Annotated in this window: 36 protein-coding genes and 1 pseudogene (1 of these 37 running past the window's edge); 23 read left to right on the top strand and 14 right to left on the bottom strand. The window is 46.6% G+C overall.

The window, feature by feature from the left end:
• Positions 1–328: 328 nt before the first annotated feature.
• Entirely contained in the window at positions 329–1,204 is an 876-nt protein-coding gene (locus R3289_RS13125) for a LysR family transcriptional regulator (RefSeq protein ID WP_318926091.1), read from the bottom strand.
• Between the two features lie 123 nt (positions 1,205–1,327).
• Here R3289_RS13125 and R3289_RS13120 point away from each other — a divergent pair, with 123 nt between their 5' ends.
• The 10 genes and pseudogenes from R3289_RS13120 to R3289_RS13080 all read left to right on the top strand — a co-directional run.
• Positions 1,328–2,845 carry an arylsulfatase gene (locus tag R3289_RS13120; RefSeq protein WP_318926089.1) on the top strand — a complete coding sequence of 506 codons (1,518 nt, stop codon included), beginning with the start codon at positions 1,328–1,330 and terminating at the stop codon, positions 2,843–2,845.
• A 53-nt stretch (positions 2,846–2,898) separates the two neighbouring features.
• Positions 2,899–4,191, top strand: a complete 1,293-nt coding sequence (locus R3289_RS13115) for an anaerobic sulfatase maturase (protein WP_318926088.1) — start codon at positions 2,899–2,901, stop codon at positions 4,189–4,191.
• Between the two features lie 9 nt (positions 4,192–4,200).
• Positions 4,201–5,184, top strand: a complete 984-nt coding sequence (locus tag R3289_RS13110) for a MoxR family ATPase (protein WP_318926087.1) — start codon at positions 4,201–4,203, stop codon at positions 5,182–5,184.
• A 14-nt stretch (positions 5,185–5,198) separates the two neighbouring features.
• A complete protein-coding gene (locus tag R3289_RS13105; protein WP_318926086.1) occupies positions 5,199–6,161 on the top strand; it encodes a DUF58 domain-containing protein in 963 nt (320 codons plus the stop codon).
• Positions 6,161–6,670 carry a DUF4381 domain-containing protein gene (locus R3289_RS13100; RefSeq protein ID WP_318926085.1) on the top strand — a complete coding sequence of 170 codons (510 nt, stop codon included), beginning with the start codon at positions 6,161–6,163 and terminating at the stop codon, positions 6,668–6,670. Before R3289_RS13105 ends, R3289_RS13100 begins: the two co-directional genes overlap by 1 nt.
• Positions 6,667–7,731, top strand: coding sequence for a VWA domain-containing protein (locus R3289_RS13095; RefSeq protein ID WP_318926082.1), 1,065 nt, complete (start codon positions 6,667–6,669; stop codon positions 7,729–7,731). The genes R3289_RS13100 and R3289_RS13095 overlap by 4 nt, the downstream gene beginning before the upstream one ends.
• Entirely contained in the window at positions 7,724–9,451 is a 1,728-nt protein-coding gene (locus R3289_RS13090) for a vWA domain-containing protein (RefSeq protein ID WP_318926080.1), read from the top strand. The genes R3289_RS13095 and R3289_RS13090 overlap by 8 nt, the downstream gene beginning before the upstream one ends.
• Before the next feature lie 5 nt (positions 9,452–9,456).
• The gene (locus R3289_RS13085) at positions 9,457–10,737 is read left to right on the top strand and encodes a BatD family protein (RefSeq protein WP_318926077.1); all 1,281 of its coding nucleotides are present in this window, start codon (positions 9,457–9,459) and stop codon (positions 10,735–10,737) included.
• Between the two features lie 802 nt (positions 10,738–11,539).
• Positions 11,540–11,665, top strand: a complete 126-nt coding sequence (locus R3289_RS20550; RefSeq protein WP_413466699.1) for a hypothetical protein — start codon at positions 11,540–11,542, stop codon at positions 11,663–11,665.
• Positions 11,661–12,521, top strand: a pseudogene (locus R3289_RS13080) (group II intron maturase-specific domain-containing protein); the annotation flags it as partial. The gene R3289_RS20550 and the pseudogene R3289_RS13080, both read left to right, overlap by 5 nt.
• Positions 12,522–12,875: 354 nt before the next feature.
• Here the strand turns inward: R3289_RS13080 and R3289_RS13075 are convergent.
• Positions 12,876–13,295, bottom strand: a complete 420-nt coding sequence (locus R3289_RS13075) for a hypothetical protein (RefSeq protein WP_318926075.1) — start codon at positions 13,293–13,295, stop codon at positions 12,876–12,878.
• A 735-nt stretch (positions 13,296–14,030) separates the two neighbouring features.
• Between R3289_RS13075 and R3289_RS13070 the strand changes: the two genes are divergently transcribed.
• Together R3289_RS13070 and R3289_RS13065 are read left to right on the top strand one after the other, a co-directional pair.
• Positions 14,031–14,390 (top strand): hypothetical protein, encoded by a 360-nt coding sequence (locus tag R3289_RS13070; protein WP_318926073.1) that lies wholly within the window; start codon positions 14,031–14,033, stop codon positions 14,388–14,390.
• Between the two features lie 397 nt (positions 14,391–14,787).
• Positions 14,788–14,943 carry a hypothetical protein gene (locus R3289_RS13065; RefSeq protein WP_318926098.1) on the top strand — a complete coding sequence of 52 codons (156 nt, stop codon included), beginning with the start codon at positions 14,788–14,790 and terminating at the stop codon, positions 14,941–14,943.
• A 139-nt stretch (positions 14,944–15,082) separates the two neighbouring features.
• Here R3289_RS13065 and R3289_RS13060 read toward each other — a convergent pair whose 3' ends face one another.
• Genes R3289_RS13060 through R3289_RS13040 form a run of 5 tightly spaced genes read right to left on the bottom strand, consistent with a single transcriptional unit; the run spans position 15,083 to position 22,340 of the window.
• Positions 15,083–16,285: a type III PLP-dependent enzyme gene (locus R3289_RS13060; protein WP_318926071.1), complete on the bottom strand. Its 1,203-nt coding sequence runs from the start codon at positions 16,283–16,285 to the stop codon at positions 15,083–15,085.
• Complete coding sequence (locus tag R3289_RS13055; protein WP_318926068.1) at positions 16,278–18,143, bottom strand: IucA/IucC family protein; 1,866 nt, start codon at positions 18,141–18,143, stop codon at positions 16,278–16,280. The genes R3289_RS13060 and R3289_RS13055 overlap by 8 nt, the downstream gene beginning before the upstream one ends.
• Positions 18,115–19,314 (bottom strand): MFS transporter, encoded by a 1,200-nt coding sequence (locus tag R3289_RS13050; protein WP_318926066.1) that lies wholly within the window; start codon positions 19,312–19,314, stop codon positions 18,115–18,117. Before R3289_RS13050 ends, R3289_RS13055 begins: the two co-directional genes overlap by 29 nt.
• Before the next feature lie 6 nt (positions 19,315–19,320).
• Complete coding sequence (locus R3289_RS13045; protein ID WP_318926065.1) at positions 19,321–21,132, bottom strand: IucA/IucC family protein; 1,812 nt, start codon at positions 21,130–21,132, stop codon at positions 19,321–19,323.
• Positions 21,129–22,340 (bottom strand): hypothetical protein, encoded by a 1,212-nt coding sequence (locus tag R3289_RS13040; protein WP_318926063.1) that lies wholly within the window; start codon positions 22,338–22,340, stop codon positions 21,129–21,131. The genes R3289_RS13045 and R3289_RS13040 overlap by 4 nt, the downstream gene beginning before the upstream one ends.
• Positions 22,341–22,566: 226 nt before the next feature.
• On the opposite strand from R3289_RS13040, the gene R3289_RS13035 reads away from it, so the two are divergent.
• The 11 genes from R3289_RS13035 (at position 22,567) to R3289_RS12985 (ending at position 34,407) form a co-directional block, all read left to right on the top strand.
• Entirely contained in the window at positions 22,567–24,603 is a 2,037-nt protein-coding gene (locus tag R3289_RS13035; RefSeq protein WP_318926061.1) for a TonB-dependent siderophore receptor, read from the top strand.
• 135 nt (positions 24,604–24,738) lie between these two features.
• A complete protein-coding gene (locus R3289_RS13030) occupies positions 24,739–26,877 on the top strand; it encodes a TonB-dependent siderophore receptor (RefSeq protein WP_318926059.1) in 2,139 nt (712 codons plus the stop codon).
• A gap of 87 nt (positions 26,878–26,964) precedes the next feature.
• Positions 26,965–27,888 (top strand): Fe(3+) dicitrate ABC transporter substrate-binding protein, encoded by a 924-nt coding sequence (locus tag R3289_RS13025; RefSeq protein WP_318926058.1) that lies wholly within the window; start codon positions 26,965–26,967, stop codon positions 27,886–27,888.
• Complete coding sequence (locus tag R3289_RS13020) at positions 27,885–28,934, top strand: FecCD family ABC transporter permease (protein WP_413466698.1); 1,050 nt, start codon at positions 27,885–27,887, stop codon at positions 28,932–28,934. The genes R3289_RS13025 and R3289_RS13020 overlap by 4 nt, the downstream gene beginning before the upstream one ends.
• A complete protein-coding gene (locus R3289_RS13015; RefSeq protein ID WP_318926056.1) occupies positions 28,934–29,905 on the top strand; it encodes a FecCD family ABC transporter permease in 972 nt (323 codons plus the stop codon). Before R3289_RS13020 ends, R3289_RS13015 begins: the two co-directional genes overlap by 1 nt.
• Positions 29,906–29,907: 2 nt before the next feature.
• Complete coding sequence (gene fecE, locus R3289_RS13010; protein WP_318926054.1) at positions 29,908–30,672, top strand: Fe(3+) dicitrate ABC transporter ATP-binding protein FecE; 765 nt, start codon at positions 29,908–29,910, stop codon at positions 30,670–30,672.
• Positions 30,673–31,114: 442 nt separating this feature from the next.
• A complete protein-coding gene (locus R3289_RS13005) occupies positions 31,115–32,467 on the top strand; it encodes a DUF2254 domain-containing protein (protein ID WP_318926053.1) in 1,353 nt (450 codons plus the stop codon).
• A gap of 131 nt (positions 32,468–32,598) precedes the next feature.
• Positions 32,599–32,814, top strand: a complete 216-nt coding sequence (locus tag R3289_RS13000; protein ID WP_318926051.1) for a DUF3185 family protein — start codon at positions 32,599–32,601, stop codon at positions 32,812–32,814.
• Between the two features lie 12 nt (positions 32,815–32,826).
• The gene (locus tag R3289_RS12995; RefSeq protein ID WP_318926050.1) at positions 32,827–33,078 is read left to right on the top strand and encodes a GlsB/YeaQ/YmgE family stress response membrane protein; all 252 of its coding nucleotides are present in this window, start codon (positions 32,827–32,829) and stop codon (positions 33,076–33,078) included.
• Positions 33,079–33,153: 75 nt separating this feature from the next.
• On the top strand, positions 33,154–34,119 hold the full coding sequence (locus tag R3289_RS12990; RefSeq protein WP_318926049.1) for a questin oxidase family protein: 966 nt from the start codon (positions 33,154–33,156) through the stop codon (positions 34,117–34,119).
• A 72-nt stretch (positions 34,120–34,191) separates the two neighbouring features.
• Entirely contained in the window at positions 34,192–34,407 is a 216-nt protein-coding gene (locus R3289_RS12985) for a TIGR02450 family Trp-rich protein (RefSeq protein ID WP_318926048.1), read from the top strand.
• A gap of 77 nt (positions 34,408–34,484) precedes the next feature.
• Here the strand turns inward: R3289_RS12985 and R3289_RS12980 are convergent, their stop codons facing one another.
• The 7 genes from R3289_RS12980 to R3289_RS12950 all read right to left on the bottom strand — a co-directional run.
• The gene (locus R3289_RS12980) at positions 34,485–35,144 is read right to left on the bottom strand and encodes an HAD family hydrolase (RefSeq protein WP_318926047.1); all 660 of its coding nucleotides are present in this window, start codon (positions 35,142–35,144) and stop codon (positions 34,485–34,487) included.
• A gap of 1 nt (position 35,145) precedes the next feature.
• Positions 35,146–36,165 carry an ABC transporter ATP-binding protein gene (locus tag R3289_RS12975; RefSeq protein ID WP_318926046.1) on the bottom strand — a complete coding sequence of 340 codons (1,020 nt, stop codon included), beginning with the start codon at positions 36,163–36,165 and terminating at the stop codon, positions 35,146–35,148.
• Positions 36,165–36,950, bottom strand: coding sequence for an ABC transporter permease (locus tag R3289_RS12970; protein ID WP_318926045.1), 786 nt, complete (start codon positions 36,948–36,950; stop codon positions 36,165–36,167). Before R3289_RS12970 ends, R3289_RS12975 begins: the two co-directional genes overlap by 1 nt.
• Positions 36,937–37,848 (bottom strand): ABC transporter permease, encoded by a 912-nt coding sequence (locus R3289_RS12965; RefSeq protein ID WP_318926044.1) that lies wholly within the window; start codon positions 37,846–37,848, stop codon positions 36,937–36,939. Before R3289_RS12965 ends, R3289_RS12970 begins: the two co-directional genes overlap by 14 nt.
• Complete coding sequence (locus tag R3289_RS12960) at positions 37,845–38,651, bottom strand: alkaline phosphatase family protein (RefSeq protein ID WP_318926043.1); 807 nt, start codon at positions 38,649–38,651, stop codon at positions 37,845–37,847. Before R3289_RS12960 ends, R3289_RS12965 begins: the two co-directional genes overlap by 4 nt.
• 47 nt (positions 38,652–38,698) lie before the next feature.
• The gene (locus R3289_RS12955; RefSeq protein ID WP_318926041.1) at positions 38,699–39,766 is read right to left on the bottom strand and encodes an ABC transporter substrate-binding protein; all 1,068 of its coding nucleotides are present in this window, start codon (positions 39,764–39,766) and stop codon (positions 38,699–38,701) included.
• Between the two features lie 516 nt (positions 39,767–40,282).
• A protein-coding gene (locus R3289_RS12950; protein WP_318926039.1) for a leucine-rich repeat domain-containing protein crosses the window boundary here: on the bottom strand, positions 40,283–42,996 show its 3' portion. It continues 427 nt past the right edge of the window; 2,714 of the gene's 3,141 nt are visible here — the last part of the coding sequence; its start codon lies beyond the right edge, outside the window; it ends in the stop codon at positions 40,283–40,285.

Below are 42,996 nucleotides of genomic sequence, written 5' to 3'. Positions count from 1 at the left end.
CTGGTGCTGACTCTGATGCATGAACTTTTGTTTATAAGGAAGCGGTTGGTGTTGTTTCATATGATTCTTGCTGTTGCCAACAAGGGGAGCAAACTAATGAGGCTTGTTTGAAAGTTTCCTTCAATGTTCGATTCATTAGACTGAGTGAATGTAAGGTTATGTCACTTTATGCTTCATTTTTATGCCAACTTATGATGCAAAGAATCCCCTAAATGACTGATTTATAGTCGTGCGTTATGTCGACTTATGGTTCAAGCAACACAACACAGACACCCCAGCGATTGCTGGGGTGTTTTTTTAGACTAACGGGCAGCAAACCAATCACGTCCTAGAACTTTGAACGATGCTCTATAGATTGTTCGAGCTTGAGTAAGGCTTTTATCTGTTCTCGCAATCTCATATGTGCAGGGTTGTTTATTTGACGTTTGTGATAGACCAACTTGTAGGGGATCTCATAAATCTCAATTGGACAAGATAGGACCTGTAGCCCGAGGATTTCGCTCCACTTCTGAGCAAAGGATTTCGAAATAACCGCCAAGCAGTCGCGCCGTGCGACGTGCATTGCCATACTCGCGATAGATGAAGTGACAATATCAACTTTGCGCTCGTGAGACGCCTCTTTAGTTAACTGTTCAAAGCCAGTTGCTTGTTGCCATTTACCCGAGAATAGGCAGTGCTTTTCTTGATAGAACTGCACTGTACTGATTGAGCCCGCAATTCTCGGGTGGTTTTTGCGACAGATCACTACAGCCGGTTCGCTATAGGCCTCTTCGACAACAAAAGCGGGCTCCTTAGCAATGATGGTATCAATGACCAAATCGACACTTTGTTGACGTAGTTCATCAAACAACAAATATTTATCAGGTGGAGATTCTTTAAGTATTACGCCTTCGATTGCACTTATTTTGTGCAACAGCGCTTCAGAGCAATAGATTTCAAAGGCTTTTTCTTTCACTACCGCATTGTCGATAATACTGAGTGCTTGCTGGAACTGCGGAATCAACTGATACGCGGTAGAGGTCAGCGCAATTCCTCGTCCTTTCTTTACAAATAGCTGTTTATTCACCACTTGTTCCAGACGTTTCACTGAGGCACTGACCGCGGGCTGAGTGAGCCCCAGATGCTCTGCTGCTTTGGTGTAAGACTGGAATTCTGCGATTACGAGAAAAGTCTGAATTAGGTTTAAGTCCATCACAGTACTCATAAATTAAATTGATACATTAGTAAACTGTCACTATCTTTATTCTGGTTTCTTCGTAGTTTATCTTAGCTGATGAGGGAGCTTAAGGTTAACTTCCTATAATTTCAGTGAAATAACGGAGATGGTATGAAAAATGCGACCAAAGGGAAAGGCAAAAAGCTGGTGCTTAACGTCTGTACGCTCGCGTTAGGTGCGGCTTCTGCTACCGCATACGCGGCGGACAAACCCAATATCTTGGTGATATTTGGTGACGATGTGGGTTATTGGAACCTTAGTACGTATAACCAAGGTATGATGGCTTACAACACTCCAAACATCGACACTATTGCCCAAGAGGGCGCGAAGTTTACAAACTTCTACGCACAGCAAAGCTCTACCGCTGGCCGCTCTGCATTTATCACTGGCCAAATGCCTAAGCGTACTGGTTTATCTAAAGTGGGTTTACCTGGTGCGGCTGAAGGTATCTCGAAACAAGATCCAACGATCGCCACCATGCTAAAACAGCTGGGTTACGCGACAGGTCAATTTGGTAAAAACCACCTAGGTGACCGAGACGAACATCTTCCAACTAACCACGGTTTCGACGAATTTTTCGGTAACCTTTACCACCTGAATGCGGAAGAAGAGCCAGAGAACGTGGATTACCCTACTGATCCTGAGTTTAAGAAGAAGTTTGGTCCACGCGGTGTTATCCACTCATACGCGGACGGAAAAACCGAAGATACTGGCCCTCTAACTCGTAAGCGTATGGAAAACGTTGACGGCGAATTCCTAGATGCAGCAGAAAGCTTCATTGAAAAACAAGTAAAAGCAGATAAACCGTTTTTTACTTGGTTCAACACCACTCGCATGCACAACTTCACTCACGTACCAGGAGAGTACAAGGGCAAAACAGGTGCTGGTTTTTACGCTGATGGTGTAAAACAGCACGATGACCAAATTGGTCACCTACTAAACAAGATCAAAGAGCTGGGTGTTGATGACAAAACTATCATCGTTTACACCACAGATAACGGTCCGATGATCAACTTGTGGCCAGATGCAGGTATGACGCCATTCCGCTCTGAGAAAAACACTGGTTGGGAAGGGGCTTTCCGTGTACCTATGTTGATCAAGTGGCCTGGTAAGATTGAAGCGGGTAAAACGTTTAACGGTATCATGTCTCTAGAAGACTTCTTCCCAACGTTAGTTGCAGCAGCAGGTAACGATAAAGTGACTGATGAGTTGCTTAAGGGTAAGAAAGTTGGTGATATGAACTACAAAGTTCATCTAGATGGTTACAACCAATTGCCTTATATTACTGGTAAATCAGACAAATCTGCACGTAACGAGTTTGTTTATTGGAGTGACGACGGTGATTTACTTGCACTACGTCAAGGCAAATATAAGTTCCATTTCTTGATTCAAGAAAATGAGACTGGCTTAGAGATTTGGCAAAAACCATTCACCAAGCTTCGTGTTCCGAAGATCTTTGACCTAAGTATCGATCCATTTGAACGCGGTGATACTGGTATGGGATACGATACTTGGATGTACGAGCGCTCATTCTTAATGATGCCAGCGATGGAAAAAGTGAAAGAGGTGATGGGGACGTTTAAAGAATACCCACCTCGTATGGAACCGGGCACATTTGTTCCTAAGTAACGAATAATTAAAGTGGCGCTCCTAGGGGCGCCACAATTCAAAGAGAGAGATGCATGAGCAAAACTTCCCCACGTCATTCTACGGCTATGCCAATCGTCCCAATGAAAACTGCGTTTAAATCCGCGCAAGGAAATGAACGTCGCTTTCATGTGATGGCCAAACCCGGCGGTGCAAAATGTAACATTGACTGCCAATATTGCTTTTACCTGCATAAAGAAAATCTGCTTCATCAACCAAAACAACCGAAAATGGATGATGAAACCTTAGAAGCCTTTATTAAGAGCTATATTGAGAGTCAAGACGGCGAACAAATCGTATTTTCTTGGCAGGGCGGGGAGCCAACACTGCTCGGGTTAGACTACTTCCAAAAAGTGGTTGAGCTACAGAAGAAATACCAACCAACAGGCACGCGCATCGAAAATGACTTGCAGACCAACGGTATTTTACTCAATGACGAATGGTGCGAGTTCTTGCATGCGAATAACTTCTTAGTGGGATTATCGGTTGATGGTCCGCAAGAGCTACACGACAAATACCGCAAAACCCGTAGCGGTAAGCCTACTTTCCATTTGGTAATGAAAGCGGTTGAAAAGCTGCAGCAACACCAAGTGCGATTCAACGCTCTGGTGACGGTAAACCGCCACAACGTGAAGCATCCATTGGAGATCTACCGATTCCTCACCCGCAAGCTTGGCGTCACTTATATCCAGCTAGCGCCTGTGGTCGAGCCAAATGATTTCCACACGACCGCGCCACAGTTCTGGAATGAGCAGATGATCCCAGAGCTGGGCAGTGAGTTAGCCAAACCGGGACATCCAATGTCAGTCGTCACCGATTGGTCGGTCGACCCTGATGACTGGGGTGAATTCCTTAGCACAATGTTTGTGGAATGGGTCAACAACGACTTAGGCCGAGTGCTGGTCAATCTATTCGAAACTGCTGTCGCTCAAGTGATGGGAAAACCTTCTCAGCTTTGTATTACCGCAGAATTCTGTGGTAAAGGCTTAGCGATTGAACATAACGGTGACGTGTACAGCTGTGACCACTATGTGTATCCCGAATATAAGTTGTCGAACATTCACGACCATACGCTGAATGAGATGGCGTTCTCCACTCGTCAGTTTACTTTTGGTATGGCAAAGCGTGACTCACTACCAGAATACTGCAAGCAGTGTCCCTACCTAAAATACTGCTGGGGCGAATGCCCGAAAAACCGTTTAATCAAGACCCCGGACGGTGAACAAGGGCTTAACTACCTTTGTTCAGGTATCCGTCGATACTTCGATGACACCTTGCCTATGCTGGTGGGTTTATCGCAGATCTTACAGCAACAAAATTCTAAGTAAGGGGTTGGGATGAATAACGCACAACAAGCGATCAAGCAATTGATCGAACAAACAGAACAAAGTGTAATTGGTCAAAGTCATGTGGTTCGTGCTTTGGTTATTGGTTTGCTGACTAACGGACACGTGCTGCTTGAGGGTTTGCCGGGAACAGCGAAAACGCGCTCGGTAAAATCACTGGCTAATTTGCTTAATACTAGCTTCGGACGTATCCAGTTTACTCCTGACTTATTACCGTCAGACGTCACTGGCACCGAGGTGTATCAAGAAGTGGCGGGTAAGCCACAACTGCATTTCCAACCGGGACCGATTTTTAACAGTATTGTTCTTGCCGATGAAGTAAACCGTGCGCCCGCTAAAGTGCAGGCTGCCTTGCTTGAAGCGATGGCAGAAGGGACGATTACCGTGGGTGACAAAACGCACCAGCTACCCGATCTATTTATGGTACTAGCGACGCAAAACCCGATTGAGCAGGAAGGAACCTATCCGTTACCTGAAGCGCAGATGGACCGCTTTATCATGAAGGTGACTGTCGATTATCCAGAAGACGAGGCAGAGCGAGATATTATCCGCTTGGTTCGTAGTGAAGAGCTTGGTGCAAAAGCCTCACAAACGGCGAACCCTGTAGAGCATATTTCTCCCGAGCTGATCCTTGAAGCGCGCCAAGAGTTGCCGCATATCGCGGTCTCTGAGCTGGTCGAAGACTACATCGTTGCTTTGGTGATGGCAACCCGCAAACCGCAACGTTACCCAGATTCTCAACTCGACAAGTGGATTGAAGTCGGTTCAAGTCCGCGTGCGTCTATTGCGCTTGATAAATGTGCTCGTGCTTATGCGTGGCTACAAGGTCGCGACCATGTCCTACCTGATGACGTTCGCGCCATGGTGCCTGCCGTCATGGGACATCGTTTTTCACTGAGCTACGACGCGTTGGCAGACGGCGTTGACCATCAACGCGTCATTGAAGAGCTGTTAGATTACGTCGAAATCGGCTAAGCGCGGAGGTAGAAATGGTCAAGCCGACTCATGCTCCTCAGTCCCGAGGACTCGATCCGCGTTTATATTGTGATTACGCCCGTTTAGTTCGCCTGCAAGCTCAGGCTAAATCATTCAGTCTTTTGCCACATCTCAAAGCCGGCAGTGTTCTATCTGGACGTCATAACTCTCTATTTCGTGGTCGTGGCTTGAACTTTGAAGAGTTACGTCATTACCAACTCGGCGATGATATTCGTAACCTCGATTGGAAAGTGACGATGCGTACCGGAAAACCGCACGTGAGAAGTTACACCGAAGAGAAAGACCGCAACGTCATTATTTGTGTCGACCAGCGCAGTGCGATGTTTTTCTCTTCGATTGAAGTGATGAAATCGGTGGTCGCGGCAGAAATCGCTGCAATGTGTGGATGGCGAGTATTGAAAGACGGTGACCGTGTCGGGTTCGTGATTGCCGCGCATCAACGCGTTTTTCATAGCAAAGCACAGCGCTCGCAAAATGAATTCTTAGCCCAGTTAAAACGCCTCGCTCAGTCGAACCAAGCCTTGAATGTTGACGCGCACAACAGTGAACACGTCAGCTTTTCGCGTTGGCTTGAGCAAGTGAAAAGAATGAAGCTCAAACAGTCGACGATTATCTTCATCAGTGATTGGCATGATTGCGAGGAAAGTCATCTCGACCATCTGAAACAACTGCAGCAACACAACGATGTGCTGGCGGTGATGGTCAGTGACCCATTTGAAAAAGCGTTACCAGAAGACCTCGCCAGCCTGAAGTGGGTGGTGGGTGACGGGCGCTATCAACTTAACTTAGACAGCAAAGCCAAAGTCGAAACCGCCAGCGAGCATCTGGCCGAACGAATGGCGCAGCAAAGACAGTCTCTGGCTCAGCTTATGTCGATCAAAAAGCTACCCCATATCGAGCTTGATACTTCCGGTGAGCACATTGCTCAGTTTCAACAGTTGGTGGGAGGTCGATAATGGCGACTATCCATACCCCGCCAAGCACCTATATTTTACGGGATTTACACGATGTGACGGTGCCAGAAAGTGTCAGTTGGTGGCCGCAAACTATCGGTTGGAAGCTGCTCGCTTTAGTTGCATTGCTCGTACTCGCGTATTTGACCTATAAGGCGCTTCGTCATTGGTGGAGCAATCGCTACCGAAGTGAAGCATTAACTGTGCTCAACGAACTCAATCCGCAAGATGATTATACTGGGAAAAGGCTGTTTTCTGTTTTGAAAATCGTACTGGTTTATCTCGACAGCGGTAACGCTTGTCTGTTCGATATGGCCTTCTTAGATAAGCTCAATGAACTCAGCCCAGAACACCCCGCTTTTAATGATCAAACCGCAAAGCAGTGGCAGCAAAGTTTGGTCAATCCGAGCATTGAACTCAACCCAGAGCAAAATGCTGAACTGATCAAACGAGCGAAAGTCTGGCTTGAACAACATAGCCTAAGCAATAAGACTCAGGAGGGCAGAGTATGAATCCGTTGCTCTCACTGAACAGTCTAGAGTTCGCCCACCCGTTATGGTTTTTGCTTTTACCAGTGCCGCTGCTTATCTCATATCTCGTACCAGCTTATCGCACCAAACAAATGGCGATCAAAGTACCTTTCTTTCAATTGCTGGTGGATGCGATAGGTGAAACGCCGTCTGAAGGCGCGAGCCAACTTGCGCCCAAATGGTGGCAGCGAGCCACTCTGATTATATCTTGGGTGTGCGTAGTCACGGCATTGGCGCAGCCGAACGTACTGGGTAAATCACAAGTGCGCGAGCAGCTCGGGCGTGACGTAATGGTCGTGGTGGATTTGTCCGGCTCAATGGCAGAAGTCGATTTCAACTCAAAATCGGGCAGCAAAATGTCTCGTCTTGATGCAGCGAAAGAGGTCCTTGCTGAGTTTGTGACCACAAGAAAAGGCGACCGATTAGGTTTGATCTTGTTTGGCGATGCTGCATTTGTACAAACCCCGTTTACCGCAGACCAACAAGTCTGGTTAGAGTTACTCGACCAAACGGAGGTTGCAATGGCAGGGCAAAGTACCCACCTTGGTGATGCAATTGGTTTGGCGATCAAAGTATTTGAGCAGAGTACGCAATCCAATCCTCAGCAAAACAAGCCAAAAGAGAAAGTCGTGATTGTGCTGACCGATGGAAATGATACTGGCAGCTTTGTCGAACCGATTGACGCGGCAAAAGTTGCCAAAGCGAAAGGCGTGCGCGTACATGTTATCGCGATGGGAGATCCGCAAACTGTGGGTGAATCCGCACTGGATATGGAGACGATCGAACGTATTGCCCGTGAATCAGGTGGTAAAGCGTTTCAAGCGCTCAACCGAGATGAGTTAGCGCTCGCTTATCAAGAGATTGGTGATCTTGAACCTCAACTCTACGAAAGTACCACTTATCGACCAAAACAAACTCTGCATCATTATTTGTTGGCGATCGTAGTCGTGATGCATCTGTTGGCGTTCAGTTTAGCAACGCTGCAACGAAGACGATTAGCGAACTCAACTTCAAACACTCAACAAGGAGAAAAGCATGTTTGATTCTCTGACTGTTGAGCAGTTCTTCAGCCAATTTCACTTCCTAAGACCTTGGTGGTTACTGGCGTTTGTGCCGATGGTATTGTTGCTTTGGCTACGCTTATTGGAAGATTCCAGACCAAGCTGGAAAGATGTGTTACCCGAACACCTACGCAGCGCGCTGACCATCGGCGAAAAAGGCTGGCGAAAACAGTTGCCGCTTAAGTTACTGCTGGTCAACGTGACGTTGGCGATTGTCATCTGCGCCGGACCAACTTGGCAGCGAGAAGCGTCACCATTTGGGGAAGATAAAGCGTCGATGCTGGTGGTACTAGACAACAGTGATTCGATGCTACAAAAAGATTTGCCGCCAAGTCGTTTAGAGCGCTCCAAGCAAAAGGTGCGAGATTTGCTCTCAGCGCGAGAAGGCGGTCGAACTGGCTTGGTGGTCTACGCTGGCAGCGCACATGTCGCAATGCCAGTGACGCAAGACGCAAAAGTGTTTGACCCTTTCCTCGCGGCTATTTCACCAGAAATCATGCCTGTTGACGGGAAAGACTCATCACAAGCCTTATCACTTATCGATCAACAGTTAAATAACGAGCTAGGCTCAAGCGTGTTATTGGTCAGCGATGGTGTGACGCCCAATACTATCGATAGCTTTGAAGACTTCTTTTCAGACAAACCATATCAGTTGTTGATTCTTGCTGCAGGAAATCCTGAGCGAGTTAGCGATAATCCGATGGATTTAGACTCATTGCGCGCGTTGGCTCGTGCAACAGGCGGGCAATTGGTTGAAGTGAGCATCGACGGTAGTGATATCAAAACGCTGAATCGCCTAGTGGAGCGCAACATGCAGCTCAACGGCGAATCGTCGATGCCTTGGAAGGACATGGGCTACGTGCTGCTTTATCCTATTGCGCTGATCATGATGTTGTGGTTCCGCAAAGGTTGGCTGGTGCAGTGGTGTTTGCTTGCGATGGTTTCTGGTTCTTTATTATTGCCCAAAACGGCAATGGCGCAGCCAGTGCAAAGTAAAGCCGAGCAAGTCGAAGTGGTCCAAAAAGTCACATTGTGGGATAAGCTCGCGCAAAGTTGGTGGGACTTGTGGTTAACGCCGGATCAGCAAGGCCAGCACCTAATAAACAACAAACAGTACCTTGAAGCGGCCAAGCATTTTAAAGACCCACTACGTAAAGGCACCGCTTATTACTACGCGGGCGAATATAAGCTGGCGCATAGCGCGTTTTTAGAACTAAGGCACGCCGCGACACAAGACGAATGCGATTTAGGTTTGTATAACGCCGCCAGCGCACTGGCTAGACAGCGAGAGTACGTTGCTGCCAGAGATTTACTGCAAATACTGGCCGCGCAAACCACATTAAGTGAAAAGTTACGACTAGACGTTGAACACAACCTAGCAGTCATCACCGCTTTGGTGGACGAGATTAACCAGATGAGTGAAAGCCAAGGGAAATCAGCAGAAGGGCAACAAGAGATATCCGTAGAGCTCGGCGAGGATCAACCAAGGACTGGCGACGGCTTCCAAGAACAAACCTCTGAAGAACTGATGATCAAAGAGTCGATAAGTGCTGAAGAGTTGCTGAATGACCAAGCGGTGGCGGATAAATGGCTAAAACGTGTTGAAGCTGATCCGAAGTATTTCTTACGCGCCAAATTCCAAATCCAGTTACAAAATCCGGTCGATGTATCTAACAGTGCCAATGAGTTAGGTGAGGAGTAACTATTTTGATTCAAAACCATAACTCGTCACCTCAAGCTAACATACTCATCACTATTTGGTTGTTGGTACTGGCCTTGTTTACGCCATTCAGTGGCTTTGCGGCAGAACTGGATATTAACCAATTGCAGCGTAACCATGATGTTGAAATCACAGCTTGGATCGGCACGCAAGGCGATAGCCGCATACCGCAAGTGAGTGTTAACCAGCAAGTGATTTTGAATATTGAAGTCGCGACGTCCCGTTGGTTTACAGGTGGCACACGCATCGGTGCAATTGATGTGGCTAACTTGATTGCCAAGCAGCGTAACCAGTTGGCCACTAACTTTTCAGACCGAAAGGGTGAGCAAACTTGGTCGCGCCAGCGCTGGGAAGTGACGCTTTACCCACAAGCTTCGGGGAGCTTTGTGATTCCACCAGTACCGGTTTGGGTAAAAGTTTCTGTGCCCGATGGTTCAAATGTTGCGGGCACTTTATATACGCCACCACTGCGATTTGAGGCCGCTCTGCCAACTGGGATGGTCAGCGATCAAACTCCATGGTTTGTCGCTTCAAATGTTGAAATAGAACAGCAATGGCAGACGTCTCACGAGCAATTGAAAGTCGGTGATGCGATTACACGAACGGTAACGGTGAGTGCGCAAGATAGCCTGTCGGTGCTCTTGCCAAATCTGCTGTCAGATCTGTCTACACAGCAATACCACACCTATCCGCAGCCACATCAATTGTCTGATACACAAACACGTGGCGATTATCAGTCGACTCGAACCGAACAGAGTGTTTATGTGATTCAACAAGGCGGAGACATCACTTTACCGGATATCGAATTTCATTGGTGGAACAGCAAAAGCAACCAGCTTGAGACCGTTGTGGTGCAAGGGCAAAGTTTTCACGCGAAACACACGCTCGCATCATTCCTCAAAGCCTATTCATCGTGGTTAATTGCCGCCTGTATCTTGCTTACGTTACTGGTCTCAGCGATAATTGCCATTAAGCGTTACTACCGAAAACGGCCTGTTCCTGCCTGGCTAACATTCCGTCGTCTTGTTAGAGCCAAGCGTTGGGGCGCGGTACGTACGTTGTTATATCGACAAGCGCGTACGCATACTTCACAATTAGAAATGGCCAAAGTGGATAACAGTGAACAGTGGCAACAAATAAGCGCACGTATTCAAGCCGGGGAACAAAATAGCCGATTAATCAAGCAGGGCTGGCGAAAGGTTCGAACAACAAAGCTACCTGTGTGGCGAATGAAGTTACCGAGAGCGTTAAAACGTCTAGATACTTGAGTTTCAATGAGCACTAGCCTAAAAACGGAAAGGTTTTTTCTAGAATTCGGTGAACCTTGTCGGGACTTAACGAGGGCAGTAAGTACAGTCCGACGCTTTGGCAGGAACTGGACTTGATCCGTTTTATCGGACAATCGCAGGCCAGAACTCTAATCCATGTTACCTTACTTTTCCTAATAGGTGAGCTTGCCCCAGAGCTCAATGACCTAACACGTTTATGTCCGTGCGACCTGAAGTCGTATGAAGCGCTGTTCACCGCGATAAGAGTGAACCATCTGTATCACCAGATGACCCTAGGGTTCTGAATAAAGCAGCGAACCCGACAATGTAACGAAGTTCAGCAGTTCGCTGAGCGGGAATGGAATCGTGAGAGGACGTTCCTCCTGATAACCACAAATCGGGTAAGTGCTAGGGTGTCGGTATGATGAACGTAAGTGAATCCATACAAGGTGCGTTATACGTGGATCAGCGGAAGTGGTTAATACGCTGTGGCCAAAAGGCACGAGAGTAGGAAAGAGATTGGACAGTACTCTTTCGTGATCAATACGCTCTCCGCACTTATATGGGGCATCTAACCCGACGTTGCGTGACATATGGAACAGGGTAAGCCTGTACTTCTCCCTATGGGAAAGCTATCTGCGAAGATAGCCGATAGTGGTGCAGGTAAAGGAGGCTAGAAAAAGCGAAAGCCGTGTTGTAATGATGCGGATACAGGTTGTTATCTGGCGCGAAAGCGAGCTGACTTCTAGCTGGTCTCCCGTTGCAAGATGATTTGAAGAACTTTATTCAAGGAGGAATGCAAATGGTAGCTTCAATTGAAGTTAGTGCCCCTCCTATCGATGCTCAATGGAAAGCCATTAACTGGACAGCCATGGAGCAGCTCGTATTAAAGCTTCAAATGCGCATTGCAAAAGCAACCCGCGGATAAACGAATGCTGAAACAGTGGCTAGGATGTGGCTTTATCGATAAAGGAATGTTTTACAATACAGCAGAGGGGACGCCACAAGGTGGCATCATCTCCCCGACGCTTATGTTACTGACGTTAGCTGGTTTGGAAAAACTAGTTAAGTCGATAGCGCGTAAAACGGGTGATAGAGTGAACTTCATTGGATACGCAGATGATTTCGTAATAACAGGGTCTTCACAGGAAGTCTTAGTTAACGAAATTAAACCGCAGCTCATTGGCTTTTTAAAAGAAAGGGGCTTAACGCTTTCTGAAGAGAAAACGCATGTCACCCACATTGATGACGGTTTTGATTTTCTAGGGTTCAACCTCAGAAAATACAAAGGCAAACTGCTTATAAAACCAAGCAAGATCAACGTTCTTTCATTTTTGAGTAACTTACGCGAACTCATCAAAAAGCACGCAACTATTCCAGTTAACGATCTGATTAAGATACTGAATCCGAAGCTGAGAGGATGGGCGAACTATTATCGTCATTGTGTTGCAAAGCGAACTTTCGATTATGTAAGTCATCAACTTTTCTGGTTGTTGTGGCGATGGGCAGTTAGACGTCATCCAGCGAAAAGCAAAGACTGGGTACGTCGAAAATATTATATGAACCGCACAGGTGGATGGCAATTTCACGGCTGGCAGAAAATCGCCAATATGGACTGCCATTTTAATCTGGTTCAGATAGCCCAAACCCCAATTAAAAGGCATGTAAAAATCATGAGTAAGGCAACGCCTTACGATCCCTTTTATGAACCTTACCTCAAAGAGCGTAAGCCAAAAAAACAGGGACGAAATTCGTGGTTTGATCCCGTCTTAGCTGCATTGTGATTGCTGGGTAACATAACACGCCTTAGCGGAGGCTTGAGCCGTATGCAGTGAAAGTTGCACGTACGGTTCTTAGGAGGACGGCACTTGGTAACAAGTGTCGTCTATCCGACAACTTCGTGCCAGCCTCACCATCTGGCACGATTTTGCTCCATTATCACTTAGAGTTATTGCTTATTCGTATCCTGTTCATCTTGATTTGCAATACCAGTACCACAACTTTCAGCTGTCTGCTCATAGCCACCTCTGCCAGGGGCCAGGAATATTAGACCAGGAAACACGAAGCCACTGTCAGCAATTATAGGACAAAGGGATCAGACTCCGATGCCTTTGTCACTTTGTCAGCCCCTTGGTCGATTAACTGTCAGCGGCAACCTTTTGCTTGATGCTGCCTTTAACCGGGCGGGCAAGCAATGTTCGTCTGATCAGAGCAATTGAAAAACGCTCATTGCTATTCCAAGGCAACAGTGAAACAAGGCGTGCCATGGCGCAGTATCCAAAGAGTACTTGAGCCCAAGTGCCTATTGCCGGGATCCAATATATCCAACCAAGCCCCTCGAACTGTGCCAACAACAGCAGCGACAAGTACCAGAATCGAACCTGTATCGGAAATGCGGTAACACTTCGTTTGCTGATGACAAAGTGGAGCAGATGAACGACGGTCAGGCCTATAGCAAACACAAACCCCATCGGGTCGGCGACGACTCCGTAACTAAGCAGTACAGCCGTTATCAGCCAGTATCTCCAGCCAGTATCATTTAGCTCTATCATGAACATCTGTCACTTCTCCATTTACTCTCTGTTAAATTAGGCTTTTATTATATAGGCAGATGCTACATTAGCTTTACCTTGTTAACAATGGTTGATGTCACTTTTATCTGAATGGCTGTTTTTAAAAGGATAAAGGGGGCAGGTGCCAGGCATCATTGAATCGTAATCATCATTTTTGCATTTTTTCATTGAATTTCACTAAGGCCGCAATGCTCAGTGTTCCCGTTAGTAAGCGTCTTTATGCGTATCACAAAGCGGGGGACTGTGCAGTTTGAGATACCATTCTTTATCCGAAACGCCCAAGTTAGAGCTTAAGATCTAACGCAGTTCTGTCCACTTCCAAGTTAGCTGCTATGGCTAGCTCGGTTCTGCCCCAAACTGAGTTAACGTATTTATTCAGTAACAGATGGTAATCCTGAAATTACCATACTTTTTCTCATGATGATTGCAGCTAATAACTGGCACTCGGATGACTCCCAGTCACGGGTAGAGAGTTCTATTAGTCGATGATTGTTTTCGTCATAAAAAGAGGGGATGGGGCCATGGCATCGTTAATATAACCGATAAAACTGTGGTGGCGTCAGTCCAGAGGCGTTTGAAGCAGCCTCAAAATGAGGCTGATATTGACGCACTTCTTCTCTAGATAAACTTTGTGCTTTAGCTCGCGTTCAGCGGCGGTACGCGCAGCGGACGTCCACTGCAGCCAGAACCTCAATCTCATACGCGGCGCAGGCGGTACCAATGCTCGTCTGGGCGCAGCACCCATTCCAGGGGTGGAGGCAGTTTGAAAAAGGATGGTTCCACGTCGGTGATTTGCCAGCCAGTAAAGGCGGCCTCGATTTCCACCCGGCTCACCCCCCGGATCAACGGACGAATGCGCCGCGGCCAACACAGCAAGATTACAGTGGCGTCCTCGGTTGCCAGTGCGTCCACACTGCGGGCCATTGCTTGCTGCTGCTCGGTATCGAAGTCATGGAAGGTGCCAGTATCCAAGATGAGCCGGAAATCGGATCCCACTTCACCCTCTGTAAGCCGGGTGACATCTCCCTGTACCAAATTCATTTGCACTCCGGTCACTTTTATCTGAATAGCCGTTTTTAAAAAGGATAAAGGACTCAGGTGCCAGGCAGCATTGAATCACTAGTAAGTGACAAGCAAACCAAGGATTTAATGCTCAGTTTTCCCGTTAGTAATCGTCTTTATGCGTATCACAAAGCCAGTTGCAAGTGGGGGGGACTGCGCAGTTTGAGATACCATTCTTTATCCGAAACACCCGAGTTAGAGCTTAAGTTCTAACGCAGTTCTGTCTATATGTGTTTCAGCGTTGAATTAGGTCCGGCCCAAAGCTTTCTGTGACGGCTTCAGCAAGTCCATATTCATGTGGTAATTTTACAATGTTGAATTTTTAGAGTGGTTTTAATTTGCTGGCTTCTCCTGCAATCCTATGCGAACTTATGCTGAAAATTGATTTGTAACTGTTTGAATATTGGTTTTAGTTATGCAGACTTATAGTGCAAGCATCAATGAGCAAGAAGTCGCGGATGAAATAGCGGAGCTACTGGCAGAAGGTAACGATGCCGCAGTCTTTGAACACGAAATCGCACTACAAAGTTACACTGGTTGCGGTATTGATGCAGAGTCAGATCAAGCGTAATCATTAAACTGAAACATGTTCATCATACGTAGATGATGTTCAATTTATTTAAGGCGTTAGTAGACTCGAGTTTACTAACGCCTTTTTCATTTACGCGGTCTTTAGCTAAGCTCCGGGGAGTTTCGACTTACACTTTAAGTTAGAAATAATGGAATACAGGAGGCTCGTGCATTAAGAAGTTTTGATGTGAGATATTCCAAGCGTAAGCACCTGCTAGGGTGAATATCACATAGTCACCGATGTCGATGTGCTCGATATGTTGATTCCGAGCGAGAACATCTTTTGGTGTGCATAACTGACCAACCAGCGTGGCCGTAGTATGGTTTATCGAATGTGAAATAACGGGTTGCTGCTTACTTTTCACGATCGCAAAAGGATGGTCATGGTTTTGCGCTGCAGGCGTCCGGAAATGATGCGTGCCACCGCGAGCGATCACAAAATGCTCTCCAAGATTTTGCTTAATATCCAACACCTCCATCACGTAATAACCACAAGGTGCAGAGATGTAGCGGCCACATTCAAAACGCAGTTTCCAGCCTTGCAGATGTTCTTTGGCAATGAGGAACTCCAATTTGTCGCAAAACTCCATCCACGGAAAATGTTGTTTAGGGTTTTGGTAATTGATGCCCATGCCGCCACCGAGATTGATCGTTAGTTCATCGAGTGAGAACGTCTTTTGCCATTCTTTTACTACTTGGAAATAACGTTGCATCAAGGCGAGATGGCGATCAACTTCAAGTTGGTGTGACATCAAGTGGAAGTGAAAGCCTTTCAGCTTTATTAAGGGACAATCGCGCAGATACATCAGCGCGTTACTTAACTCACTCTCATCTAAACCAAACGGGGTTGGTTTTCCGCCCATGGCTAACTTGCTAAGTGTGATGTCACCAATGTCGATGTTCATGCGCAGGAAAATAGAGGTTGTTCGATTCAACTTCTTTGTCAGGGCGCCAATGCGTTGCAACTCTGTAAGGCTTTCGACATGAATAGCATCGACATCAAGCTTAATGGCCTGTTCTAACTCACTAGGCATTTTTCCCGGGCCACCAAAGATCAGCGGTTTGTTGAGTTGTTGTTGGTCAAGGTGACTAAGCTCTCCGCCCGACGCCGCTTCAAAACCATCGATATAAGGCGCGAGAGTGCGCAGTATTGGCGCTGAAGGGTTGGCTTTTGCGGCATAAAACAATTCAACGTTTTTCGGTAATACATGACACATCTGCTTAATGTGCAGTTCTAATGCTTTTAGGTCATAGAGATAAGCGCACAGCGGTTGTGTTTGTTGTTCTGCCAGTCGCTGCACTTCTTGCTGAATATATGTCGGAAGTTGAGGGGAATTAGGCATGGTCAACTCCTTTTGTATGAGTCGCCCAAGGTGCCGCAACTTGGGTATAGCTAGACTCTTTATCGGCACTTTGCATCAAACGTGTTGTGAAGTTGTTTTTGCTTGGGAAATGGCCGTCGTTGAGTAGTGCAACCAATACTGGTTGTTTGCCATTGATTGACTGCCAACGAACTATGGCGTCTTTTAAAGCGCTCCATAATGCTTCTTCAAGCCTTGAGTTCCCTTCAGTGATAAAGAAAATGGCTTCACTGATGTTATTAATGAAGGTGCAGTAACCGATACGATTCCACCCTTGCTCACGGCTGTAGTATACGGATTGACGAGCGCGCTCAGATAATCGGTGCAGCGTCTCTGGCGACCAAAACTCAGGTAGTAGTTTGGTACCTTCTAAGTCACGAATCCATACGCAGCAAGGCATGTCATTTTCAAAACCAATTAGCGTATTTTGTAAATGAGGTTCAAACGCGACCCCGTGTTTGAAGTAGTAGTTAAATACGCCCGGAATCAAACAATGTAAGTAGCGCTCGAACCACAACGTTGCCACATTTTCATACTGACTTTGTGTGGCTTTAGCTTTATGTTTGAGCTGAGTAGCGATGCAACTGTTTCCGTCTCTGTCATAGGCAAAGAGTGCTCCCGCTAAAGTCGGTTGCAAGATATCGGTTTCACTCAAAGTGAAATTTTCTCGATACAAAATACCAAACGACTCACGCGCTTTTATGACATCTGTCTGTTGCAGCTCGGCGACGGACTCTAGATTTAATGTGGTGGCGTAAGGTTCTGTCATCACCTTGAATACAGGGTTACGCAGCTGCTCGCTTTCTTTGATTGGATGCAGAATAGAGGTCAATTGAACCGCACTATCGAGCTCATACCATGCGTTTTTTCGTACGCAGTTGGTCAAACGTACGTTGATAGAGAATTTAGCGAACCAATCCATATCTGGGTGATAAAGAGTTCGCACTGATGACGTTGGCAAGAGTTTTTCACCACCTAAACCCAGCGGGGTCATTTTGCCTTGTTCTATGGCTTTTTTGACCGCTGGGTTTTGCAAAAGGGTGTAACTTTCCCAAGGATGGCAAGGGTAAAGCATGGTAGTCGCAGATTCACTCTGTTCTGGTGCGAGTTGCTCAAGCATTGCTTGCGGTGCAGTTCGATTGCCTGAGCTTAATACATCGAGCAGTGTGGTATCCACTTCAAACCAATACAGAGGAACCTTAGCGCCAACTTCAGGTGAGCAAGCGAGCAAGTCATCGATACTGACACCAGAGCGACTCTTTGGTGTTGGGTGAAAAGTATGCCCCCACAATAATGACTGCTCTGAGGCGATAAACGCATTGTGATGCTGAGGTGCATTGTCTAGGTTGAGGAACTGCTCGGTGATCAACAAACTGTTTTCCATTTGCTCGACCAACTCGTGATTGAATGGAATCTCTAACACTTGTTTGAGGTAGTTGAGTAACAGTGTCAGAGTTTGCGTTGCGTCCAGTTTGCACCAGCCTACACCGGGCATTTTAGCCCAGGGTCTATCGCTGAGTTTTATTTTCCCCAGTTTGCTCATGTACTCAATGGGCAAAACCAGCAAGCCATTTTCCTGAGGTAGGTTTTGGTGAGGTAGGTGGATCGCCACACGCTGCTGAGCGGTATAGTTTCTTTTCAAGGTCTGTGGCAGAGAGACAGCGCTAAAGCACCAATCGACTTGCTCGTTCGGTATCGCGTATTCACGCAAATAGCAGTTCACCACGCCCATGCTGGTATTGAGTTGGGCTTTTTCACGGTTGAGCTGCACTTTTTTACGATTTAGCAGCTCTGTGTTTTCGGCTAAGTGCTCAGTCGGAGATAATTGAGTGTGTAACATGTTGATGTCCAAATTTTGAATGGATGATCAGCGCAATAACGGTACCGCCACTGATCAACATAGAAAGTAAGAAAGGAACCTCAAGCCAGCCCAAACTTGCGATGAAAGACGCGCTCAACCCTGCTGCAACTCCGCCCCATTTAGACATGGCATCAAAGCGCGAGAATATTATTCCGCTTTGTTGTCGATCGATCTGGTTTGCTAAAGCTTGGTGTAAACCTTGATAGCAGCAGACCATGCCAAGACCAAAGACAATACGAGCAGCAATCAGCATCGCTTGGAAAGGTATCAGATGCATTGCGGCACTGAGTGAAAGCAAGCTGAAACCTAACCACAAAGTACGTTGCGGATGGTGGCGGTTAATCCATTCTGAGAACAGATGAACTTTCCCGGCAAAGAGCAAGTAGACACCATGTGGCAGGGCGTATAAAAAGCCAATCCACGCTTGGTTTGTCACACCGTATTGCTGCACATAAGGTGAGAAATAGGGGAATGTGACTACCATGGCGAAAGCAAAACAGAATTGCGCGCCGAACACCCAATAAAGGACACTTAATGGTTGAGTTTGAGTGCATTGAGCTTCATTAGATGCTTGGCCTTTTTCAGCTTTTCTTTTCGCAAGGTGATCGGCAGGCAGTGTTAAGGTGATCGCCAACGCTAACAAAGGTAAAACGGACAACCAAAGATACGCGTTCAGTGGGTTGGTTTCCGATAAGCTCCAGCCCAGTCCAATCGGCGCTATGATTAACGCCAAGCGGGCAGAAAGCTGAGTCTTATTGAGCGATTTACCGAGTGTTTTCGCATCGTTGATTTGGCTGGATAAGTAGCTGTTTGAGGCGGCCATGGTGCCGCCAAAGGTTCCTTGAACGATAAGACCAAACACAAACATCGTGAGGTTATCTGCCAAGCCACACAACGCGAAGCCTGCTGCAAGTCCGAGTTGGGCACGCAATAAAGAGCGGCGCCTGCCATATTTATCGGCAAATTTCCCCCAAAAACGTGCCGCCACAGCGGTGCAAAAGGTGGGCAGAATAAATAATACCCCCGCCCAATCGGTATCAATTTGCTCGTCAAGTGTGGGCAATACCATAGGTAAAAACAGAGGCATTCCTAAGGCGGCAAACGCCGCGATAAAGTGGCACAGCAGCACGCAGTAGATGAGTTTGGTCATGATGGATTAACTCACGCTCTGCTTGATGGCTTCGAGGTAAGCATGTTGTGCCTCTTCACTGGTAAGCAACAAGAAGTTCGGTGTGGACAACCCATAGAATTTGTTGATATCGCTTGCGCCAGACGCTTCTTTTGATAACAAGCTCCCCGAGCTTAATAAATACTTGGCGTATAGGTTTGGCGAATCAAATAACATCTTGTGTGCGAGTTTGGTGTCATGACCTTGTTTGCCTAACTGGCGAAGCTGTTGTGAAAGACTGTTTGCGACCGTTGCATACAGAGAAGCCGACGTTGTAATCCCTTTTGCGGCCATTGCCTCCACAATCGCAGCGATGTCTAACTGCAAAGTAATCGTGGTAAACATCTGACCAAGGGCAAGTTCGTCGTCTACTTTGATACGTTGATCTAACAGTTGTTCGCATTTAACAGGCGAGTGCTGTTCAAACGCTTGGAAACGATCTGGCCAAATACGTGCTGCATCATTGTCTTTCATGGCTAAGGTCATCTTACCCAGCTCATCAAAGGCGATGATGGCGTTTTGTTGATTCGATTCCAAAGCGATACCGTAGCGAAGCCATAACGTGAGTTGCACTTTGCATAACAGGTCAACGTAATCTTTAAACCATGCAAGGGTGTCTTGCTGATAGTACTGCTCGGCGAGGTGTTCTAAGAACAGACGTCCATCAGGCATTGGGCTGGCAAGGGCGGCAACAGGCACCAGTGCTTTGTCTTGGAAGTGGCTCTGCGGATATTCACGTACGATGTAAGCGAAGGTTTTGTCGTCTCCAACATGACCGCCGTGCTTCTCATTGCAATGGAAAAACGTGCCGTGCAAGTCTTTATCATTTTGTTCTAAGTGCGTTAATAAGCGTTCAAACCAGTGTCCGTCATAGAGCGTTGATGGTTTGATTAAGCGGATATTTTTAGTACCTAACGAGCGCATGATCAGCGGCACTTTGATGTGGATATGCGGTGCTTGATTCACGACGACGGTACGCACGGATAGGGTCGGAGTTACATCAAGGTATGCGAGGGGCGTTTCAATCACGCCATCAGGCAGAGAAGCCAGACTTTGAAGCGTTAGTGGATGCGCGGGGAACAATTCATGGCTCAGAGCAAAATCTGCTGGCATTCCCACCTGCTCCATTGTCGGCCAGCATTCCGGTTGTGGGCTGGTCAAGGTAACGAGTGACTTTTCAATTGCAAGCCAACGAAGGGTAAAGCTTTGTGCAAACTCTGGCGCGTATTGCGCGAGGTCTTGATCGCTCAAACCGAACTTAGCACGGGCTGTTGGGTAGTAAGGATGGTCAAGGTAGGAGGCGATTTGATCGGCGCGTAAGAGTTTTTGCTCCCAACGATCTAGTTGAGAAATCGGCTGCATGAGTGATTCAGAATGTTGACTGAAGGCTTCGTCACACAGGCCTTTGTGCCTCTCTGCACATTCGAGTTCTGGTAAGTAACTATCGAGCAACGAGTGAGAGCTTTCGTGAGCAATCGCTTTCAGTAATTCAATCCAATCACGATAGTGCTGCTGAGGTTTAACAAGATCATTTGCCTCGATCAGCCAGCCATGACATCCAGAGCCATTTGGTTGTCCGTATACCCAACGTTGCATGTAATAACTCGGAGTGACGGGCAAGTAGAGCGTAAAATCCGAACCGGGAACAATAAGCCACATTTGTTCACGAGGATAAGAAGAGATATTGAGTTTGCTTGGGAGTTCAGTCTCAAATCGGCTTCGAGAAACCAACCCAAAGAGATCTTCACGTAAGCAAGTGTCGATTAAGCGTTGAGTGAGATATAAAGCGTTGTCGTTCATGCTGTCACCTCGTTGACTGCTGTGAGATTGAAGCGAGCTATTGCTTGTTGGATCGCAGGTTCTAAAGGCTGGCCAGAAGGGGAGACGATTGAAATTCTCGCTAAGTAATCCTTGTTGGAGAAACTTTGTTGGAAAGCATCACCCGCCTGTTTGAGCACTTGCTGTTGAGTGACGATATCGCCCTCTTGGTGAATGAAAGAGGTGGATGTCCCTTCAATTATTCCGTTTTGTTCTGCTACCACATAATGCACATGGGCACTGCCATCAATGTGAAATGCCTTATCAAGCTTGTTACCAAGGTGAAGGTTTAAGATAGTGGTGAACCAACGCCCTTCACTGAGGTTATCGAGCAAAAATTCGCGGCCATCACCAATACTGCGATAGTTGATTTCGACTAACACAGGCCCTGTCTCTGTGATGATAAATTCGCTGTGACAGACACCAAAACCCACGCCAAAAGCCTGTAGCTGGCGTACGCACTCGTCACGATACTGAACGCTGTTAATGCCATTCCAGCTTGCCGCTGTTTCGATAAAGTAAGGGGGAGCTGAGAGCTCAACATCGAACCCACCAAGCGCAGTCAAACTTTCCCCGTCACCAATGGTTTCAACCGTGATAAGCGGACCTTGCAAAAACGCCTCAACCAAAATTGGGGTGGCTGGGTGCTTTTGCCAAAACGCATCGCAATAACTATCGAGCTCAGTTTCAGAATTACAGCGCTGAACGTCCAAGCTCGCCACACCTTCCTTGGGTTTCGCAACCACAGGGAAAATAAAATCGAATGTAGGAGCGGCATCTCGATGTAACAACACGCTCTGGGTATTGGGAAGCGACTTTTCGTTGAGTACTTGGCGAGTTAAGTATTTGTTCTTTGCTTTAAGCGTGACGGTCCAATCTTTCGTGGGTACGCCAAAGAATTGTGCACAGATTGCGGTGGAGGTTTGCAGGTGATCGCTGTTACTGAAAACAGCATCGGGCTTTAGACCTTGCTCTGTGATGGTCTCGATGAGTTCAAGAGGGTTGAAGACATCGCATTCAAGAATTGCATCGGGGGTAAAGCGGCCATCGTCACTGGCTAACTTCAAGTGGTTGAGCTTATGGTCGGTGATCAAAATGACGTGGAGACCCATCGCTTTTGCTGTAGGCACGAAGCCATGAGTGACTGCATCATTCACGACATGACTCACGATGATAATCGTAGATTTCATGGGGTTTTCCTAATTTTTCTAACGTTGTTGTTGTTTGCTCACAAGTGGCTTCCAAGCGGTCTCTTTCGAGGTTTTTGTTATAGCTTTATTTTTATTTATTATTTTGTCGTTAGCGTTGTTACATAAGGCAAGCAAATATAGATCATAAAATTTATATTGCAAACACAAATGATATTTGTTTTCATTCGCATCTGTTGTGATTTATAAACTAAAACGGAATTAGCAAATGAACATGAGATTGACCTTGTCCCCTCTCGCTTTGGCTATTGGAGGTGCATTAACCGCAGGAGCTACCGTGTCAAATGTAATGGCAGCAGAAGAAGTAACGGTGGATGAAACTCTGCAAGTTATTGGTCATCAATACGAAGGTTATGCGGAGCATATGCCACAATCAGGCACCAAAACTGATGTGGAATGGTTGGATGTACCACAGGCAGTATCAGTGGTTACAAAGACGGAAATGCAAGACCGCGGTGCAGTGCGTTTAGTGGACGCACTTGACGGTGTTGCCGGGGTCAATAACACCTTGGGTGAAGGTAGCCGAGACCAATTTGTAATTCGTGGTTTTGATGCGCTTAACGACATGTATAGTGACGGCATGCGTGATGACGGGACGCTGCAATCGTATCGCAGTTTGGCCAATATTGAGCGTGTTGAAGTGGTAAAAGGCCCTGCGGGTGCACTTTATGGCCGAGGTTCAGCGGGCGGTATCATCAATCTGGTAACCAAGCGTGCTAACGGTGATAACTTCACTCACGTAAATGGCAGTGTTGGCAGCAACAACCAGTTTGTTGGTCAGGTTGACAGCTCGATGGCGTTTACAGACAAAGTCAGTGGTCGTATTAACGTGGAACATCGACAAGCGGATTCCTATGTCGACCACATCGATTCTAATGATTTCTTCATCGCACCAACGATTCGAGTATTGCCTGCAGAGGGGCATACCATCGATTTGGACGTCGAGTATGCACATCAAGAATTGGTGCCATACCGCGGTGTTCCATCGAAAAAGGGTAAACCTGTCGATGTCTCTGAAAGCACTTTCTACGGTGGCACGAACGATTATCAAGAGTCAGATAGCATTCGTGTTGGTGTCAACTATGAGTGGCGTTTGAACAACGAATGGGCATGGACAAACCGCGCGGCGTACAACCATATCGAACTCGAGCAAAAGGGCACGCGTCAAGGGACAGTGACGGGGAATGAAGTTTCTCAAACCGTAAACAATTTCGGTTACGACCCTCGTACTACTACAACGCTGCAATCTGAGCTAGTTTGGGAAACCGACTCTAACCAAATGATGATCGGTGCTGATTACAACCAGATCAACATCGATCTAACGTTGGCAGGCGATAAAACCTTACCGCCGAAAGACATCTATGATCCTGTCGCTGGTCCAACGCCTGATCCGGGTTTTAAACCTTTCCGTGATAACACAACCACAACGGCAGGCATTTACCTTCAAGATGTTTACACCTTCGGTGATCTTTCGGTGATAGGTAATGTGCGTTACGACTCCATGGAGCTTGAACAGCAAAAAGCAGGGGCAGCAAAAGAGAACCTAGATGATAACAAAGTGAGCTACCGAGGTGGTTTGGTCTACCGTCTCAACAATGATATGTCAGTGTACGCAAGCTTAGCTCGCTCATGGCAGCTTCCTTACTCCGGTATTTACATCAACCCTAAATTAGCAGAATTCTTCCATACCGATCTAAAAGAAGTGGGTGCAAAAGCTTACCTATTAGACAACGCGTTGATGCTTAATGCGGCGATCTTCCAAATTGATCAAGAGCAGCCAGAAACTAATACCGACGGAGACGTTATCAACAAGATTGAAGCTCGTCACCAAGGTATTGAGCTGGAAGCTCGCGGTCAGTTTACCGAGCAGTGGGATATTTCGGTGGGCTACAGCTACCTAGATGCGGAAGACAAAGAGACAGGTAAAAAGCCGAACGATGTGTCTGATCACCTGTTCTCACTTTGGAGTACTTATCAGTTAGATGACAACTGGCGTTTGGGTGGCGGTGTGAAATACGTAGGTGACCGTTATGCGGGCAACGACGAAGCTGTCGCATTAGGCGATTACACCACTGTCGATTTGATGGCGGCGTACACCACTGGTCGTCACAAAATTCAAGCGAACGCTTACAACGTGCTTAATGAGGAATACATTCTGGGTGCAACCAACGGCAAGTCTGGCACGAATCAGATTGGCTACGGTGCGCCAGCAGAATTCATGCTCAGCTACGGATACCAGTTCTAAGATCTTTTGATTTGTTCGTTATGCATTGGCGAACAGTTCGCCTCATTTTGAGGCCGTTTAGCCCATAGGGTCAAAGCACCAACATAATCGACAAACACAGCCTTTGACCCTAACCTGCCTACATAGGAGATTTTCATGCTTTACCAGAATTTGGATGGTAAACCCCAAACGCAAATACAAAAACAAGCGCAACTGCGCCTTAGTGTACTTGCGATGGCCATCGCTTCAGTGACTTCCATGAGCGCGTTCGCTGCATCTGATCCGCAAACGACTACCATGGAAACGATTGTCGTGACGGGCAGTTTGATCGGTAACTCAGAGCTAGAGGATGTGAAAGAGTATCCGGGAGCTCGTACCGTCCTTACCAATGACCAAATTAAAAAGACTGCAGCACTCTCGATTGATTCCGCATTTCAAAGCGTTCCAGGGATCAAAGTTCAAGACGAAACGGGCACCGGTGTTTTACCTAACATCTCGGTGCGCGGCTTGAAAGCGAGCCGCAGTGGTCATGCTCAATTTCTGATGGATGGGGTACCACTCACGCTTGCACCTTACGGTCACACAGGACAATCTATTTTCCCTGCAACCCTGTCGATGCTCGACCGAATAGACATCGTACGTGGTGGTGCGGCCGTACAGTACGGACCGAACAACGTGGGTGGTGTGATTAACTTGGTGACAAAGCCGATTCCAAACACTTGGCAAACTGAAATCAGCAACCGTCTGACCGTATTTGAAGATGGTGATACACCGCTTAACGATTTGTACTTACGCACAGGTGGTTGGTTAACCGATACGCTTGCACTGCAACTTGAAGGTAACTTCTTAAACGGCGAAAGCTTCCGTGAGCATTCTGATACGGAGGTTAAAAACTTCCAAGTTAAGCTGCAATGGCTGCTTAGCGATACGCAAGAACTGCAAACGTTCATTCAACGTTATGATGCTGACACACAAATGCCGGGAGCTTTATCTCCAGAAGACTACAAGAACGATCGAACTCAATCAAAACGACCATATGACGAGTACCAAGGCACATCAACACGTTGGAGCGTGAAGTACCTGCATGACTTGAACCTTGCGGACAGCGCAGAATTTGAAGTGCTGACATTTGGTCACCGTTCTGAGCGCTTCTTCCAGTGGGGCTTTAATCGCGCTGGCGGTCACTGGGCGGATCCGGCATTACCATCCACCGATATTCGTACTTCACCACGTGAATTTGCTGTTTACGGTGTTGAGCCTAAGTTATCGATGTACTTCGGTGACGGTAAGGCAGTCACTCAAAACTGGATTGTGGGTGCGCGCTACGTCAATGAAGATATCGATTACAAGCTGACTCAAACTCCAATTGCTGGTGGCGCGACAAATGTGCCTCGTGATTGGCATCTTGATACCGACGCTTTCGCTGGTTATATCAGTAACGAAGTCGGCCTGTTTAATGACGTGTTAAAGGTAACACCGGGCATTCGCTACGAGTCAATTGATATGGCGTTTGATGATCTGGGTAAAGTGCGGAGCACCGACAACAAGGTGACAGAGTGGTTGCCGGGCTTAACAGTGGCATACCATCTAACAGAACAATGGGTTGGTTACACCAACGCGCAGAAATCTTTGCGTGCACCACAAATTGCTTACATCCGTGGTCTAGGTGAAGAGGGCAGTGAGCTGGCATGGAACTACGAGTTGGGTGCCCGCTACAACCAAGATTCAACTAGCTTTAACGTCGCGCTTTATCGCATTGATTTTAAAGATCAGTTGCAGTGGCAAAGTGCAACACAAACCTTCGATAACATTGGCAAAACGCTTCACCAAGGTATTGAACTCTCAGGTCGTTATGTTCCTCAAGCACTGCAAGCTCTGAGCTTAGGTGCTGGTTATAACTACTTAGATGCAACGATAGAGGAAGAGGGCGAAAATAAAGGTAATCAACTCCCTTACACTTCTAAACACCAATTTAGTTGGGATGCGACTTACGCCTTTACGGGGGTAGATACTACGTTATCTGGTTACTATTTCAGTGAGTCTTACTCTGACAATGCCAACACAAGTGCTGAAGATGCAACGGGTGCGACAGGTAAAGTACCTGCCTATATGGTATGGAACTTCAATTTAGGCTCCGACTTGTACAAGGATGAAAACGGCAAGCTACGTATGAATGTCGCCGTGAACAACCTGTTTGATGAGGACTATTACTTCCGCGGTATTGATACCAGCCCTGTCGGTCGTTATCCAGCACCTGGACGCTCTTACACCTTGGATCTGAGTTACCAGTTCTAATACGTAATTTATTGAAAATAAGAACAAATAAAAGTCGCCAATGCCCTTGGCGACTTTGACGGTTCTAGCGTTAAAGGATAATTAAATATGGAAAACAATTCTCGAGTATTGTCATTGAACGGATTGGTGGTGGCCTTGGCTTTGTTGGTGCTGGGCTTGTTCTCATTCTCAAGTTCAGCAAAAACGCGGATGATACAAGACGAGCAGGGCCAGTTTGAGATCGTTACTACGCCGCAACGCATTGTGGTGTTGGAGTTCTCATTTGTGGATGCGTTAGCTGCAGTAGGGATCTCTCCGACGGGTGTTGCCGATGATAATGATGCCTCGCGAGTGATTCCGGCGGTGCGTGAGTTAGTTCAACCATGGGAATCGGTTGGTATGCGTTCTCAACCGAGCCTAGAGGCTATTGCAGTATTAAAGCCGGATTTGATCATTGCTGATGCCGAGCGCCATCGTACTGTCTATCAAGATTTGCAGCGAATCGCTCCCACTTTGCTGCTAAAAAGCCGTGGTGAGACTTATCAAGAGAATTTGGAATCAGCGCTCAAGATTGGTATCGCTCTCGATAAGCAATCGGCAATGGAGCAACGAATTCAACAACATCAACACGCCATGGCTGAATTCAAAAGTCATTTCTCTCTCAACCAAACCGTCCAATTTGCTGTCGTGTCGGCTAAAGGTATGTGGTTACACAGTCCTGCTTCCTACGCAGGAGGAGTGCTCACTACATTGGGCATTGCTAGCCCTATTGTGAAATCAACAGAGAAAGCGTATTTGCCAACCAGTTTTGAACTGTTATTGAAAACCAATCCGGATTGGTTACTCCTTGGCGCTTATTCCCATCCCAATATTGTTGATGGTTGGCAGAAAAACCCGTTGTTTAATGTACTAACGTCGGCGAAAAATCAGCAAATCGTTGAAGTTTCGCCAGCACTTTGGTCATTGAATCGAGGTATGTTGGCCGCCGAACAAATGGCACGAAACCTTGATCAAATTTTGGATCCGTCATGAGCGCTCTGTTGCTCTCTGATAGCAAACTGGATACTAAGAAACAATGCCTGCTGAGATTTCCGTGGCGAGTGGCGTTATTTACGGTATCAGTATCGATTTTAGCGATGTCTGGTTACATGGCATCTATGCTGGGGTGGTCTAATTTTTCTTTAACATGTAATGACTTGGTGCGGTATTGGTTTACGTTTGATGAGAGCAATATGACTCATCAAATATTGGCGACATTAAGAGCACCAAGAGCTTACGCAGGCTTATTAATTGGTGCGAGTTTGGCTGTCTCAGGGTTATTGATGCAAGGCTTAACGCGCAACCCACTCGCATCGCCTTCGATTCTTGGCATTAACGCTGGCGCGGCCTGTTTTATGGCCTTAGCCGCGATAGGCATGCCTGTGGTGAGTGAGCTAAATCCAATCCTCAATGCCGTCTGTGGTGCGTTGCTAAGCGGCGTCGCTGTGATGCTTCTTGGTGGCTTTTTCTCTTCTCGTTCTCATCCGTTGCGTTTGGTTCTGGCTGGTATTGCTATCACTGCGTTACTGGTTGGATTGACTCGAGCGGCGCTTATCCTTGCTGACGACATGGCTTATAGCGTGTTGCATTGGCTTACTGGCTCGTTGTCTAGTGTCGATGATGAACAATGGCAACAGCTTTGGCCGCCAGTCGTGATTGGTTTGGTATTGGCAATGAGCCTTGCTCGTAATCTCAATTTATTGGCGCTTGGCGAAGAAGTTGCAGTCGGGCTGGGAAGTAACATCAGGCTTACTCGCGTCATTAGCGGAATGACTATTGTGTTGCTTGCCGGCGCAAGCGTCGCTATCGCTGGGCCTATCGGCTTTGTTGGTTTGCTAGTGCCTCATTTAGTTAGGCCCATGGTTGGGCATAATTACCATTTACTCATTCCGATTTCCGCATTGGCTGGCGCGGCATTAGTGTCTTGGTCAGATGCATTGTCACGTGCGATTGCTTTCCCTACTGAAACGCCAGTGGGTGTGATTACTGCCTTACTTGGGACGCCTTGTTTTATTTTGATTGCGACAAGGAGATCATAATGCACCATCACACGAAGGTTCTTTTGTTATTCGGGTTACTTGTGATAGTGGCATCCACAGGCTTGTTTGTGGGCGCAGCTTCACTTTCTGTTTCTCAAGTTATTGAACATTTGTTCGCGTTTTCTAGTGACGACTTTGTTATCAATCAGTATCGGCTACCACGTATGTTGCTCGCCATTAGTGTGGGTGCTGGGTTAGGGCTCTCGGGGGTATTGGTGCAAGGCGTGATACGTAATCCGTTAGCCTCTCCCGATCTTATGGGCATTAGTGCAGGAGCCGGGCTTGCCGCGACAGCGAGTTTAGTTTGGTTTCCTGACGCGCCAGTCAGCGTACTTCCTTTGGTGGCGATGGTCGGTGGAATTTTCGCCGCTGGATTGATTGCGTTACTGGCATGGTGGTCAAAGCCAACACCCGCCAAACTGGCGTTGATTGGTATTGCGGTGAGCGCGTTTCTTGCGAGTTGCATCGACTTCTTACTTGTCACCAATCCCATTGAGATCAACACGGCCATGGTATGGCTAACGGGCAGTTTTTGGGGGCGAAATTGGCAGCAAGTCCCCTTTATTTGGAGTGCATTACTCTTGCTATTGCCAATGGCATTATGGCTGGCTTGGCGTTTAGATGTGATGGGGCTTGGCGAGGAAAGTGCAACCACATTAGGCACTAAGCCAAAACAGATTCAGATTCTCGCGTTGTTGGCCGCAGTATTGCTTGCCAGTATCAGCGTTTCTGTTGCCGGCACTATTAGTTTTGTGGGTCTATTAGCGCCTCACTTAGCCCGTTTGTTGTTTGGGCATAATCATAAGTTGTTAATCCCTGTCTCTGCGCTGGCGGGCGCGATTCTGGTTACGTGTGCTGATGGGCTTGCCAGAGGGCTACAACCACCCATCGAGCTGCCTGCAGGGGTTCTCACCTCTGTGATTGGCGCGCCTTATTTTATCTTTCTTCTCTATCGTTATCGAGGTTGGTAACCATGCTTAAAACGCAGAATCTTTCCGTCGCGTACGGCAAACAAACGATCATACCGAACCTTTCGGTTTCCATTCCCAAGGGGAAAATTACCGCCTTAATAGGACCCAATGGATGTGGTAAATCCACCTTGTTAAAGACGCTAGTGAGAATCAATAAACCAGCGACAGGAGAGGTGTTGCTTGAAGACAAACCACTATCGACTTATGGCGATAAAACCCTCGCGCGTTTGCTGTCGCTTCTGCCGCAAATTTTGGTCAGTCCGGAAGGTATCACGGTAAGAAAGCTGGTCGAATATGGTCGCTCGCCTTACGTGTCTCATTGGGGAAGATTAGGACAAGAAGATCAAATGATTGTCGAACAAGCAATGCGCGATACAGGCGTGCTTGAGTTTGCTGATAAGCCGGTAGAGTCTTTATCTGGCGGTCAACGCCAAAGAGCGTGGATTGCGATGGTTATAGCGCAAGATACGGAAGTCGTGATGTTGGATGAGCCTACCACATACCTTGATATGTCTCATCAGGTAGAGTTGATGAACCTGATGCAGCAGATGAATGCCAAAGGAAAAACGGTGGTTGTCGTGTTGCATGACCTTAACCAAGCCAGTCGTTACTGCGACCATTTAGTGGTTTTGGAAAAAGGGCGTTTAGTTGCCGAAGGCTCGCCTGATGAGGTAATGACAGAAACCATGCTTAGTCATGTATTCGATCTCAAAGCGAGTGTGTTCCGTGACCCCATATCAAATACGCCGATGTGCGTGGCGATTTAGCTTTTCTCACCGATTTCTCATTAGTGGGCAACACGGAATGATTGTTTAGGCCTTCATACGTTGGCCGCCTAATCTAACTTGCTCTCCAATAGCCAATGTAAGCGTTTTGTTTTGTGGGAGTGCTACAACTGCAAGATATTTTGGGATGGCTTCTTGGAAAGAGGTGGAAAAATCTGAAACCTTACCCGAAGAGCAAACCTTTGGGTAGTTTCTGGATATTGGATGATTGTAGTCCAGTTATCTTTACCTTAATTGACCAAAGTTCATCTATTAATGTACTTAATGATAGAAGTGGAGTACTCGTTATCCATGATATCAAAAATGACGTAAGTGATTGTCCATTTTCCCCTCCCCTGAACAATGCAGCGGTGTCTAAAGCTGCTGTTTCAGACCATAATAGATAGTACGTTTATCTTCGGACAAGACAAATTGGACTTGTTGCATGAATAAGTTAATACAGTTCTGGGGTAATCTACGATCGAGCTTCTGGTATATGCCTGCACAGATGGTCGGTGGCAGCATTGCCTTGGCGGTAGTGTTGATCGAGGCCGACTCGGCTGGTAGTGACCGCTGGCTGAACCAGTGGCCACGCCTGTTTGGGGTCGGGGCGGAAGGCGCGCGCCTGATGTTATCCACGCTGGCCGGTTCAATGATGACGGTGATGGGCATCACTTTCTCCATGACCTTGCTGGCACTGACGCTGGCGTCTAGCCAGTACACATCCCGCATTCTGCGGAACTTCATGCGTAGCCGCATCACACAATTCACGCTGGGGGTTTTCGCCGGCACTTTCGTTTATTGCCTGATCGTGTTGCGCACCATTCGCGGTGGTGCTGGTGTTGAGGGGTTCGTGCCGAGCCTGGCGGTATTCTTTGCTTTTGTCCTGTCGCTCGGTGGCGTGGGTGTCCTTATCTATTTTCTTCATCATATTGCCTTGTCGATCCAGGCATCTAGCATCATCGCCTCGGTCGCCAAGGACACCAACGCATCCATTGATCGGCTGCTACCAAAAGAACTGGATCAGGGGGCCGATGAAGATGAAGGCCAGAACCGGGGGCTCGAGTTACTGGATGAGAGGTCCTGGTATCCCGTGCCAGCGGCCGTGAGCGGGTACATTCAAAGCGTGAATAACGCAGCGTTGATGAGCCTGGCACGAGACAACAGAACCATCTTGCGAATGGAGCACGGTATCGGCGCGTTCGTTGTGCAAAATACGGCACTGGTCTCGCTCGCTCTGACCTATCCGCCAGATCAGCAGACCATTGATGTGGTTAATGCTGCTTACAGTATTGGCCGCCATCGCACGGTAGAACAGGACCCGGCTTTCGGTATTCGACAGATCGTGGATATGGCCATCAAGGCACTTTCACCTGGGGTTAATGACACCTCAACGGCGGTGATGTGCGTGGACTATCTGACATCGATTCTGGCTCGGCTGGCCGGTCGACAATTCCCGCCAGTGCACTGTTACCAGGGAGAAACACTGCGTGTGATTGCGATTGTTCCGAGCTTTGAGGGACTATTGGCCGAAGCTTTCGATCAGATTCGGAGTAGTGCCGAAGAGAATGTTGCTATTCTCGCGCGCCTGCTCGGCGCCCTTGATACCATCGGTAGTCTGACGATCAGGCCCAGCTATTTACGTGCACTCGACGAACAGCTGCAATGTATTGCCGAACTGGCCGATCGCACCATCGAAGCCAGCTATGATCGCGAGCGGCTCGAAAGGCGCATGTCGGAAGTGCGCGAAATGCTGGAAGCGCAGTCTGTGCTATGTGCAGAGGAACAGAATGAATAGCATTATGGATACGAGACATGCAAATTGAAAGGGGGATTTAAAGACGATCACCAAACAGCTGCTATTTTATAACAGGGCGTTGGCTGTAATACTAATAACATTCCACTTCTTTCAACTAGCAGGAGTTCAACATGACTATGAGAGCGAGAACCACAATGAAAATAATCGCTATTTCCCTGGTGGTTTTAGGAATTGGCCTTGCAATATGGGGATATCAATTATCGGGTTCTGTCGGTTCGCAAATCACACGGGGTGTCACAGGTTCGGACACTGATAAGGTAATGACTTTCTACATTGCTGGTGCTGTCAGTTTTGTTGTTGGTATATACCTTTTCCTTAAAAAATAAACAGGAGGCAACATGGATATCATTAGCTTGATAATATTTTTAGCAGTTGGCGCGCTGGTTGGTTGGCTTGCTGGCATCATAGTGAAGGGTAGAGGATTTGGCGCTGTAGGAAATATTATTGTGGGGGTTGTTGGCGCTGTATTTGGTGGTTTTGTTTTCAGTTTGCTCGGTATAACAGCCAGCGGGTTTTTAGGAACAATAGTTATGGCAACTATCGGCGCTGTTATTTTGCTATTTATCATTGTTTTGGTTAAGAAGGTCTAGCTCAATCGCAGCTAACAAGTAAATAACCTGACAAATATTTAGTCGTTATGTTACTACATGAAACAAGGAGGTTTCATGCTAAATGAACTACTAGAACGTGTTCAACACTATGATATTGATACTAAAGTGAAAGGAATTACGAATCATTTGCCAATGGCTCTAATCGCACTGGATCGGCTAGGAGCTAGCCCTGAACGTTTAGAGGAATATTTTGAATTTTACTCTGAAAAACTGAAGCCACTTGAGTCTCTTTCATACGATGAAGATTTCAATTGGCTTGAGCATTTAGGAGAAAAAGAGAAATTTAATGTGTATTTGGATTTTTACTCAAAGCAAATCTCTTTGTACGGTATTACATCAACGCTAAGGACTTATATTGATAAGCTCATTCAAGGGTGTGCAGCATCGGCATTTCATGCCTTAATACGTTTAAGCTACGGTATTATTCAAGAAAACCCTAAAGAAATTACTTTTGGTTTGGCTCATATGTCATCACATTTCATACTGTTACCACTTCCTTTAAAAGGGGATACCAAATCACAGGAGTTAGTAAATAACGCACTGAATGTTTTCTCTAACTATACAGCCGTTGGTAATTCTGTAACTCAGAGAATGACTGACATATCTAATCATCCTGATTTTAGTCGTATAAATAGCTATCCATCAGATTTATCATTAGGCTCTTTTAGTACTCTATTTTCTCAGCTATATCTACAGAGTAATGATTTCACAATGCTTCATGCTGTGACGAGTAGTCACGCAATGAGGGTGGTATTGCCGTACATTAGTGATGAAAGTACAGCATTAAAATCATATTGGTCTGCTGCTTTGGTCGCTGTGCTTTCTATTAAAAACTTAAATTTCAATGAGATTGTAGAGGGTAATAGTATAACTACTGATAAGTTGAACTTCAAAAATGCGATCAATAGCAATGATGATCATATGATTAAATTGGTATTTAGCTGTGTTGAGGAGTATCGATATTATAATAAGGTTAATCATTTAAAAATATTGAATGGAAAATTAAAAAACGTCACATAACAAATGCATCAGCACGATTTTATACATTCGGCATTGTCAGTTTGAATCAGCTTTAGTGTTTACGGAGTTTATATGAATAGAATAAATCCAGCTAAATTGCGTAATAGCAAATGGACAGCGGTGAAACCCATGAACAGAGAAAAGCACTTTTTGGTATCGGACGTTGAGTTCGATGAAGATGGCTCAATTGTTTCATGCAAATTGGAAGCTGTTATTTCGAAGAATCAGTATCCAATTGATTGGGCCGATCTTAAAAATGAGGATGAATGGATTCAAGGTTGGAAATAACCGGCTCAGAAGAAAGACACCTAACCACTCAAGCTGCCCCTTAACACAGTGTTCAGTGTTGAAGGGGCGGAACAATGTTAACCCCAATACAAAACGGTCCAGTTTGGGGTATTAGTATGCTGCTGTAGCCGTGGGCAAGGGTTAACCAAATAAGCAAAATCAGCGTACTCACACAACGGTAAATCATTGATGGAGTCTGTGTAGAAATGGATGGCTGAGTAGGTTTCAGGCTGTGCTTCTAGCCACTGCTCTAGCCTCGTCACCTTGCCTTTCCGATAGCTGGGTACGCCGAAAATCTCTGCGCTGTAAGTACCTTGCTTTTCAACCAAGTCAATGCCCAGTGCGGCTGGAATACCTAAGCGCCGACCTACCGCTTCGACCAAAAAAGTGACACTGGCCGAGATGATAACGATATCAATACCATCACGTGTAAGCTGCTCAATCAGTGTTTTTGATTGCTGGAACTGTTTTGGCAGAATGTGGCTTTCGACACACTCTTCAACCAGTGCGTTCACGTGCTTTATTGGCAGGCTAGCGATTGGTGCGATGGAGAACGCGAGGTAGTCCTCCATATCCATTTTGCCTTCCGCGTAGAGCCCCATCAGACGCTTGTCTTCTTCAATGAAATTCGGCTGTGTGGCAATGCCTTTCTCGACCAAAAACGCGTTCCAAATCATCGCACAATCAGCATTGAACAAGGTCTCGTCCATATCAAAGACATACAAAGGTTTGGACATGTTAAGCTCTCACAGGTTGTATTTCGTTGAGGTTAAATAACAATTCTAGCTGGCTGCCATTGTCCAGCAAGCGCTCGGATGAACGGTTTAATAAATCGACTGTCAGCTCGCATTCGTCGACGCTTACTTGGTAGCGAATCACATTACCAAGAAGCTGATGGTTTTTGATAGTCCCGGTTTGTGGCGCTGAGATGTGGCTGCCATATTGGCGGCCTTGCTCTTTAACGTAAATCGACTCAGGACGAAGTGCGACCTTCCATTCAGTCTCGATATTGAAAAGTTGCTTGGCTTTGTTGGCTTCAACGAGGTTGTAGTGACCCATAAAACCCGCAACAAACTCATTGGCTGGGTGGGTGTAAATGGATTCTGGCGTATCTGCTTGAACGATTTGACCTTTGTTCATCAGGAAGATACGGTCAGACATGATCATCGCTTCTTCCTGGTCGTGAGTCACGAAGATGGTCGTCAGGTTCATCTCTTTCTGGATATCACGAATCTGTTGGCGAAGGTGCTTACGGATTTTAGCGTCCAAAGCCGAGAGTGGTTCATCGAGCAACAGAATACGTGGCTTAACAACCAGCGCACGTGCCAGAGCAACACGCTGACGTTGGCCGCCAGACAGTTGATGCGGGTAGTGCTTTTCTTTGCCTTTAAGGTCAACGAGTTCAATCACTTTGGCCACTTCACGTTGGATTTCATTCGCGCCAAGTTTTTTCATCTTCAGGCCAAACGCAATGTTGCCTTCTACCGTCATATTTGGGAACAGGGCATAAGACTGAAAAACCATTCCAATGCCACGCTCTTGTGGCACCTGATCAGTAATATCTTCACCGTTGACCCAAATCTCGCCGCCATCAACAGGGTTGAGGCCAGCTAAGCTGCGAAGAAGGGTCGATTTGCCACAACCACTTGGGCCTAAAAGGGTGATGAATTCGCCTTGCTCGATGGTAAATTGAATGTCTTCAAATACCGTATTGTCACCAAAGCGTTTGGTTAGGTTGTTCGCAGTGACGTAACTCATTATTTGACTCCTCGGCTGAAACGACTTGCCAGCCAAGTCAGAAAGAAAATAAACAGGAAGTAGGTCATCACCAGTGCTGACGTGAAATGCCCGCTGGTCTGACGCATGTTGTATAAGTAAATTTGCAGGGTTTCGTAGCGGGTGCCGACTAAGATATTGGCAAACACAAACTCACCCAGCAGGAACGAGAAGGAAAGAAATAGCGATGCCATCAACCCTTTCTTCAGGTTTGGCAAAATGACCAATAAGAAGGCTTTGGTTGTGCTTGCCCCGAGCAGGTGAGCGGCATCCATCAAGTCATGTAGGTTGATAGCTTCAAAGCTGTTTGAAATCGCGCGGTACATGAATGGCAACGCGATGGTGAAGTAAGTGCCAATCAGAATCCAGGGGGTACCGATTAAGGCAATTTCACTGTCAGCGTATAGCTGCAATAGACCCACAGATGAGACCACCGGCGGGACGGCAAACGGCAGCAAGATTATGATATTCATCAGCTCGTCGAGTTTTGGAAAATAGTAAAACACCACAAAAATTGCAGGCAGAATCAGTATAACGCTGAGCGCCAGCGCTGCAATACAGATAAACAGCGATCGACCGAAAGCTTGCAAGAAACGTGGGTCGGTCAGCAGTTTGATGTACCAATCAAGGGTAAACCCGTCCGGCAGAATTGTTGCCCCCCAACGCGATGAAATCGAATAGATGAAGGTGGCCAAAATTGGGATCAGCATAATGCTAACAATGGAGTACACCACGGTTTTGTGGAAGCGAACATTAACGTTTTGCATTAGCTTTCTTTCCTGCGTAGCTCTTAGTAATCAGCCATTGGTTGATCAGGGTAATACACGCCAGTATGGCCATCAGAATGACCGAGATAGCCGCCGCCAGGTTGGGTTCTAGGAACAAATCGCCTGAGACCAAACTCGCAATGCGAATGGTGATGACGTTGTAGTTGCCCGCGGTAAGGGCGTACACACTGGCATAAGCGCCAATGGCATTGGCAATCAAGATGATGAAGGTGCCGAACAGCGCGGGCGAAAGCACGGGCAGCACCACTTTTGCCCAGTACTGGCAGGAGCTGGCGCCAAGCAGCGCTGAGGCAGCTTGCCAATCGTCACTGAGGGCATCAAAGGCGGGATAAAGCAACAACACCGCCAACGGGATTTGGAAGTAGATATAAATTGCCAGCAAGCCCCATTTACCGTAAAGGTCGAAATCACCCAGTAAGCCGTATTGCTTGAGAAGCAGGGTTATTGCGCCATTGGTGCCAAGGATGATGATGAAAGCGAACGCCAAAGGTACCCCAGCAAAGTTGCTGCTCATATTGGTGAAGGCAATCACGCCATCGCGGATTTTGGAATCGACACGACGCAGTGAAGAAACCAACAAGGTCGCAATCGCAAGGCCTGCGATGCTTGACCAGACCGAGAGCCATAGGCTGTTGCCAAAGGCTTGCATCATGAAGGCGGAATCGAGCACGTCAATATAGTTGGTGAATGCGAACTCTTCTTCGTAGATGAAGCTGTTGATCAGCATCCAAATCATAGGGGCGAGCTGAAATAAATAGAAGAACAGCGCGAAAGGGGCTAGCCACAAGGCAGGCTTCATGCGTTTTAGCCAATGGCTAGCTTTTGGCTTTGCAGAGCTCGCCTGGCGATAACTTGGCGATATGACAGAACTGCTCATAGTGCTAACAATTCCTGAGTGTAAGGTTTGTTGTGGTCGAGGTGAAGAAGGTGGCAAACCGTGCCACAAATGTCGGTCTGCTTAACGTGGCATTCTTGATGGGTGAACTTGTTACCCATCACAAACAGCGGCACTTCACGCTCTTCTGGCAGAATGCCGCCATGAGATAAATCGTTGTTCATGCCGTGGTCGCTCGTCACAATCACTTGGTAACCGTCGGCCAGCCACTGTTCCACGTAATGAGAAAGAATGATGTCTGCATCACGGGCACTGTTGCGGTACTGGCGAGAGTCCAAGCCGTATTTGTGCCCTATGTCATCAATATTCATTGGATGGATCAGTAAGAAATCCGGTTGATGAGTACGGCGTAAATGCTCGGCATCCAAGAATACCGCTTCATCTGGGTAGTGATCCCAGTGATAGAAACAACCATGTTGAATATTCAGGATTTCATCATTGGTGAAGCGATCTCTTACGGCATCAAAGGGGGCGCGGTTGTAAAGCTCGCTCACCCAGTGGTAAGCGGCTGCAGCGGTCACTTTGCCTTGGGATTTCGCTAAGCTGAAAATCGATTCGTGATTCGACAGGCGCACGATGTGGTTGTTGACAATGCCACTATCGACTGGGCGAACACCGGTTAGGATGCACTCGTAAAGTGGGCGTGACAGAGAAGGCAGTTCAGACTGCACAGGGTAAAGCGTTGCGCGTTGCTGTTCTAGCAGACCGTTAAGGTAGCCCATGCAATCACGGGCTACCTGATAGTTCAGTCCATCTAGAACAACAAGGATGACCTTATTGCTCATGATATGTTCTCGTTTACTTCTTGGGAGAGAGACTTAATTACGGCTGCTTACTGTTGGTGAATAAGGACACTTTCTTGCCATTGACGCGGCAACTTACGAGCCGATTTTTCCCAAGCAGAGAAGTCGGTTACCGGGTGGACGTTGCGGTATTGATCGTTTGCAATCAGTTTGTCTTGCACAGATTGTGGCAGAGTGATGCTGGTACGGATTGGACGCGCGTAACCCTCTGCTAGGTTGATCTGGCCTTGGTCGCTGAAGATGTACTCACGTGCTAGCTTCGCTGCATTTGGGTTCTTCGCGTATTTGTTGATGATGGTGGTGTAACCCGAAATCACAGAACCATCTTGGGGGATGCTTACCGTAAAGCGTTCACGATCGATTTTGTCGCGGTAGTTCAGGGCGTTGAAGTCCCACATGATCGCTACTTCTACTTCGCCTTTTTCAAGGTTGGCGATGTTTGGGTCCGTGAATGAGAGACGGCCTTGTTTCGCCAGCTCAGCAAAGAATTTGATTGCTGGTTTAAGGTTCGATTCGTCACCACCGTTAGCAAACGCTGCCGCTAGAACCGCATTGTTTGCTTGTGCTGCTACGCCTACATCACCAACGGTAACCTTGTAATCGCCTTTTAGTAGGTCATCCCAGGTCTTAGGTGCGTTTTTCACAAGATTACTGTTTGAGATGAAGGAGATAGTACCGGTGTAAGCCAATGCCCAGTGCCCATCTTTGTCTTTCGCCCAATCAGGAATGTCGTTCCAAGTCGTTGGTTTGTATGACTGTGTTACGCCTTTTTTAACTGCGATACGGGCAAAAGCAAAGCCCACATCACCGATGTCTGCGGTTGCGTTTTTCTTCTCTGCTTCGAATTTGGCAATTTCTTGCGCCGAACTCATGTCGGTGTCTTGGTGCTTTAAACCATAATTCGATTTAAGATCCACCCAAGTCTCTTTCCAGTTAGCCCAGCTGTCTGGCATTCCCACACTGTATACCGCGCCTTCTTTTTGTGCCGCTTTAATCAGTGACTCTAGATCTGCTTCTTTCGCCATGGCTGGCGCTGTTAATGTCGCGGCAATAAGCGTTGTCGATACTAAAGCGGAACAACTTAGCAAAGTTTTCATTGTCTCTATCCTTCAGGACTAGGGAAGTAAATTCGATTTTTATCCTAAGAGCAGAATGTGACGGTTTAGCACAAGTTATTTGACAGTTTTAATGCATTTCAATGGCAGTTATATTTCAAGCGCTTAGAATTTAAGCCATTGTTTCTGTCATATTTTTGTTATCTGAGGCCATAGCAGCCGCTTACAGTGGAAAAATTCACTTGCAGATCGTGTCAGCCATTTAATCCAGATATTGCTAATGTCCAGATGCCCGAGTATTTCCAATTCTATGACTAACGTTAAACATGTGCATTTTCCATTGCTCTGTTCTATCAATTTATGGAAACAAACTAATAACCACCCGTGGAATAATGGTGCGCATACAAACTAACAGCTAGGAATGTTAAACAAACCGGGATGTTGACACCAAAAAAAATCCCTACCAGTGTACCGATAGGGATTATCTTCTAACTACAAGATTGTTAAGGTGTTCTTACACTATCAGCATTACCGCTAAGAAATCGGCTTTATCAGCAACTAATTGGCTGCACAAGTAACACCAGAGTTAATGGTTACCGATGTAGATACTCCGGCATTTTCCAAGCTGGTAATTTGGGCGCATGGAACATTAGGTGCACTTTCCAGATATACCGTAGATAACCGGTTTCCGAGCAGTTTTTTTACGTCAATGAATGGACTGAGGTCATTTCCTTTATAGCCGGCAAAATAAACAGTCTGTATGTTTTTCATCGTAGAAAAGACAGACAAATCAGTCACCGTCGAAGCATGTAATACCACCTGGCTGAGCAGGTTTAGGTTTGCCAGCGGTGTTAGGTCAGTTATATTAAGAGATCTTAAATCAAGAGAGCTTAGGCGTTGCAGCCCAGTGACAAAAGAGATCTCAGAGACGGGATTACTTCCAACCCCAAGGTAAGACAAGTTGCTTAATCCTGCGACAGGTGAAAAGTCCGTGATTAGATTATTAGATAGATTGAGGCGAGAGATTCTACTTAACCCAGTAAGCGGTGTTAAATCAGTAATCTGGTTATTCGTCAGATTAACGAAAGTCAACTCAGGTAATAACGCTAGCTTACTAATGTCTGTCAACGCTAAATTATATAAACTTATTGATGTAAGATTAGGTAAGTCCTCTAAGAAACTAATGTCCCTAACAGGGGTGTCACTTATAGCAAGATTAGTTAAGTAAGGAAGACTTTTGAAGATAGTCGTGTCACTGAATCCCGTACCAGTGATATCGATGCCTTTAAGTTTAGGGAATAGGGGGAGTGAACTAAAATCCGTTAGGTTAATATTGTTTGTGATATTAACCTGTTCCAAGTTTGGCAGAGCTTGTAACGGACTAATATCTGTTAGCGCTGCAGTTCGTATATAGAGGTATTTTAACTTGCTTAGTGACAATAGAGGTGATAGTGCTGTCAGCGTATTGCTACCGTAGATGGTGAAAGAATCCAAATTCACGAACTGCTCGATACCGGTAAGCTGTGCGATGTTAGGATGACTGTAATCGCACGCCAACCTTGTTAAAGAACCGGTATCACTTGCTCCATTCAAGCCGTCCGATACACATTTGAGAAATTGACTATCTGTAATAGCATTTAAATCAATAGAGGGATAAGCATTAACTGTCACTGATACTGTCTCTGTATCAGTTAACCCGCCTTCATCGGTCACCGTAACCTTAAAGACCATCTCTTCTGAACGGGTTAGACTTGGTAACGTTATTTCCACCGTTTCCCTGCTGGAAGACGATCCAGTAAAATTAACTGTTGTTCCTTGAGTCTGTTGCCATTGATACGCTATATTGCCTTTGTCATCGTTAACAATTGCACTGATGTTTAGCGCCTCACGTTCATAGCTGACCCTATCAGTTAGAGGATTAACCTGTGGCGCGGTATTGCGGTAGAACACCGTATCCAATTCAGTATTGTGAATTGATAAATGGGCTACGTTTTGCGGAGAAGTAATAAAATTATTAACTCCCGAGTTCAAGGCATTTAATGAGCTCACATCATCAAGCTGTCCGTTGTCATTAAGATCTAAAGCCAAATTATCCAGCCATTGTGTCAATGTTTTCGCTTCTGCATCTATACTCATCATGGCGCCAGCAATCGCCAATGCATAGTCAGTAGCGACTCCCACAATACCTTGATTGTCTCCATCCATCAGATTTGTTGGGGTAGTGGTTACCAAACTGCCGTTGATACTAAAGCTTTGTGCTATTTCTGTATTAGCTTGTCCAATATTATCTATCGTCAATTCAGGGGCTAACGCGAGTGCCCTGCGAACCGCCAATTCGGTCAACGGAGTAATATTGATTGTAGTATCGCTCAGTTGCAAATTTGATGCGGCTTGCAATGGCTGCAAAAGGGTGTCTGTCTGGCCTGTTGCTTCGTTTACATATTGCCCACCGGTGACTTGGACAACAACGGGTCCCTGATATAAACCGTAGTTTTTAATTAGATAATCACCATTATCTGACGTAGTTGTCTGACCGATTTCAGTTTTATCAAGTTGGTAAGCCGTCACAGTCGCGCCAGTTAATGGCCCTTTAAAGGCAACCCCTGAGATAACTGGAGCAGGAGCAACTTTTACTCGATAAGTTTGATGACTGCTTAAACCACCTAGATCTGTGACCGTTAAGCTAAACGTTAACTCAGTGGTTTGTGTGGTATCGGCAGGGGTAATCGTAAGTGCTGCCGTATCAGCATCAGCCATAGCCGCCGCCGAACCAGACAACTGTCGCCATTGATAGGTCAAACCATCTTTATCATCAGTGATAGCGGGAGCAATCTGGCCTTGCTGCCTCTCTGTAAGGCTTAGCTCAACCAATGAGGCTACAACCGGGGGGGTATTGCGGTAGAAATCTTCATCTTTCGAGGTGGTTTCTTTATCTACAACCACCTTATTATTATCTGAGTCAATAAAGTCATTAATCCCCTGATTAAGGCGATTTAATTGTTCAATATCATCCAACTCTCCGTTGTCAGCTAAATCATCGCTAAACTTATCAACAACTTCCCCTATCTGAATGCTATCGGTTTGCGCCAATTTGGTCATACCAGCGATGACCAGCGCGTAATCCACTCTCTCTCCTATTTGTTCTTGGTTAATAGGATCAAGTAGATCAACAGGGGCTTCGCTAACAATATCGAGTTCCAATGCCATTGATTCAGCCACTTTACGATTGGCTGCTGCGACTGATTCAGCTGTCAAGCCTGCGGAAGATGCCT

It is taken from the genome of Photobacterium sp. (assembly GCF_033720175.1).
GTDB lineage: Bacteria > Pseudomonadota > Gammaproteobacteria > Enterobacterales > Vibrionaceae > Photobacterium.
Note: the sequence above shows the minus strand (reverse complement) of the source record. Positions and strands in the feature narration are given on the sequence as shown.

Coding starts and splice junctions, on each gene's coding strand:
- R3289_RS13000 (WP_318926051.1), top strand. CDS start 32,599: ATGACTATGAGAGCGAGAACCACAATGAAAATAATCGCTATTTCCCTG.
- fecE (WP_318926054.1), top strand. CDS start 29,908: ATGCTTAAAACGCAGAATCTTTCCGTCGCGTACGGCAAACAAACGATC.
- R3289_RS13070 (WP_318926073.1), top strand. CDS start 14,031: ATGCTCGTCTGGGCGCAGCACCCATTCCAGGGGTGGAGGCAGTTTGAA.
- R3289_RS13100 (WP_318926085.1), top strand. CDS start 6,161: ATGGCGACTATCCATACCCCGCCAAGCACCTATATTTTACGGGATTTA.
- R3289_RS13120 (WP_318926089.1), top strand. CDS start 1,328: ATGAAAAATGCGACCAAAGGGAAAGGCAAAAAGCTGGTGCTTAACGTC.
- R3289_RS13025 (WP_318926058.1), top strand. CDS start 26,965: ATGGAAAACAATTCTCGAGTATTGTCATTGAACGGATTGGTGGTGGCC.
- R3289_RS13040 (WP_318926063.1), bottom strand. CDS start 22,340: ATGAAATCTACGATTATCATCGTGAGTCATGTCGTGAATGATGCAGTC.
- R3289_RS13090 (WP_318926080.1), top strand. CDS start 7,724: ATGTTTGATTCTCTGACTGTTGAGCAGTTCTTCAGCCAATTTCACTTC.
- R3289_RS12955 (WP_318926041.1), bottom strand. CDS start 39,766: ATGAAAACTTTGCTAAGTTGTTCCGCTTTAGTATCGACAACGCTTATT.
- R3289_RS13125 (WP_318926091.1), bottom strand. CDS start 1,204: ATGAGTACTGTGATGGACTTAAACCTAATTCAGACTTTTCTCGTAATC.
- R3289_RS13035 (WP_318926061.1), top strand. CDS start 22,567: ATGAACATGAGATTGACCTTGTCCCCTCTCGCTTTGGCTATTGGAGGT.
- R3289_RS13110 (WP_318926087.1), top strand. CDS start 4,201: ATGAATAACGCACAACAAGCGATCAAGCAATTGATCGAACAAACAGAA.
- R3289_RS13095 (WP_318926082.1), top strand. CDS start 6,667: ATGAATCCGTTGCTCTCACTGAACAGTCTAGAGTTCGCCCACCCGTTA.
- R3289_RS13005 (WP_318926053.1), top strand. CDS start 31,115: ATGAATAAGTTAATACAGTTCTGGGGTAATCTACGATCGAGCTTCTGG.
- R3289_RS13015 (WP_318926056.1), top strand. CDS start 28,934: ATGCACCATCACACGAAGGTTCTTTTGTTATTCGGGTTACTTGTGATA.
- R3289_RS13030 (WP_318926059.1), top strand. CDS start 24,739: ATGCTTTACCAGAATTTGGATGGTAAACCCCAAACGCAAATACAAAAA.
- R3289_RS13050 (WP_318926066.1), bottom strand. CDS start 19,314: ATGACCAAACTCATCTACTGCGTGCTGCTGTGCCACTTTATCGCGGCG.
- R3289_RS12990 (WP_318926049.1), top strand. CDS start 33,154: ATGCTAAATGAACTACTAGAACGTGTTCAACACTATGATATTGATACT.
- R3289_RS12980 (WP_318926047.1), bottom strand. CDS start 35,144: ATGTCCAAACCTTTGTATGTCTTTGATATGGACGAGACCTTGTTCAAT.
- R3289_RS12975 (WP_318926046.1), bottom strand. CDS start 36,165: ATGAGTTACGTCACTGCGAACAACCTAACCAAACGCTTTGGTGACAAT.
- R3289_RS13020 (WP_413466698.1), top strand. CDS start 27,885: ATGAGCGCTCTGTTGCTCTCTGATAGCAAACTGGATACTAAGAAACAA.
- R3289_RS13055 (WP_318926068.1), bottom strand. CDS start 18,143: ATGTTACACACTCAATTATCTCCGACTGAGCACTTAGCCGAAAACACA.
- R3289_RS13045 (WP_318926065.1), bottom strand. CDS start 21,132: ATGAACGACAACGCTTTATATCTCACTCAACGCTTAATCGACACTTGC.
- R3289_RS13060 (WP_318926071.1), bottom strand. CDS start 16,285: ATGCCTAATTCCCCTCAACTTCCGACATATATTCAGCAAGAAGTGCAG.
- R3289_RS12970 (WP_318926045.1), bottom strand. CDS start 36,950: ATGCAAAACGTTAATGTTCGCTTCCACAAAACCGTGGTGTACTCCATT.
- R3289_RS12995 (WP_318926050.1), top strand. CDS start 32,827: ATGGATATCATTAGCTTGATAATATTTTTAGCAGTTGGCGCGCTGGTT.
- R3289_RS20550 (WP_413466699.1), top strand. CDS start 11,540: ATGGTAGCTTCAATTGAAGTTAGTGCCCCTCCTATCGATGCTCAATGG.
- R3289_RS13075 (WP_318926075.1), bottom strand. CDS start 13,295: ATGTTCATGATAGAGCTAAATGATACTGGCTGGAGATACTGGCTGATA.
- R3289_RS12985 (WP_318926048.1), top strand. CDS start 34,192: ATGAATAGAATAAATCCAGCTAAATTGCGTAATAGCAAATGGACAGCG.
- R3289_RS12960 (WP_318926043.1), bottom strand. CDS start 38,651: ATGAGCAATAAGGTCATCCTTGTTGTTCTAGATGGACTGAACTATCAG.
- R3289_RS12965 (WP_318926044.1), bottom strand. CDS start 37,848: ATGAGCAGTTCTGTCATATCGCCAAGTTATCGCCAGGCGAGCTCTGCA.
- R3289_RS13105 (WP_318926086.1), top strand. CDS start 5,199: ATGGTCAAGCCGACTCATGCTCCTCAGTCCCGAGGACTCGATCCGCGT.
- R3289_RS13065 (WP_318926098.1), top strand. CDS start 14,788: ATGCAGACTTATAGTGCAAGCATCAATGAGCAAGAAGTCGCGGATGAA.
- R3289_RS13115 (WP_318926088.1), top strand. CDS start 2,899: ATGAGCAAAACTTCCCCACGTCATTCTACGGCTATGCCAATCGTCCCA.